55 protein-coding genes and 2 pseudogenes (2 of these 57 only partly in view) are annotated in these 57,671 nt (G+C 43.4%); 14 read left to right on the forward strand and 43 right to left on the reverse strand.

All coding sequences use genetic code 11. The features are described 5' to 3' along the window. From MSG35_RS07115 to MSG35_RS07130, 4 genes are all read right to left on the reverse strand, one after another. A protein-coding gene (locus MSG35_RS07115; protein ID WP_248383516.1) for a sugar O-acetyltransferase crosses the window boundary here: on the reverse strand, positions 1-166 show its beginning. The gene continues 443 nt to the left of window position 1, outside the view; only the first 166 of its 609 coding nucleotides appear in the window; it begins with the start codon at positions 164-166; its stop codon lies off the left edge, out of view. A gap of 96 nt (positions 167-262) precedes the next feature. Beyond that, complete coding sequence (locus MSG35_RS07120) at positions 263-637, reverse strand: VOC family protein (RefSeq protein WP_248383517.1); 375 nt, start codon at positions 635-637, stop codon at positions 263-265. 78 nt (positions 638-715) lie between these two features. Next, positions 716-1,432: a pseudouridine synthase gene (locus MSG35_RS07125; RefSeq protein WP_348983478.1), complete on the reverse strand. Its 717-nt coding sequence runs from the start codon at positions 1,430-1,432 to the stop codon at positions 716-718. Continuing rightward, positions 1,414-1,575 carry a hypothetical protein gene (locus tag MSG35_RS07130; RefSeq protein WP_017059212.1) on the reverse strand — a complete coding sequence of 54 codons (162 nt, stop codon included), beginning with the start codon at positions 1,573-1,575 and terminating at the stop codon, positions 1,414-1,416. Before MSG35_RS07130 ends, MSG35_RS07125 begins: the two co-directional genes overlap by 19 nt. Before the next feature lie 209 nt (positions 1,576-1,784). On the opposite strand from MSG35_RS07130, the gene MSG35_RS07135 reads away from it, so the two are divergent. Beyond that, positions 1,785-2,186 (forward strand): YkgJ family cysteine cluster protein, encoded by a 402-nt coding sequence (locus MSG35_RS07135; protein ID WP_017065706.1) that lies wholly within the window; start codon positions 1,785-1,787, stop codon positions 2,184-2,186. A gap of 53 nt (positions 2,187-2,239) precedes the next feature. Here MSG35_RS07135 and MSG35_RS07140 read toward each other — a convergent pair whose 3' ends face one another. The 12 genes and pseudogenes from MSG35_RS07140 to MSG35_RS07190 form a co-directional block, all read right to left on the reverse strand. Beyond that, complete coding sequence (locus tag MSG35_RS07140; RefSeq protein ID WP_248383519.1) at positions 2,240-2,641, reverse strand: NUDIX domain-containing protein; 402 nt, start codon at positions 2,639-2,641, stop codon at positions 2,240-2,242. 228 nt (positions 2,642-2,869) lie between these two features. Further along, on the reverse strand, positions 2,870-3,250 hold the full coding sequence (locus MSG35_RS07145; protein ID WP_248383520.1) for an STAS/SEC14 domain-containing protein: 381 nt from the start codon (positions 3,248-3,250) through the stop codon (positions 2,870-2,872). 112 nt (positions 3,251-3,362) lie between these two features. Then, on the reverse strand, positions 3,363-3,866 hold the full coding sequence (locus MSG35_RS07150) for an HAD family hydrolase (RefSeq protein WP_248383521.1): 504 nt from the start codon (positions 3,864-3,866) through the stop codon (positions 3,363-3,365). 43 nt (positions 3,867-3,909) lie between these two features. Then, positions 3,910-4,410, reverse strand: coding sequence for a GNAT family N-acetyltransferase (locus MSG35_RS07155; RefSeq protein ID WP_248383522.1), 501 nt, complete (start codon positions 4,408-4,410; stop codon positions 3,910-3,912). A 54-nt stretch (positions 4,411-4,464) separates the two neighbouring features. After that, positions 4,465-4,581, reverse strand: a pseudogene (locus tag MSG35_RS07160) (D-2-hydroxyacid dehydrogenase family protein); the annotation flags it as partial. Positions 4,582-4,659: 78 nt separating this feature from the next. Next, positions 4,660-5,124 carry an ASCH domain-containing protein gene (locus MSG35_RS07165; RefSeq protein ID WP_248383523.1) on the reverse strand — a complete coding sequence of 155 codons (465 nt, stop codon included), beginning with the start codon at positions 5,122-5,124 and terminating at the stop codon, positions 4,660-4,662. Between the two features lie 261 nt (positions 5,125-5,385). Further along, positions 5,386-6,441 carry a glycerophosphodiester phosphodiesterase gene (glpQ, locus tag MSG35_RS07170; protein ID WP_248383524.1) on the reverse strand — a complete coding sequence of 352 codons (1,056 nt, stop codon included), beginning with the start codon at positions 6,439-6,441 and terminating at the stop codon, positions 5,386-5,388. Between the two features lie 78 nt (positions 6,442-6,519). Further along, entirely contained in the window at positions 6,520-7,893 is a 1,374-nt protein-coding gene (gene glpT, locus MSG35_RS07175) for a glycerol-3-phosphate transporter (protein WP_248383525.1), read from the reverse strand. Positions 7,894-8,397: 504 nt separating this feature from the next. Then, positions 8,398-8,652: a DUF3297 family protein gene (locus tag MSG35_RS07180; protein WP_017059204.1), complete on the reverse strand. Its 255-nt coding sequence runs from the start codon at positions 8,650-8,652 to the stop codon at positions 8,398-8,400. 242 nt (positions 8,653-8,894) lie between these two features. Next, the gene (locus MSG35_RS07185) at positions 8,895-9,329 is read right to left on the reverse strand and encodes a GNAT family N-acetyltransferase (protein ID WP_248383526.1); all 435 of its coding nucleotides are present in this window, start codon (positions 9,327-9,329) and stop codon (positions 8,895-8,897) included. A 68-nt stretch (positions 9,330-9,397) separates the two neighbouring features. After that, positions 9,398-9,532 (reverse strand): hypothetical protein, encoded by a 135-nt coding sequence (locus tag MSG35_RS24030; protein WP_017059202.1) that lies wholly within the window; start codon positions 9,530-9,532, stop codon positions 9,398-9,400. Positions 9,533-9,555: 23 nt separating this feature from the next. Further along, a complete protein-coding gene (locus MSG35_RS07190) occupies positions 9,556-10,686 on the reverse strand; it encodes a PcfJ domain-containing protein (protein ID WP_248383527.1) in 1,131 nt (376 codons plus the stop codon). 235 nt (positions 10,687-10,921) lie between these two features. On the opposite strand from MSG35_RS07190, the gene MSG35_RS07195 reads away from it, so the two are divergent. From MSG35_RS07195 to MSG35_RS07210, 4 genes are all read left to right on the forward strand, one after another. Next, positions 10,922-11,344, forward strand: coding sequence for a universal stress protein (locus MSG35_RS07195; RefSeq protein WP_048611240.1), 423 nt, complete (start codon positions 10,922-10,924; stop codon positions 11,342-11,344). A 193-nt stretch (positions 11,345-11,537) separates the two neighbouring features. Continuing rightward, positions 11,538-12,914 (forward strand): DASH family cryptochrome, encoded by a 1,377-nt coding sequence (locus MSG35_RS07200; protein WP_248383528.1) that lies wholly within the window; start codon positions 11,538-11,540, stop codon positions 12,912-12,914. Next, positions 12,911-14,482: a cryptochrome/photolyase family protein gene (locus MSG35_RS07205; protein WP_248383529.1), complete on the forward strand. Its 1,572-nt coding sequence runs from the start codon at positions 12,911-12,913 to the stop codon at positions 14,480-14,482. Before MSG35_RS07200 ends, MSG35_RS07205 begins: the two co-directional genes overlap by 4 nt. Next, entirely contained in the window at positions 14,482-15,222 is a 741-nt protein-coding gene (locus MSG35_RS07210) for an SDR family oxidoreductase (protein ID WP_248383530.1), read from the forward strand. Before MSG35_RS07205 ends, MSG35_RS07210 begins: the two co-directional genes overlap by 1 nt. Positions 15,223-15,367: 145 nt before the next feature. Here the strand turns inward: MSG35_RS07210 and MSG35_RS07215 are convergent, their stop codons facing one another. From MSG35_RS07215 to MSG35_RS07250, 8 genes are all read right to left on the reverse strand, one after another. After that, positions 15,368-16,252, reverse strand: a complete 885-nt coding sequence (locus tag MSG35_RS07215) for a PA4780 family RIO1-like protein kinase (protein WP_081231109.1) — start codon at positions 16,250-16,252, stop codon at positions 15,368-15,370. 148 nt (positions 16,253-16,400) lie between these two features. After that, positions 16,401-16,535, reverse strand: a complete 135-nt coding sequence (locus MSG35_RS07220; RefSeq protein WP_248383531.1) for a DUF2256 domain-containing protein — start codon at positions 16,533-16,535, stop codon at positions 16,401-16,403. A 202-nt stretch (positions 16,536-16,737) separates the two neighbouring features. Next, positions 16,738-20,454, reverse strand: coding sequence for an AAA family ATPase (locus MSG35_RS07225; protein ID WP_248383532.1), 3,717 nt, complete (start codon positions 20,452-20,454; stop codon positions 16,738-16,740). A 5-nt stretch (positions 20,455-20,459) separates the two neighbouring features. Beyond that, positions 20,460-21,713: an exonuclease subunit SbcD gene (gene sbcD, locus MSG35_RS07230; RefSeq protein ID WP_248383533.1), complete on the reverse strand. Its 1,254-nt coding sequence runs from the start codon at positions 21,711-21,713 to the stop codon at positions 20,460-20,462. Between the two features lie 213 nt (positions 21,714-21,926). After that, positions 21,927-22,499, reverse strand: coding sequence for a porin family protein (locus tag MSG35_RS07235; protein WP_048611253.1), 573 nt, complete (start codon positions 22,497-22,499; stop codon positions 21,927-21,929). Between the two features lie 507 nt (positions 22,500-23,006). Next, positions 23,007-23,663, reverse strand: a complete 657-nt coding sequence (locus MSG35_RS07240) for a glutathione S-transferase family protein (RefSeq protein WP_248383534.1) — start codon at positions 23,661-23,663, stop codon at positions 23,007-23,009. A gap of 187 nt (positions 23,664-23,850) precedes the next feature. Then, positions 23,851-24,447, reverse strand: a complete 597-nt coding sequence (locus tag MSG35_RS07245) for a LysE/ArgO family amino acid transporter (protein ID WP_050645216.1) — start codon at positions 24,445-24,447, stop codon at positions 23,851-23,853. A 14-nt stretch (positions 24,448-24,461) separates the two neighbouring features. Further along, a complete protein-coding gene (locus MSG35_RS07250; RefSeq protein ID WP_248383535.1) occupies positions 24,462-24,986 on the reverse strand; it encodes a GNAT family N-acetyltransferase in 525 nt (174 codons plus the stop codon). A 274-nt stretch (positions 24,987-25,260) separates the two neighbouring features. On the opposite strand from MSG35_RS07250, the gene MSG35_RS07255 reads away from it, so the two are divergent. Both MSG35_RS07255 and MSG35_RS07260 read left to right on the forward strand, forming a co-directional pair. After that, positions 25,261-26,556 carry a GGDEF domain-containing protein gene (locus MSG35_RS07255; protein WP_248383536.1) on the forward strand — a complete coding sequence of 432 codons (1,296 nt, stop codon included), beginning with the start codon at positions 25,261-25,263 and terminating at the stop codon, positions 26,554-26,556. Between the two features lie 133 nt (positions 26,557-26,689). Continuing rightward, entirely contained in the window at positions 26,690-27,433 is a 744-nt protein-coding gene (locus tag MSG35_RS07260) for a class I SAM-dependent methyltransferase (protein WP_248383537.1), read from the forward strand. A 129-nt stretch (positions 27,434-27,562) separates the two neighbouring features. Here the strand turns inward: MSG35_RS07260 and MSG35_RS07265 are convergent, their stop codons facing one another. Both MSG35_RS07265 and MSG35_RS07270 read right to left on the reverse strand, forming a co-directional pair. Continuing rightward, complete coding sequence (locus MSG35_RS07265; RefSeq protein ID WP_248383538.1) at positions 27,563-29,593, reverse strand: TonB-dependent receptor; 2,031 nt, start codon at positions 29,591-29,593, stop codon at positions 27,563-27,565. A gap of 181 nt (positions 29,594-29,774) precedes the next feature. Continuing rightward, positions 29,775-30,695: a LysR family transcriptional regulator gene (locus MSG35_RS07270; protein WP_248383539.1), complete on the reverse strand. Its 921-nt coding sequence runs from the start codon at positions 30,693-30,695 to the stop codon at positions 29,775-29,777. Between the two features lie 457 nt (positions 30,696-31,152). Here MSG35_RS07270 and MSG35_RS07275 point away from each other — a divergent pair, with 457 nt between their 5' ends. Continuing rightward, positions 31,153-32,157 (forward strand): substrate-binding domain-containing protein, encoded by a 1,005-nt coding sequence (locus tag MSG35_RS07275; protein WP_048611268.1) that lies wholly within the window; start codon positions 31,153-31,155, stop codon positions 32,155-32,157. Between the two features lie 133 nt (positions 32,158-32,290). On the opposite strand, the gene MSG35_RS07280 is transcribed toward MSG35_RS07275, so the two are convergent. The 5 genes from MSG35_RS07280 to MSG35_RS07300 all read right to left on the reverse strand — a co-directional run bounded on the left by MSG35_RS07280 (position 32,291) and on the right by MSG35_RS07300 (position 42,150). After that, the gene (locus MSG35_RS07280) at positions 32,291-33,868 is read right to left on the reverse strand and encodes a glycoside hydrolase (protein WP_248383540.1); all 1,578 of its coding nucleotides are present in this window, start codon (positions 33,866-33,868) and stop codon (positions 32,291-32,293) included. 60 nt (positions 33,869-33,928) lie between these two features. After that, on the reverse strand, positions 33,929-34,885 hold the full coding sequence (locus MSG35_RS07285) for a hypothetical protein (protein ID WP_156172544.1): 957 nt from the start codon (positions 34,883-34,885) through the stop codon (positions 33,929-33,931). Positions 34,886-34,910: 25 nt separating this feature from the next. Next, the gene (gene melB / locus MSG35_RS07290) at positions 34,911-36,263 is read right to left on the reverse strand and encodes a melibiose:sodium transporter MelB (protein ID WP_048611272.1); all 1,353 of its coding nucleotides are present in this window, start codon (positions 36,261-36,263) and stop codon (positions 34,911-34,913) included. Positions 36,264-36,345: 82 nt separating this feature from the next. After that, on the reverse strand, positions 36,346-39,396 hold the full coding sequence (locus MSG35_RS07295) for a beta-galactosidase (protein ID WP_248383541.1): 3,051 nt from the start codon (positions 39,394-39,396) through the stop codon (positions 36,346-36,348). A 564-nt stretch (positions 39,397-39,960) separates the two neighbouring features. Further along, positions 39,961-42,150, reverse strand: a complete 2,190-nt coding sequence (locus tag MSG35_RS07300) for an immunoglobulin-like domain-containing protein (protein WP_248383542.1) — start codon at positions 42,148-42,150, stop codon at positions 39,961-39,963. Positions 42,151-42,729: 579 nt separating this feature from the next. Between MSG35_RS07300 and MSG35_RS07305 the strand changes: the two genes are divergently transcribed. Together MSG35_RS07305 and MSG35_RS07310 are read left to right on the forward strand one after the other, a co-directional pair. Next, positions 42,730-43,251, forward strand: coding sequence for a hypothetical protein (locus MSG35_RS07305; protein WP_050645222.1), 522 nt, complete (start codon positions 42,730-42,732; stop codon positions 43,249-43,251). Between the two features lie 361 nt (positions 43,252-43,612). After that, the gene (locus MSG35_RS07310) at positions 43,613-44,080 is read left to right on the forward strand and encodes a hypothetical protein (protein ID WP_050645223.1); all 468 of its coding nucleotides are present in this window, start codon (positions 43,613-43,615) and stop codon (positions 44,078-44,080) included. Between the two features lie 290 nt (positions 44,081-44,370). Here MSG35_RS07310 and MSG35_RS07315 read toward each other — a convergent pair whose 3' ends face one another. The 9 genes and pseudogenes from MSG35_RS07315 to MSG35_RS07355 all read right to left on the reverse strand — a co-directional run. After that, complete coding sequence (locus MSG35_RS07315) at positions 44,371-45,345, reverse strand: porin (RefSeq protein WP_248383543.1); 975 nt, start codon at positions 45,343-45,345, stop codon at positions 44,371-44,373. 263 nt (positions 45,346-45,608) lie between these two features. Beyond that, on the reverse strand, positions 45,609-46,049 hold the full coding sequence (locus MSG35_RS07320; RefSeq protein ID WP_050645225.1) for a low molecular weight protein-tyrosine-phosphatase: 441 nt from the start codon (positions 46,047-46,049) through the stop codon (positions 45,609-45,611). Continuing rightward, positions 46,042-47,460, reverse strand: a complete 1,419-nt coding sequence (locus tag MSG35_RS07325) for an O-antigen ligase family protein (RefSeq protein WP_248383544.1) — start codon at positions 47,458-47,460, stop codon at positions 46,042-46,044. The genes MSG35_RS07320 and MSG35_RS07325 overlap by 8 nt, the downstream gene beginning before the upstream one ends. Positions 47,461-47,618: 158 nt before the next feature. Continuing rightward, positions 47,619-48,362, reverse strand: a complete 744-nt coding sequence (locus MSG35_RS07330; RefSeq protein ID WP_248383545.1) for a hypothetical protein — start codon at positions 48,360-48,362, stop codon at positions 47,619-47,621. Positions 48,363-48,429: 67 nt separating this feature from the next. Continuing rightward, positions 48,430-48,861, reverse strand: coding sequence for a VanZ family protein (locus tag MSG35_RS07335; RefSeq protein WP_248383546.1), 432 nt, complete (start codon positions 48,859-48,861; stop codon positions 48,430-48,432). A 77-nt stretch (positions 48,862-48,938) separates the two neighbouring features. After that, positions 48,939-49,724 carry a hypothetical protein gene (locus MSG35_RS07340; RefSeq protein ID WP_248383547.1) on the reverse strand — a complete coding sequence of 262 codons (786 nt, stop codon included), beginning with the start codon at positions 49,722-49,724 and terminating at the stop codon, positions 48,939-48,941. Positions 49,725-49,869: 145 nt separating this feature from the next. Next, entirely contained in the window at positions 49,870-50,703 is an 834-nt protein-coding gene (gene galU, locus MSG35_RS07345) for a UTP--glucose-1-phosphate uridylyltransferase GalU (RefSeq protein ID WP_248383548.1), read from the reverse strand. Positions 50,704-51,018: 315 nt separating this feature from the next. After that, a complete protein-coding gene (locus MSG35_RS07350) occupies positions 51,019-51,336 on the reverse strand; it encodes a hypothetical protein (protein WP_248337924.1) in 318 nt (105 codons plus the stop codon). 550 nt (positions 51,337-51,886) lie between these two features. Continuing rightward, positions 51,887-52,150 (reverse strand): annotated as a pseudogene (locus tag MSG35_RS07355) (helix-turn-helix domain-containing protein); the annotation flags it as partial. 322 nt (positions 52,151-52,472) lie between these two features. Here MSG35_RS07355 and MSG35_RS07360 point away from each other — a divergent pair. From MSG35_RS07360 to MSG35_RS07375, 4 genes are all read left to right on the forward strand, one after another. Further along, positions 52,473-52,946, forward strand: a complete 474-nt coding sequence (locus tag MSG35_RS07360; RefSeq protein WP_248383549.1) for a hypothetical protein — start codon at positions 52,473-52,475, stop codon at positions 52,944-52,946. Next, positions 52,939-53,403 carry an N-acetylmuramoyl-L-alanine amidase gene (locus MSG35_RS07365; RefSeq protein ID WP_248383550.1) on the forward strand — a complete coding sequence of 155 codons (465 nt, stop codon included), beginning with the start codon at positions 52,939-52,941 and terminating at the stop codon, positions 53,401-53,403. Before MSG35_RS07360 ends, MSG35_RS07365 begins: the two co-directional genes overlap by 8 nt. Before the next feature lie 78 nt (positions 53,404-53,481). Beyond that, positions 53,482-53,823 carry a hypothetical protein gene (locus tag MSG35_RS07370; protein ID WP_102463789.1) on the forward strand — a complete coding sequence of 114 codons (342 nt, stop codon included), beginning with the start codon at positions 53,482-53,484 and terminating at the stop codon, positions 53,821-53,823. A gap of 353 nt (positions 53,824-54,176) precedes the next feature. Next, the gene (locus tag MSG35_RS07375) at positions 54,177-54,464 is read left to right on the forward strand and encodes a GIY-YIG nuclease family protein (RefSeq protein WP_248383551.1); all 288 of its coding nucleotides are present in this window, start codon (positions 54,177-54,179) and stop codon (positions 54,462-54,464) included. 1,056 nt (positions 54,465-55,520) lie between these two features. Here the strand turns inward: MSG35_RS07375 and MSG35_RS07380 are convergent. From MSG35_RS07380 to MSG35_RS07390, 3 genes are all read right to left on the reverse strand, one after another. Continuing rightward, positions 55,521-56,486 (reverse strand): DHH family phosphoesterase, encoded by a 966-nt coding sequence (locus MSG35_RS07380; protein WP_248383552.1) that lies wholly within the window; start codon positions 56,484-56,486, stop codon positions 55,521-55,523. 91 nt (positions 56,487-56,577) lie between these two features. Further along, positions 56,578-57,333 (reverse strand): WecB/TagA/CpsF family glycosyltransferase, encoded by a 756-nt coding sequence (locus tag MSG35_RS07385; RefSeq protein WP_248383553.1) that lies wholly within the window; start codon positions 57,331-57,333, stop codon positions 56,578-56,580. A 19-nt stretch (positions 57,334-57,352) separates the two neighbouring features. Beyond that, positions 57,353-57,671: the 3' end of a glycosyltransferase family 4 protein gene (locus MSG35_RS07390; protein WP_248383554.1), read on the reverse strand. It continues 701 nt past the right edge of the window; only the last 319 of its 1,020 coding nucleotides appear in the window; its start codon lies off the right edge, out of view — the gene reads right to left on this strand; its stop codon occupies positions 57,353-57,355.

Genomic DNA, 57,671 nt, shown 5'->3' on the forward strand with positions numbered 1-57,671 from the left:
CTTCGGCGAACAACTGCTTCATGATCTGCTGTCGTTTATCACCTTCGCTCGGGCGAGTGTGATTGAAATCATATAGCACTTCTAAGCATTTAGTTTGCTCAGCAACCAAATCCACGTCGTCACAGTAGTAAACGTCTTGGCTGTGCATTTTAGCCTTTATATCCATGTTTGAACCTATTTGATCATTGCCTTATGTCGGCATAAATAAAGAAACAGATGGATAATTTGAAGTTTTCACTGGCCTCAATACAAGTTGGATGAATTAACGCGGCCTAATGTTTTCAGCCACACGCCACAGCACACCACTTGGGTCAGTGATACAAAACTCAAGCATTCCCCATGGCTGTTCAACAACCTCGGAAACGGTAACTTCAAATTCCGACACTACATTAGAGTTTTGGATGTGTTGATACCAACTTTTTACGTCTTCAACCAGCAAGTGCATCATGTAATTGTGACAGTGCGCAGGTTCATAAAAGTTTTGCAGAAGGAACGCACAACCGCCGTGTCGTAGATAGGCGAGATCGTGAAATTCAGACATCAGCTCGAAGCCGATTGACTGGTAAAAACGCTTGGATAAATCGAAGTCTTTCGCGGGTACAAAAGACTTAATTTCTGAGACTTTGAGGTTTTCCATCCTACATCCTTATAGTGTTGATATTCTGGTGCTGACACGCTTAACGCTTTAAGTAGTTGCGGCGTTTATTCCGAGCTCTTATTGAGAGTCTTGCTGAAATGAGTCGACTTCGGCTTTAGTTAGATAACGCCACTGGCCTGCTTCAACATCTAAACGAACGTCTCCAATCTGTTCACGGTGCAGGCCAACAACTCGATTCCCTACTGCAGCAAACATTCGTTTCACTTGATGAAACTTACCTTCTGTAATGGTCAACAGCACTTCTTTACTGGTAATCACTTCGAGCTCTGCCGGACGCGTCAGTTTTTGCTCGCCTTGCAATTGAATACCCGCTTTGAATCTGTCGGCGACATCGCCTTTGATATCCCGTGACAATGTCACGCGGTACACCTTCTTACATGACTTGGTTGGCAGCGTGATGTTGAATGACCATCGCCCATCATCGGTAATCAAGACTAAGCCTGTGGTGTCAGCGTCTAAGCGTCCTGCTATGTGCAGTTCTGATGCTTTGTCTATCTCGATGTAGTTGAACAATGAAGGATAAACTTCGTCGATATTGGAGCAAATAGTACCCGCAGGCTTGTGCATTAAAAGGTATCGAAATTCACGCAACTTGAGCGGCGTGCCATTAAACAAGATGGTGTTGCTTTCATGAACCTGAGTCGATTCATCGGTCACAGCCTCACTGTTTACGTTCACCTCGCCATTATGGATGCGTTCAATCGCTTCAGGTTTGGTCAGGTCAGTGCTTTTACATAGGTATTTATCAAGGCGCATTAATCGTCGGCACCACATTTAGCACAAGGCTTGTAAGTTCGTTCACCTTGCTCGATAACCACATAGTCACCAACGCACTTGTCACATAAAGCGAGCTTTGGGTAAGCCTCTTTTTGTTTCTTTGCGTTAATGTTGCCTTCGGTGGTGTATACGGTTCTCATTTTGATGCCTTTGCTTGAATAACGTGAGAGGCGCAAATTGTATCACTGTTTACAGCTTTGATTGGAGTGGTGGTGCATAGATAAGTTGATTTTAAGTGCCGCTATTCCATGTTCCCTCCCCGTAACGGCTTAACCATGAACAACAAAGTCAACGTGCCACGCCTATCAGTGGTAAAATGATAAAAGCTCACCAACCAATGAAGTCGATAATGAAAGATTGTAATCAATGCGGAAAATGCTGTATCAAATACGGAGATGGCGACCTTGCCGCGACTCAAGAAGAGATCGATTTGTGGGAGCTGTTCAACCCAGACATCTTTGAATATGTTCGAGGAAGCGAGATATGGTTTGACCCTGAATCTGGCGAACGTTTAACTCGATGCCCTTTTCTGGAGCTGGTTCCGACGAAAGACACCAAGGCTCAAGCCAAGTACACATGCAGTATTTACTTAGACCGACCAGAAGATTGCCGACATTACCCAAGCCTAATTAATGAGATGGTACGAGATGAGTGTGAAATGATTGAGGTGGTGGATTTACAAGACACGAAGAAAGCTCAAAGGAAACTCGACCTGTTGATGAAAGACAGCCGCCCTTCAAGCTATTCGTAAGCGATGATCTTTTGAAGATCAATCTTCAGCATTTGCTAATAGCCGCTGAAACCTTAAGCCAAATACTGGTTCGCTTCTAACCAATCAAGCGCAACCAGTGCTGCCAATGAACATACCGCTCTGTCGTTGCCATCAACAAACTTAAGTTCTTCGATTTCGGCATCTGGAGACAGTTCGCCAGTATAATCAGCAAGATAGCAAGTCAATTGCACTGATACGCCTTCCGCTTTGCCATCAGCTTGGCCTGTAAACGTCTCAACGTATTTGATGGAATCAGGCACTAAATCGACTGAGATCTCTTCTTTGATTTCGCGAACCAGTGCTTGCTCATCACTTTCGCCAGTTTCACGCTTACAACCCGGTAGATAGAACAGTTCTTTGCCTTTTGATCTCACCATCAACAGCTTGCCGTCTTTGATGAATATCCAAGCCAGCTTATCAATTACCTTATGCATGTCGTTAGACCTTATTTCTGTTTTAGTTCTCGTTATTACTGAATCTAGCCACACCATTAGTCGCGACCAAACACAGCCTGGGTATGTTACACGCTGCAATGAATATACTCTATTGAATCGAATAGGAAATATCATCGCCAAAACGAAAAATGACAGCGTTCGAGACAATGCTCGTTAACTGTCATTGGCGTTGTTTACGGATTACTTTCTAGTTGTTCGTAGATAGAATCAATCGACTAGCCACTTAAGCGCAGAGTCGTGGTCTTCGAATGACTTGATCTCACCAGACACAAACCAACTCCCTACTTTTGAAGCGAATTCTTGCCAGCTTTTATCACCATAAATCGCAATTTTGTCTATCTTCGAATTGAGCTCTAATCCCAGTTTGAAATCATCCCAAGCAGCACGCAACTCCCAAACCGTTAAGGTGGAGATGTCGACCAGCATCTTGAGTTTAGATGAATCGAGTTCTTCTAGCGTGGTATTCAGAATTGGCATCATTGCTTGATAGTCATCGTGTGTGAGTTTGCCTTTCGCTTTAAACACAACAATGGTTTCACCGCTAACACGTTCAATTCCAACCGATATTCCGTGACGTTCGATACTCATAACCTAGCCCTCATAGTGGAAACTAGAGTTAGCTTAGAGGATTAGACAGCAAAGAGATGAGAGATTGGCGTCAAAACAGACAAGCGCTTTATCTGAACTTAATATCAGAGAATTAATCGCGTTTCTCCAACAGTTCGCTTAGGCTTTTAACTTGCACGATACGTGGATGCTCTGACTTAAGCTCAGCACCTTCCGTGTTCAACCACACCGCTTGCAAACCCGCTTCAAATGCTGGATAAATGTCTTTCTCTAAGGTGTCACCTACCATGGTGATATCTTGTGGTGAAACACCGAGTTTGGAAATGATGGCAGGACAGAACCCCGACTCGAACTTAGAAAAGCCAATGCTCGCCTTACAAAAGTAACCCAATATATATTGAGACAGGCCAACACGCTCAAATGCTCGAATGATGTCGTCTTTACTGGAGTCACCGGCATTGGTAGCAACATAAACTTGGTGAGTTTTCGATAGTTCAGCCAGTAATGCGCGAGCACCACTCACTTCTTGTACGGTTTCCCAGTCACACATCTTCCCTTGCACGTCTGGGAAATCGACCATCAGCGTATTGCCCCAGTCGAATAAGACTATTTCTGTTAATTCGATTAGCTTTGTCATCTTGCCTCCTGCATACGATGAATTCTCTAGTGTTTAAGCGAGCCTATAAAAACTTCTCTATCAGGATCTCGTCAAAGTACTGGTCGCCAATCTTACCGTGTTTCTTAGCCGTACCGACGATGTCAAAACCTTGCTTAAGGTATACCGCTAACGCGCGCTCGTTGTCTGCTCTTACATAGGCGAACAGCTTTTCATAACCTTTCGCTTTCGCTGCCTTAAATGTGTAATCGAACAATTGTTTAGCAACGCCCTGCCCACGGCTATTTGCATCAACATAAGTGCCAATAATACCAACATGGTCAAAGGCCTTAGTGTAAGTAGCGAATGGTTCTACATTCTGAAAACCAAGCAACTGGTTGGTCGTCTCGTTGAGTGCAACGCTAAATACACCACGTTCTGGAAACGACTCTATGAATGCCTTTTCTTCATCAACAGTAAAAGTCTGATCCAAGATCGTATAACGCGCTTCGATAATGATTGGATTCAATACATCAATAATGCCTTGTGCATCTTCCACCGCGACTTCTCTGATTGTTAAGCTCATACTTCTCTACCTTTTTATTGCTTTGGGCAGATTCTATCGCTATATGCCATCCCTTTAATAGGACAGAATGTTGTCGAAGGCGATATCGAAGTAGAGTTCGTAGCTATTTTACTCAACATAGCCCAAATGTGGAGTCGCAGTGACGTTTGGTAAGGACAATAGCGGTTCGGAGTACAATTATCTTGCTTTAGTCAAAGATACCTAAAGTGCCAAGCCTTCCGATTCAACACGACACGCGCTGAGACTTCACTATTTATAAACCACTTTGAAACGCTCCAACATAAGTAACATGTCTTCACTTGGTGAGATCTTGAGCTCTTCACATTCACGTGAGAAGAAATTCCAGTGAGCTTCTCTCCACCATTCGAGTGATTTGTCACCCTCGCCTTCTGCAGCAGCAAACTCAGCAGTCACTTCGTTGTATTTGCACAACGACACCGACGTGATCTCAACGATACAAACGGGCTTGCCATCCCAGTCAGTGACGACTTGCAAGTGACCAACTACTGGTCTCGCCTCGCCTTCATGGCTGTACCAGTATTCAAGGCTGCAAGACGCTTGTTTTTCTCCTTTGAGAATCAACTGAGCGCAGAGGTTGGCGTTGTACTCGTCGGCGCAGTAATAGTCGGCACTGAAAGAGGTGTCTTGCGAAGCAACGTCTGCTGGTAATGTGTTGAGGTAGCTATCAAGATAAGCTTTGCTTCTTTCTTCCATGATCTTTCCAAATTCAATATCAGGTTGAGCCGAAAATACTTATAGATTAAGCATCTGGCTGCATTGGGAGTAACCTATCAAGTCAGGTTATTGCTGTAAACCGAGTGAATATCAAAATGTGGGCTGAGAAAGAAGAATATAGGTAGGATTTCGAGGCCAGTACAAGGAGACCCAAAAAGTGAAAGAAGAGCCAAAAGCACCTTTAGTCTGTGCTTGTAGCTCTGAATATCTCGTTACTAATAGCTCGTAATTGGCAGGGTATTAACGGTTCAAGAAATCGACCGCTTTGTCTGGGAAGTCAGTAAACACACCATCAACTTTGACTTGGTTGTAGAAGACATCCAACATGCCATCAAAGTTATCAGCATAAGCTGGGATTCTTCCTGGGTCAGCACGGAACGTGTACGGGTGAACGTCTAAGCCCGCGTCTTTTGCTGACTTCATTAACGGTTTAATAATGATGTTATCTTTGGTCGATGCATCGTCCACCAACATTGGCTTCCAAGGGCCGATTCCTTCTGCATAAGTCGCCACTTTTTCCATGCCACCAGCTTCAAACATCCAGTCGTAACTGTACGGCGTTGCTTTGTCACCATGGTACGTCATGGTTTCTTTCCAATCTGTATAGGCCATCAACTGAACGAGCTTAAGATCCATTTCCATCGCTGGCATGAGCTCATCGTTAATACGTTGAAGTTCATTGGCGTCGAAACACTGCAAATACACTTTGTCGTCTTTTGATAGGTAACCATATTGATGCAAGGTCGCAAGTACAGCTTTGGAGATGTCTTTGCCTTCGTGACGATGGAACCAAGGTGCTTTTATCTCTGGATAGATACCCACGTCATAACCTAAGGTCTTATTCAATCCTTGGATCATTTCGATTTCTTCAGCAAACGTTGGTACGCGAAAATCAGACTGCCACATTGGGAAGCGTGTTGGGTACCCTGCCACTCTGTTGCCTTGTTCATCGAAGTTAAAGCCTTCGGTCACCTTTAATGATTTGATCTCAGCGAGCGTAAAATCAATCGCGTAGTAGCGGCCATCTGAACGAGCACGTGTTGGAAAGCGATCTGCCACATCGGTGACTCGGTCTAGATAATGATCATGCAAAACCACCAATTGGTCGTCTTTGGTCATCACTACATCTTGTTCGATGTAGTCGGGTTTCATCGCATAAGCGAGAGCTTTAGCGGGTAATGTGTGTTCAGGTAAATAACCAGAAGCGCCGCGATGCGCAATCACTAAAGGATCGGCGAACGCATTTGCAGATAAATTTAGTGCTAATAAGGTCAGAGACAGTGACGTTGTTTTCATTATTGTTTCCCCTTGATAAAACAGAAGCAGGATATACCTGCCTCTGTTGTTATTTATAGATGTTATTCAGTAAATACACTACTGAGCTAGCGCTTCTTTCTCTCGTTCGAGATCTTTTTGTTTGTGGTGCGCGCGCTCACCTAGGAAGGCGTACAGCAGACAGATTATTGAAGCCACACAAGCGCCGACCAAAATAATGAAGCCGCCATCCCAACCGTAATGGTCAACCATAAAGCCGAGTATTGCGTTCGCAGCAACCGCGCCACCTAAGTAACCAAACAAACCTGTTAGACCAGCCGCTGTACCCGCTGCTTTTTTAGGCGCAAGTTCCAGTGCATACAAGCCGATCAGCATTACAGGTCCATAGATAAGGAAACCAATTGCAACCAGTGCCAACATATCAACCGTTGGGTTACCTGCTGGGTTCAGCCAATATACCAACACAGCAACTGTCACTAGAACCATGAACAAGATACCTGCAGGTGCACGTCGGCCTTTGAATAGCTTATCTGAAATCCAACCACACAATAACGTTCCAGGAATACCTGCCCACTCATACAAGAAGTAAGCCCAAGATGATTTATCTACAGAGAAGTCTTTTGCTTCTTTTAAGTAAACCGGAGCCCAGTCGAGTACGCCATAACGGATAAGGTAAACAAACGCGTTAGCAATCGCGATTGACCACAACAGTTTGTTAGAGAAAACGTACTTAAAGAAGATCTCTTTCGCCGTCATTTCTTTCTCATGAGACGTATCGTAGTCGTCTGGGTAATCGTCTTTGTGTTCTTCAATCGGCGGTAAACCACAAGATTGAGGTGTATCTCTTACAGTAAACCAAACAAAGGCAGCAACGAGAGTGGCAAAAAATGCAGGAACATAAAAAGCGGTTCGCCAATCATCGTTAAAAGCCCACAGTCCCAATAAGAACATCGGGCCAATCAAACCGCCACCCACGTTGTGCGCAACGTTCCATACCGATACGATCTCGCCACGCTCTTTGCGTGACCACCAGTGAACCATGGTTCGTCCACAAGCCGGCCAACCCATACCTTGGAACCAACCATTCAAGAACAGCAGAATAAACATCGCAGTGATGCTACCTGTAGCCCATGGCATGAAGCCAAAGCAGAACATGACCAACGCCGACATTAACAAGCCACCACTGAGGAAGTAACGAGGGTTAGAACGGTCAGAAACACTGCCCATTAAGAACTTAGATAAGCCGTAAGCGATAGATACCGCCGCTAATGCAACCCCTAGTTCTCCGCGGCTAAAACCTTGTTCAATGAGATAAGGCATCGCCAAACTAAAGTTTTTACGGACTAAGTAGTACCCCGCATAGCCAACGAAGATGCCGAGAAACAGCTGCCATCGTAGTCGTGTGTAGGTGCTATCGATCTTATCTGATGACAAGCGATCGATATGCGCCATAGGTTTGAATATTCCAAACATAGGAACCTCATAATTATTGGGCGAAGGAAGAATTAAAATGCTCGAACGAAAAAATTAGCGCTCATTCGAAATCAAGGGAATTGTATGTGCTTCAGGATTAATTTCTGTGATAGAGGTAGTCATTAACAAAAAATAACTTTAAATACAGCACATTAGTTTCACTTAATTAGACTGCGCTTCATGTTTTTGTTTGTATCTGCTTAATTAAACATCAGAACTTTCGAGTATGGATAAATCCCAAAAGAGCGAGCGAACATGAATCAACCAACAACAACTTTGTTATTACTGCGAATGCATAGTGAATAACGACAATTTTGGTTGAATCTGTGGAGTTATGAAGGTGGTTTGGGCTATTGGTTAAAGAAGTTCCCCAAAATTAATGCAAACAAAAAGGGTCTAGATTTCTCTAGACCCTTTTAGGTAATAACGCTTGGTGGCTTTATGTTGGCTAATTAGGCAAACCTTAGCTAATTACTCGAAGTATTAGCTAGCCACACAACGTGACTATGCGTCGATGTAAAAAGCTTCTACAGTGCCTTTTAGAGTAATAAGCATTGGCTGACCAAAACGATCTAGCGCTTTTGGAGAAGGGATCTTAACCCAACCTTCGCTGATGCAGTATTCTTCAACATCAGTACGCTCTTTACCATTTAGACGAATGCCGATTGGGTATTCGAAACACTCAGCAACGTGGTGTGGGCTGCGTGGGTTACCTGCAAGATGATCTGGTAAAGCTGGTCTTGAATTAGTATCGCTCATGTTCATTACCTGTATGTACGTAAATAAAAAAAGTGCGTCATTCTAGTCAATATAGGCTTTGTGCTCAACAACTGCTGCGATAAATCGTGTTGATAGGTCTAATCAACAGCTAGTTGTTTGATTTAAAGGCGATATCGGCATGAGTTCCAACGAAAATTTAACAGGTTTATGCGTTATGGATGAAAGGGAGAGCTTCATTACTCGAACGTTAGATAACCTAATATCAGGCTTTTATTCCGAGCTTATCGATTAAGCTCAATACTCATCACTTTATGGTTCGGTTCTGATTCGATATCGACAACTGACCAACCTAGCCCTTGATAGAGTCCCATGATATTGGTGTATGCGTAGAGTTGAGATTGCACTCCAGAAGAAACCTGTCTGACACCACGATTAATCAGTTCACTCGCAATACCTTGGCCGCGCCATTGAGGGGCGACGAACACGGCGTTGATCCACACCACATCACGCACTTGGTGAGGTTCTTGAAAATAGGAATACGCCAAGCCACCAATGACCACATTATCGCGAAGTACGGTTATTACTGGAGGAAGTTGTACGTTTTCTTTATAGGTATCTTTAAACTTGAAATCAGACCATTCGCTTTGAAATAAGCCCTCTAACTCACTCCAATAAGGCGAACTTTCATCGCAATTTCTAAAGATTACTTTCTGCATTTTTTCCGTCCTTTGAAAGAGTGTAATTCGGCTATCCTAGCCTTGTTTAATCTAAGTGTAGGTAAAGGCTACTCTTCTTCGTCGTAATCGTCTGCTGGGTCTTGATTAATTTCTTCGCCGCATCCTAGGCATTCACCTTGGAGATCCGTAGGCATAACAATAATCAAACCACAATGCGGGCAAAGATCGCCTTGCTGAAACATCCTGTATTCCTTCTACTTCATGGCTATTGCTTAGGGTACTTTTGCTTACTCGCTTCTAACCAGTCGTGAATCACTTGGCGAGCGGATTCCGACGGCGGTGCATTTCGTTTTCCGCAGATTTGGTCTATTTCAAACGGAAATGCTTTGCTCGGGACGCGACGTAAACCTATGGTTAAACGCTGAGGTTTGAGCATGCGGAACACCACATAACGGTCGCTCATGATTCGATTGTGATACACACCAATACAGTGCTTCTGCTCTATACCTTCGTGTTCAAGGTCGTAATAATCAGTGAGCGGATGAATGTTGTCATTACCGAGTAAAGGAACGGGATAAGGGATGTCTTTATCCATTGGGCGATTACCCTCCAAACGACGTAATTGGCGTTGCTCCGTCCAGCGATCATGCAGTTGTTCAAACATCGCGAATGAGTTCTGGCTGGTAATCGCGCGCAGTGGATCATCCATCTCCAAATCTTGCCCTAGCAATATCGCATCTTGGAACATCGCCATCTTCGACGGTGCATTAAGTCTGCCCTCTTCCACCATTGCAATCCCTAATCGACTGCCGGTTAAAAATGGATGAACTTGGTCCAGACGCAGGGCTGTGTATCCAACTTTTGAGTAATGCTTGAATTTAAGAACTCGTCTTTGCAGCGGTTCGAGAATGCGAACAATGTGGTCGAGTTCATCACCAACATTGTAATGAAGCTCTAGCTTGTCGATGAATTTGAGTGTCGCCTTACTGCTGTCTAAACCCAACTTAGCAAGGATCTTCTTCTGTCCTAAGCGACTCAGTGCCAATGCTTTCTGATTATCGACACTGTATTTCATACAGATCAAAGCCAAAATAACTGGCCTTAATTCAAGCAATTGCGCGGCTTCATAGGTATTCGCTGCTAGCCACAGCATCTGGTATTGGTATTCTGGAAAGTCGTCGGTGATTTCACGATAACGCGCAGGCAATGAGTCTAACCAACGACCATTCACGTCAAACTGTTCAACAAGGTTGAGGCTCAGCCCAATACCCCCATCAAGCGGTCGTCTACCATCTTCAAACACATGAAAGCCGACGAGCTTTTGAGACCAGTCTCGGATCTCAATATCGTAGTCGAAACCTAATGTTCGAGTGGGAATGGTTAGTAGTGCTGTCATTGATGCCTCTTCGTTATTGGCGCATTGAACTATCAAGCCTATCTAAGAGCATAAGCTAGCGCTTCAAACACTATATCAACCTTTTGTAAATTTCTTATCAATCAAAGCGATATAAATACGATAGTGCTTAGAAGAACATTGAATGATGATTTTACGCAATATGAGATCTCTTCGATATCATTTGCGGCAACAGAAACTATGCTTGTTACATAACTCACAACAAGAGGCTTTAATTATGGATTACCGACATATTCTGGTCGCACTTGAACTGTCTGACGACACCAAGATTCTCATTGATAGAGCGACCTTCTTCGCTGATAAACTAGAAGCTGGCATTTCATTTGTTTATATCGATGGTACGCATGGAGAAATTTATCCAGAACTCGTTGATATTCAAGGAAATGACGGTGATTTACCCATCAATGAAGATGCCGTTAAGCATTTAAGAGAGTTTGAGGCGTACGCCAAGCACCCAATTCAGCACATTTTCGTGGGAACGGGTGATTTGAACGATAAGCTCAAAAATGCCATCGAAGCAAACGGTGTTGACCTATTGCTGTGTGGCCATCACCATGATTTTTGGCATAAGCTCATCTCCCATTCTAAACAGATCATCGATACTTCCCCTATCGATATTCTCGTTGTTCCTATGGAATAAATGCTGCAGTTCGACACTCAAAAATAGCCTATATTGCCAACCTCTATCGGTATTATTGGTTGGCTTAATACCCTCTTCAACACCCTCATCCTGACCAAAATCTCCTATTTCCAACTTAGAGTAGTCATTTGTGATCTTGTCAGCCTATCAACTCGTAAGCGTCTAATAATTAACAAATCGCCGAGTGAAAGTAATGAAAAAGATTGGCCTGTATCTTTTTACAAACGACTTAAGAATCAACGACAATGCGCTACTTTACCAAGCAAGCCAAATCGTCGATCAGCTCGTTTGTGTCTTCGTCGAACCGAATCTGTCTCACTACTCTTCACAGTTCGCCCAAGAACAACAATATGGCGCTCACCGCACAGCTTTCATTTCACAATCGATAAGCGATCTTAAAGCTAACCTGAGCGACCTAGAACAAACACTCATCGTCCTTAAACAAGACCAATCCCAAAGTGATAACGTTAAAGACTCGCTCAACGACATTATCTCTGATCTAAACGTCAACCACCTCTTTACGAATGCTCATTGTGGTTACGACGAGCAACAACTGGTGCAATCAACGTTGGCTGACTGCCCGAACTTAACTGCGATTCAATCTCATAACTCGACTCTGTTTGAGTTCGATGACTGCCCTTTTACGTTAGACAAATTACCCCGCTCGTTTACCAAATTCAGAAAACTCATCGAACACTTGTCTGTCGATACACAAAGTTTGACCATAACGACGTTACCACCAGCACCAGACCTAACAAAAACGTCACACTGTCACTCAACAGCCTCCCTTTTTATGACGGATGATTTGGCGAGCGAGCTGAACTTCAAAGGCGGTGAAACATCGGGGTTAGTACATCTCGACCACTACTTCTCTCACGATTACGCGAGCCGCTATAAACAGACAAGAAATGCATTGGACGGCATCGAGAACTCGACTAAGTTTTCACCGTGGCTCGCATCAGGTTGTGTCTCACCAAAAACAATCTGCAGACACCTCACGCGATTTGAGTCGCATCATGGTTCCAATGATTCAACCTACTGGATCTATTTCGAGCTGTTATGGCGAGAGTATTTTTATTGGAAGAGCATGTCGTTGAAGGCATCGTTATTTACAGGCTCATACACGAACCCCGTTGTAGCAGAGAATAGCAATCAATCGGCAAGCCTTAATTTAGCAAAGTGGAAGAGCGGTAACACCAACTACCCGATTGTCGATGCATGCATGCGCCAGCTTAATGCGACTGGCTACATGTCCAATCGTGGAAGGCAGTTAGCCGCAAGTTGTTTGATTTACGAGCTGGGCGTCGACTGGCGACACGGTGCAGCCTATTTCGAAAGCCAGCTTGTCGACTATGACGTGGCATCTAACTGGGGGAATTGGGCGTATATCGCTGGGGCTCTCAATCAACCAGCCCGCAACAGCGAAACTAAAAACCAATCACAACCTAAATCACGCCATTTTGATTTAACTAAGCAGACTGAAATGTACGACCCAGACCATGCCTTCATCAATCAATGGACAGGTGGTAACGCTGTCACAACAAGCCTCACAAACCAGGACGCATTATGAACTTTAAAACGGTACGACTTATATTAGGTGACCAATTAAACATTGAGCATTCATGGTTTCAACAAGTTGATGATGACGTTATTTACATCATTGCTGAGCTCAAACAAGAAACAGATTATGTTGCCTCTCACATTCAAAAAGTGGCCGCGTTTTTCTGTGCGATGGGTTACTTCGCTGACGAACTCAAAGAACAAGGTCATCAGGTACTTCACCTCACCTTGGACGATACCACGCAATTTGAAAACCTAGATACACTTCTAAAGCACTATGTACACGAATTCGGCGCAGAGAAGTTTGAATATCAAAGGCCAGATGAATATCGCCTCTTAGAGCAGATGAACAAGCTCAAGCTGACCAATGCAACCAAAGGTTGTTGTGATACGGAGCACTTCCTCTTTCCATTTGAAGAGATCGAACAACAGTTCCCGAAAGACAAACACATCATGATGGAGCACTTCTATCGCCGAATGAGAAAGCGTTTCGACATTTTGCTAGAAGACGGAAAGCCCGTTGGTGGCAAATGGAATTACGACGCGAACAATCGAAAGAAACTCAAGAAACAAGACATCGAAAACCTGCCTCAGCCTCTGATGTTTACCAATGACATAACCGACATTTTGCAGCGTATCGAACGCCACCAAGTGCAAACCATTGGTCAAGTCGGTAGCCAGTTATTATGGCCGGTGAACCGAGCACAAAGCTTGTCTCTGCTCGCTCATTTCTGCCAAGTTTGCTTACCGTTATTTGGGCAGTTTCAAGATGCGATGACTACAGAGCACGACTCTAAATGGAGCTTGTATCATAGCCGTATTTCGTTTTCGTTGAACAGTAAACTGCTGAGCCCAAAAGAAGTGATTGATGCAGCACTGTCGGCCTACCAATCATCCAGTCATCGAGACAGCTCTTCAAATAAACCAAGCATCGACATTGCACAGGTCGAAGGGTTTGTACGCCAAATACTGGGGTGGCGTGAGTACATACGCGCCGTCTATTGGGCGAATATGCCTGCTTACGCCAGCAAAAACCATTACTCAGCAAACAATAACCTGCCCCATTACTTTTGGGACGGACAGACCAAGATGAACTGCATGAAGCATGCGATTGACCAGTCTCTTGAGTTTGCTTACGCGCACCATATCCAAAGGTTAATGATCACTGGCAACTTCTGTTTAATAACAGGCATAGACCCTGACCAAGTAGACAGTTGGTACCTCGGTATTTACGTCGACGCGATTGAGTGGGTTGAAATGCCAAATACGCGAGGTATGGCACTGTTTGCGGATGGCGGGATCGTCGGAACCAAACCATACTCTGCCAGCGGTTCCTATATCAACCGCATGAGCGACTACTGCAAAGGCTGTCACTACAAGATAAAAGAACGCAGCGGTGAACAATCTTGCCCTTTCAATAGCTTGTATTGGCGCTTTATGAACCAGCACCGCGATGCGTTAAACCGCAACCCACGCATGGGCATGTTATATCGCTCTTGGGACAACATGGACGAACAATCACAACAAGCGATTCTCGATACTGCTGAACAACGAATCACAAACTTGGAGGACTTATAATGGTGGAGCAACTCAGATTACACATATTGGTGGTCGGTGGGAGCGGCGGTATTGGTTTCGCTGTGGTTAAACACCTATTATCTGAGCTCTCTCGGTTTGATTTTCTTGATGTGCATGTAGACGCGACTTACCATTCTCAACAGCCGGAACTAGAAAATAATCGCTTGAGCTGGCACAAAGTCGACGCCACCGACGAAGCTGATATCAAGCGCTTGAGTTCTGAGTTGGACCAACTTGATTGGCTGATCAACTGCGTGGGTATGCTCCACACTCCAGACCTTGGGCCGGAAAAGAACTTGTCGTCGATTGATCCTGAATTTTTTCTGAAAAACATCTCTGTAAATACCCTACCCAGCTTGTTATTGGCAAAGCACTTCACGCCGATACTTAAAGCGAGCGACAATCCAAAATTTGCTGTGGTATCCGCAAAAGTAGGTAGTATTTCAGACAACAGATTAGGCGGCTGGTATAGCTATCGTTCATCGAAAGCAGCCCTCAACATGTTCATCAAAACCATGTCTATTGAATGGCAACGCACCATTAAGAAAGGTACCGTGTTGGCTCTGCACCCGGGCACGACAGACACGGCTCTGTCGAAGCCTTTTCAGACCAATGTCCCTGAAGGCAAGTTGTTTGAGTCGAGTTATGTCGCCCATCACTTGGTCGATATCATTCGGACTGCCACGCCGGACAAAAGTGGACACTTCTACGCTTACGATGGCGAGCAGTTAAATTGGTAGTTAATACCAGTGGCCGTCTTTCATGAGCGCTAAAAAAGAAAACCCAACAGAGTTGAGGCTCCATTGGGTTGTTTTTTGAAAGAGCGCCTGACTTTTTAAGGCGTATGGTTGATATCTAGCTAAAGATCAAAACTGATCATCACGATTACTCAGCCCAATTGAACTTGCTATCGTCGACACCTTCTTTCTCTTCTTTCGCACGTTCACGTCGGTGTTGTTCTTCAATTCGCGCAGCGTCTATCTCTTGCATAATGGCTTCGATATCGGCCAAATCGTCCGTTTCCGTAAACTCACCCGTCAGTTTGCTGTCTGGCTTTAAGTCGCCTTTCTCGTACAGCGCCCACATTTCCTTGGCATACTCGGTTTTCGCCAATTCAGGAGCAAACTGAGCGTAATAATCACGGATGTTATTAATGTCACGAGCCAGCATCCACTCAGCGTTGTTGTTCGCAGAAGCATCAACCGCTTGTGGTAAATCGATAATCACCGGGCCATATTCATCCACCAATACGTTGAACTCAGACAAGTCACCATGGATCAAACCGACACACAACATTTTAACTACGTAAGTCATCATCACAGCGTGGTCTTCGATCGCCTGCTCTGCTGACATCACGACATCGTTCAAACGTGGTGCAACATAACCATCATCGTCAGTGACCAGTTCCATAAGCAGCACGCCATCAAAGCAACCGTAAGGGACAGGCACACGTACGCCCGCTTCTGCCAGTTTGTATAAGGCATCCACTTCGGCACTCTGCCAAACCTTTTCTTGTTGTTCACGACCAAAGCCAGAGCCTTTTTCCATCGCTCGAGCACGGCGGCTATTTCGGACTTTTCGGCCTTCACGATACGCGGTCGCTTTTTTGAAGCTGCGTTGGCTAATTTCCTTATATACCTTGGCACAACGGATCGTATCGCCGCAGCGCACAATGTACACCGATGCTTCTTTGCCACTCATGAGTTGGCTTGTCACCTCGTCGACTAAACCATCGTCAACTAAAGGCTGTATTCTTTTAGGTATCTTCATGCCGCCTTTATACATCACTTATCTTACAGATAGAAATATTAACTTAAGAAATGAATGACCAAACGATTAAAGGAACATCAAAATGATAACAAAGGAAGGAAATATCGGTTTACCGGACTTGGCTGATAGAGAATAGAGTGTATGAAGACTAAGACTTGTTGCGACGACAACGTTCAGAACAATAGATCACGTCATCCCAGCAGCGCTGCCATTTTTTACGCCATGCGAAAGGCTTGTGGCAAACGGGACATCTCTTAGTCGGTAAATGAGGCTTTTTGTGCATGGCAGTTTCCTTCCTGATGCGTCCACTTCGTGCGGTTACTAGAGATTCCCTATTACGTTAAGGAGTGACGGCGTAGTGATTGATGACAACTCCCGACTCCGTCATCCTAGAGAAGGAGGGACGACTGAGTCGGGGAGCTGCTTCATCTAGCTCTGCTTCTATTTCTGCACTTATGGAATATAGCTAGAACCTAAGCCACAACTTAAGCGACAACCTTGTACTGTTTCTCCATTTCACTCACACCTAAGCCTGAGTGTTTTGTCACTTTAAGCTGAACGGGTACTCGCTCTTTCAGTGCTTCAACGTGGCTAATGACGCCAATCATCTTGCCTGATGCATTCAAGTTATCGAGCGCGTTTAGGGCAATGTCTAATGTGTCGCTATCAAGCGTGCCGAAACCTTCATCCAAGAACAAAGAATCAATACTGGTTTTGTAACTCACAAGATCAGAAAGCGCTAATGCCAACGCCAAGCTCACTAAGAAGCTTTCGCCACCTGATAACGTCTTGGTGTCACGCATCACATCGCCCTGCCATGTGTCGAGCACTTGCAGCTCTAAACCATCGTCGGCTTTACGTTTTAGCTCGTAACGACCATGCAAACGTTGTAGTTGTTTGTTCGCTAAGTACACCAAGTTTTCCAGCGTTAGACCTTGAGCAAACTTACGGAATTTATCGCCGTTCTTAGAGCCGATAAGTGAGTTAAGACGTGAGATATCATCAAACTCGACTTGTTGCTCATCGATTTGCTTGAACAGATTTTGCTGATTGCTGCGGTTCTGGCTATCCGTTTCAAGATTGGCAGAAATCGCACCGATCTTTGTCGCATGGCTTTGTTGTGCGTTTTGGCATTCAGTAGTCGCTTCTTCAACTTGCTGTTGGTTTTGCTCTTGCCATGCTTTCGCATTTTCGTGATTTTGTAGATCTACTTGCGCCGCTTTGGCGGTATTCAACCTTGCTTGTGCACTGACAATCGCTTCGTCTAAAGACTTCTTGAGGCTTTGAAGTTGAGTTCTAACCTCTTCATCCAACAACGCCGCTTCAAAATTCACCTCATCTTCGAATGGGCTAGCTTTCAGTGCATCTAACCAAGTATTCAACGCTTGTGTGTGACTGGACTGCTTGCTGACTAACTCATCCGAGAAACCAGTGTGTTTGGTTTGCTCGGTTCGATGTTCCAGTTCGCAACGGTTAAGCACCAACTGAGCGGCATCAAATGTATTTACCGCTTCAGTGACTTTTTGCTTCATCGCATTGCTGGTGGCTTGAATGTCTTTGTCACCAAACAACTCTGTTCTTTCAGCCGTTACACGAGTCAGTTCTAGCACTAGAGACTCACTCTCTTGTGTCAGTGTCGCAAGCTCTTTCTCAGCGCTGCTTAGCTTGTCGTCTAAGGTTTTCAATTCGGCATTTTGAGTAATCAGTTGCTTCTCAATATCGGCCTGTTGCTGTTTGGTTTGCTGCCATGTGCTTGATGCTTGCGATTTCGCAGTAAACCAATCATCGATATGTTCAAGTTCAGGCGCTTCGATAGAAGTTTGAACAATGCTCTCTTTCAAAGCGTTCCATTGCTGCTCTTTCGCTTGAGTTATCTGAGTCACTTGTTCGTTTGCGACTTGGTTTTGCTTATTCAGATCCGCTAAGCGTTGCTCGGCCAACTCGAGATTCGATTGCGCCTTGTCAGCCATAACACTTACAGACAGGCGTTGTTTCTCAGCTTCAGCGTAATGCGCTTTAGCATCAGCCAACGCTTTGAGTTGCTGCGCGCTGTGACTTAGTTGAAGTTCACACTGCTGAGCAAAGGTCGCGACTGTGGCTTCATTGCCTAAATCGTTAATCGTCAGCAGCGCCAATTCAGGAGCAGTGCCAACGAAATCTGATAAACTCTGTTGAAGCTTACCGACAACGCCTTGCCAATTCAGTTGAGCCTGCTGAATATCCGCTTGCGCTCGCTGGATGTCATCGTTCAGCGCGGCAATCATAGGGGCAAGAGAATCTAACTGCTGACGATGCTCTTGGCCTTCTTTCTGAATCGCTGCTAATTCTTGTTCCTCAAGCTCACTCTGGGCATTCAAATCCTTCGAACTTTGTGATTGTTCGATCGCATGGTCTGTTGAGCCACACAATGGGCAATCCATTCCCGGCTTCAATACCGCACGATACTTCGCTAACTCGCCTTCTTGTGCAATCAGACGCGTCAATCGTTCAAGCGAAGTCTTTTTTTCTTGATATCGATCCGCCAGCACTTCACGCTCTTTCGAAAGCTTGCCACGCAGCTCCGTATTAGTTTGATGTGCCTGTGTTTTTGCGTGCAGCTGTTGCTGGGCATTTAGGAAACCACGATTGATCTCGATTAGTGAGTGGGTATTGCGGTTCCAAAACTCCAACAGATCTTTTTGCGCATTCAGCACTTGCTCACTGGTGTTGCCTCGCAACGCTTCCCACTGTTGCTTTGCACTACTCTCTAGCACAACCAATTCAGCTAAGGCCTTATCTTGCGTTGCTTTCGCGTCTTGCGCAGATTTGATGATCATTTGCTGAGCATCAACCGCAGACAAAGCTTGCTTCGCTGAGTTCAGTTGTTCTGCATGTTGACGCTCGAGGGTACGAACTTGCTCGACCTTTGCTTGCCACTGACCTAGGTATTTTTCCAGATGTTGGTCAGCTTGATGCGTATTTAGGTACTCAGTGCTGAGTTTATCTTGTTGCTTCAGTGCATCTGTTTTTTGAACTAAAACAACCTGTTGATTGCGCTGCTGCGTATGTTGCTCGTTTAGCGTATTCGCCGCATTAACGGCCGCAGTTTGCTTATCTTTGAGTACGGCAATTTGGTTATCGAGCGGACGCACCAGATCGATGATCTTCTCTTGATCTTGTTGCTCGGTTTTTACCTGTTCGACAATCGCACTGCTTTGCGTCAGTTTAGTTTGCGCGTCTTGCATTTCTGCATCACGAACGGCAAGTAACTTGGTGCTGTTATCTAGGTGAGCTTGAGTAGTGTTCACCTCTTGTTCGCAACGCTTTAAATCTTTGTGCACTGGACGCAGCTTTTCAGCCGGCTCACTGTTTGCCAAACGCTCTAATGAAGGTTGATTACGGTCTAGGTCATCTTGAGCTGTTTTAAGATCGTGCTCACTGGTCGCAATAGTTTGCTCAGCTTTGGTCACGTCTTTCCACCAGCTTAGATGCGCTTGCCACTCTTTTAATTGCTCGGCTAAACGCTTCTGCTCGGCTTCTAGCGTTTCTCGTTCTGCGGCTAGCTCTTTGATTTGCTCTTCAGACAGTAAGCTCACACCTTCTGCTTTCGCTTTAAGGTGATTAAGCGACTCTTCACTCGACTTGAAATGATCGTAGATGCGCTCTGAAATCAGGCTATAAACTTCGGTTCCCGTCAGCTCTTCAAGTAGCTCTGCACGGTCGTTAGCATTGGCATTTAAGAACGCCGCAAACTCACCCTGAGACAACATGATCGATTTAGTGAAGCGTGAGAAATCGAGACCTGTTACCTGCTCCACTAGCTTGGTCTTCTTGGTCAGCATGGTCTCTAAGACTTTGTCGGTATCCGCATCGGCAAATTCACACGTTGGCGTTTGTAATGCGCCATCGTGTTTTCCGCGCGCTCGCTTTTGGTGGAAGTTAGAGCGATACGTTTTGCCCTGCACTTCAAACTCCAGTTCAGCAAAACACTCACCCGTGCCACGCGTCATTAATTCGTTGTTGCCTTTGGCGATACTTTTCAAACGCGGTGTGCGGTGGAACAATGCCAAACAAATCGCGTCAAGAATGGTGGTTTTACCCGCCCCTGTTGGGCCAGTAATCGCGAACAGACCATTTTCCGCAAACGGTGATTGGGTAAAGTCGAGTTTCCAACGTCCTTTCAAAGAGTTCAGGTTTTCAAATTCTAAGCTTAAAATCTTCATACTGGTTACTCTTCTACTTTGTTTGGCGCTTGAGCGCTCTCGGACACTTCTACCATCACTTGTTTAAACTTCACCGTCATTCGCTCTAAACGTGCTTTTTCAGAATCGGTTTCAAATTCTTCTAAGGCAATACGCTTCGTAAACACGTCCATCGGGCTCAATTCTGACAGCGTTTCTGCTGACTCTTGCTCTAATGCTTGATTACGACGTTCTCTTGCGCGGCGCAATTGAAGCACTTCCACATTCAAACCGTCAGTCAATGAACGCATGCGTTCTTGAAGATCCGACAAGTAATCTTGCGCTTGCACTTCTATCGATAACCACACGCTTTGTTCGCTATCTAAACCTATGTATTGGTTAAGCTGAGATTCGATCTCGCTCAAGTCGCCTTTGATTTCAGCAAGCGGTTGGAACGTTGGAACTGGCAATTGAGAAATGGTGCGCACGCCCTCAACAAACTCAACCACACATACCTGCTTTTGAGATTTAAGCTCATCAAAGCTTAATGGGATTGGTGAGCCGCAGTAACGAATGTATTCACGCTTCGCCACCACTTGTGGGCGGTGGATATGGCCAAGTGCAATATAGTCTGCGTCTGGGAAGCCATCAGCGGCAAAACCATCAAGGTTGCCAACATAGATGTCGCGTACCGAATCCGATTGTTGAACACCCATCGCCGTTAAGTGACCAGTGGCAATGATCGGCATGTGCTCGCTGTTTGCAAACGTCGCGCGCTTAGCAACCGCCGCATCATAAACACTTTGATAATGCTGTTTGATTGCATCGCCGAGTTTCTTCTGACGCTCAACGCCTGTGACACCGGCTTGGCTCATCAACACATCGCGAGGACGAATAAAAGGAATGGCACAAACCAGCGCTTCTACATCGCCGTTCTTGCCTTTTAGTTCGACAACTTGAGTCGCATGATCTTCATTGGTGTTTGGAATCACGTCTGCACCCATGTATTTGAGCAGCTGTTGGGTCTCTTTAAGCACAGAGACTGAATCGTGATTTCCACCTAACAACACCAATTGACAGCCGATCTTGTTCGAATCGACCACAAACTTGTTATACATCTCACGAGCGTAACTCGGCGGTGTACTGGTATCGAAAATGTCGCCAGCAACAATGATCGCGTCGATGTCGTGCTCTATAACTTGCTCAAGTAACCATTGTAAAAACCGTTCATGTTCATTCTTACGGCTTTTATTGTAGAAGTTTTGGCCAAGGTGCCAATCGGACGTGTGAAGAATCTTCATTGCTGCTCACTGGAAGTCTGTAATACCTTTAATCTACCAAAATAGTCGAGATAATTCCCTTTTATAAGCTTGTGAAAACCAACTAATTTCAGGCTTTGGACCAACTCCGCCGATAGCGTGACCAATCGTTATTTTTGACATAAAAAAACCGCTCAACGTTAGAGCGGTTTTATGTGTCCATAGCTTTAGCTTTAAGCTATTTCACAGAGGTCGTTAAAAATTGTACGAAGCACCCAGAGTTACTGTGCTAAACGCTACATCACGGCTTTCTAATCGATTACCCGTTGTTCTATCGAAGAATTCGATGTTTACTGCGTCTGCTTGTGAGATCAAACGTAAGGTTAGGTTTTCTACTGGCGTGTATTCAACACCAATCCCGAAATGAAAGCCGGCACCAGAATCATCATCAAAAGAGCTAGCGTTGTTTGAGTTCAAATCTACGTAACTCAAGCCCGCTAGTACAAATGGACGAATTGAGTTATCGAAGGTGTAGCCTAGGTTTGCTGCAACAGAAAGCGATGTTGGTGAAAACACCTTAGTACCAAATGATTCATAGTCAGCATAATCCGTATAACCAAGTTCGATCCCTACAATACGGTTAAACTGATAACCACCATAAAGGCTGTACCCCATGCTTTCAGCATCTAGACTACCTGCGCCGTCAGTGTCTGAGTCTTGATACACACCAAGGCCTGCGCCAATGTATGGACCACCCTCAATACCAGCAGCAAATGTAGGAAGTGAAACTAAGCCAACTAGGCCCAATAGAAATGATGATTTAAGCATGAAAATACCCTTTTTTGTCTGTCCTACAGCAACGTTGACCAACAGCCAATAGTTTCCGACACTATTTCACCTGTTGCGTTACTGTTTAAAATAAATTAAATAAACAACTCCAAACGAATAATAAAACACTGTTCATTTACAGAGCGAATGAGAACGTACCACAAGATTTTTAGGTCATCAAACGAACAATCATAGATATTTAACCAAGTCTTATTTATAAGACAGTTGTATTTTCTGAGACGTAACGAGTACTAAAATACGAATAAACCTGAGAGTAAACAGGAGTATTATCAACATTAAACTTATTATAATCAGATTGTTATCGAGCCAATTGAATTTTCATCCGATCTCAAAAACAACCTGAATCTTCATGCCTAAACATAAAAACTCACCCTGTTTCTCTCTTTATTCAATTACAGATATAAAGAGAAGAATGAGTTTTATTTTTGGAGAGTGCTTATTTAGAACGGTCTGCTATTAAAATATATTTCAATTTAATTCGTGTTATTAACGAGCGTCAGCAAGACTAGCCAAGTAGTTATTCGTTAAATAGAAACCGCTGAACTTCTCAATAAAGTCTGCAGGAACGGTTTTATCGGTCAAGCCAGATTCAATCAGCGCCGCTTGCCACTTCTGTACTTTCGGGAAGCCTTCAAGCATATCAAAACCAGAGCCTTGTTTAATTACTGACGCTCGGTGCAACAGTGGTAGCCAAGCGATGTCGACATTAGAGATATAATCGCCTTTAAAGAAGTCACTGCCACCCAATTTATTCTCGGCCTTTTGGAAGGATTTTTGAAGGTTTGCTAAACGCGTCTCAAATGTTTCTTTATCTTTACTTCCCATGGTTCCACATTGCGGCATGTAATGTTTGCTTGCCTGATAAGACCAAGCACGATCTAGTACCTTTTGCTCGGCAGATACTTCTTCTATCGGCGCATATTTATCATCTAGGTATTCAACAATTGCATCTGACTCAAAAAGAACCGTTTCATTTTCTGTAATCAAGACAGGCACTTGTCCGTTTGGCGAAATATCTAGGAACCATTGAGGTTTATTATTTAGCTCAATGTATTCAATTTCAAATGGGACATTTTTCATTACCAAAGCACCCATTACACGTTGAACAAATGGGCAGTTTTTAAAGCTAACAAGTTTAATCATGGTGACTCCGAATTAGGTCATTAATTTGTATTTGTACCCCTAAGACGAACGCCAAAACTGAAAGGCGAAAAATAATTCTATTTTTTTGGAAATAACTAAATGCGGAGATAACTAAAGACAGTCACTTTAGATACGCACTTTAAGTAGGCACTTTAAGTAGTAAACTTGAATGCCTAATTACGCGCAGCTAGACGATCAAAGATATTGCAATAGATGCCATGATCACGCCAACGACAAATTCCAACACCTTCCACGCTCTCGGGTTCTTAAACATTGGAGCCAAGAAGCGAGCGCCATATCCAAGTGAAAAGAAGAACACAAACGACGCCGATACGGCACCTGCGCCAAACAACATTTGGTTAGGTTGATATTGAGTTGAGATAGAACCCAGCAATACCACAGTATCCAAATACACATGCGGGTTAAGCCAAGTGAACGCCAAACACATCGCAATCGCTTTGGTTAACGAGTCTTTGGTTTCAGCAGTGGCTTCTAAGGCGTGGTTTTCAGTAAATGCTGAACGGAAGCTTAAGAATGAATAGACACCCAAAAAGATAGCCCCACCATAACGGGCGAACTGTTCAATTTGTGGGAACTGCTTAACTATTGCGCCAAAGCCCGTCACGCCAAAGCTAATGAGTAAAGCGTCAGAAATAGCACATACAGCGCAAACTGCCAATACGTGTTGGTTCTTAAGCCCTTGCTTTAAAACAAACGCATTTTGAGAGCCAATCGCAAGAATCAGCGAAAGGCCAAGGGAGAACCCTGCGAAGTAAGTCGACATCTAAAGCTAGCCTCTTAACGCAACTCAATACGCATAAACTGGCTGTGCGGGTCCAACACATAATCAGCAAAGGGTTCGCAGTATCCAAAGCCAAACTTTTCATACAGGTTACGTGCTGGCTTGAAGTAATCTTCTGAGCCTGTCTCTAAACTGATTTGTCGATACTGGCGAGCGGTTGCTGTATCCAATACGTGCTGTAAAAGTTGGCTCGCAACACCTGACTTTCGAGCAAACTGTGAGGTTCTCATCGATTTGAGTTCAGCGTGTTGGGTATTTAGCTCTTTAATGGCAACACACCCAAGCAGTTGGCTGTCTTTCCAAGCGCTGAAAAAGGTAATTTCTGGTGACTTGAGCCCATCTAGATCCAGTGCATGGACGCTTTCGGCTGGCGAAGTTGCGTACATATCGGCAAGGTGCTCTTCAAGCAATTCAATGACTTCTCCACCCGACAAGTCATCAAGCTTGATTTCAATTGAAGTACTGCTTTCCAATGCTGTTCCATTTTCCATTGAATCCTGTGCATTTATTGCTGGTTTCATTGTCTCAACTCTCCTTGTTTGGTGCGCTTATTTAGCTTGAGTGATTTGGCTTTAATTACTGGCCTACTTTCCTGAATTGTTTCCTTTTCAAGAACTCGGTTTGAATCAGTAAAATTACTGATTAATCATAAAATAATAAATGTCACACTGGGTTCACCTAGATACCATATTTTTCCTATCTAGTCTCGTGATAAAAGCGTGCCGCAAAGCCCGTAGGTCGCCGCAGCGAGGGAGCAACACCTGTTTCAGTTAACGAATAAGTAGTCAGGCCGATATGAGTATTCAACTAGATCTAACCACCACCATGCCCTGCCAAAACTTCGACTCGGCACATGGGCGGATGACACTTCAAAACCATCGAATTATTGATGTCGACAACGAGATCGCTCAAATCTTTGGTTATCGAAACCGCGATGAGTTATTACACAATGTTGAATTTGTGTATGCCTTAGTTCCTGACAATTACCAAAACCTAGCTAAAAAACGCTACCTTGAGGCAATAAAAGGAAAGTTTAACAAAGGAAAATTGTACACGGACATTCCAGCTAATGGTCGCAATATCTCCATATTTTGTTTATCACATGTCATTGAACTGAATAACAAACCTGCGCTTGAAGTACACGTCATTGACATCACATCAATGTTAGAGGCGCAGCGTAAACGCCACGAATCAGATCTCATGTATCGAAAATTACTCAGTACATCGAAACAAGGTATTTTGATCCACCGAAACTTCAAACCTTTGATGGTTAATCAAGCTTGGGTTGAGCAACAAGGTGCCGAATCTATCGAGCAGGTACTTGCGATGGACTCAATCATTTCAATCATTCCTGAAGACCAGCATTCAAGTGCCATCAGGCGGTGCGAGAGCATTCTCAATGGCAATACACCCAACTTCAGCTCTGTAGTATCCAACCATTGCTTTGATGGCAACTATAAATACTTCAATATTTATGACAACGTGATTAACTGGGAAGGTGAAGACGCCATTCAAGTGATTCTCGAAGAAGTCACAGACAAGGTCTTGTTAGAAAAAGAGCTGCTGCACCGTGCTATGTATGATGACTTAACGCAGGTACTCAATCGTCGCGCCATTTATGATTGGATAAAGAAGCCAGTGAATCAGCAAATAGAAATGTCTTGCATGCTGATTGATATCGATGACTTTAAATTAATAAACGATCAGTTTGGTCACAGTGTTGGTGATGCTGTCATTAAATACTTAGCCGATTCCATTAAAACTCACGTTGAATTACTCAATGGCGTAGTTGGACGCTGGGGCGGAGAGGAGTTTATTGTATTCATTCCCAACGCGAAACCTGAGCATACCCAAGTCATAGGCGAACGTATCTGCCGTGCTTTTAATAGGCATACTTTTGTTGGATTCAATCGCCGTCAATTTACATCGAGCGTCAGTATTGGCATCACTAACCGATGTATGTGTCACTCACCCAACAACATTAACACGCTAATTCGGGTGACAGATGATGCACTTTATCGTTCAAAAACAAGTGGGAAAAACCAGGTCTCTATCAATGATGATGTGGTTTGCCAGAAAGCTCTTGCTTGAAGCCAGCCAACAGATAATGAAAGTACAGCGACCAAGAATTAAAGCGCCTATATTGAACGATATTTGATTGCGATTTTCCAATTTCGGTATATGATGCGCCACCCTAATTTTTCAGCTTATGCTGCAGGCAAATATGTCCGCCAACGCACTCTATACCGACCTATCCGGTTACTATGATTTAATGTGTGTAGATATTGACTACCAAGCGCAAAGTAACTGCGTACGTAGACTCCATCAAATCTTTGGAAATGAAGGAAAAACACACCTCGATTTAGCTTGTGGCACTGGCCCACACGTTCGTCATTTTATTGATTTTGGTTACCAAAGCGGTGGCCTAGATCTTAACAAGCCGATGTTAGATATCGCTGAAATTCGCTGCCCAGAAGCCAAGTTCTCAGTACAAAACATGAGTAACTTTGAGGTCACTGAACCACTCGATCTTATCACTTGCTTCCTGTATTCCATCCATTACAACGATGGCCTTGAGAAGCTTAAAGAGTGTATTGAAAGTGTGCATCGCGCATTAAAGCCAGAAGGTATTTTCTGTTTTAACGTGGTGGATAAAGACAAGATCAGTAATGATCTTTTTGTTCGACACACCACCAATCTTGAACAAGACGATTTTACGTTCCGTTCTGGTTGGTATTACTCTGGTCAGGGTGATAAGCAAGCGCTAAAGCTTAGTATCGAAAAGACGACTGCTGGTGAAACTCAAGTGTGGAATGATGAACACCCAATGGTGGCATTCTCGTTTAAAGAGTTAATCGAGATATTGAAGCCCTACTTCGAGGTTAATATCTTCGAGCACGATTACGACAAGCTGATTCCTTGGGATACTCAGTCCGGTAATGCGCTGATCACATGTGTCAAAATCTAGATTAATAGATAAACGGCAAATTAAACCAAATCTATAGATCAAAAAAGAACCCACACTCGCCGCTCTCCTTTTAGAGCATCAGCCAGTGTGGGTTCTTTTGTATCAAGCTATCAGTTACTGAACTCTAAATTAGAAGTCCGCTGTCATACCTACGTAGTAAGTACGTGGCTCTTCAACATAGCCCATGCTCTCTAGCTCTTGTGATACAGCTTCGTCAGTTAAGTTCGTGATACCTGCACGTAGTCGTACTGAAGCATTCACGTTGTAGACAGCACCTAGGTTCAGCGTTGTGTAAGCGTCTTGAGTTAGGTCGCTTTCGATCTGACGTTCACCACGGTAACGCGCACTAACAAAGGTGTTCAGGTCGTAAGTTGGGCTCCAGTTCAGTTTAACTAAACCCGAATGCTTATAACGCTCAAGTAGCTGTTCGCCTGTCGACTTATCTTCAGTATCTAGGTAAGTGTAGTTACCAGAAAACGCCCACTTATCAGAGATTTGATACATACCACCTAGCTCAACACCTTGAATGATTGCTTCAGAGACGTTTTGGTAAGTTTTTGCGCCTAAATTACCCGTTGGTGTGCCGTCAGGGTTTTCACATTGACGAGCACTTTCGTTCCAATCACCGCCTTCTGGACAGTAACCTTCCGTTCTTTCAATCAGGTCATTAATCTCATTTCGGAACAATGCCGCTTCGATATTCCAACGAGGTTGAGTGTAAACTGCCGCCAACTCGTAGTTTAAGCTAGTTTCTGGGCTTAGATCTTCATTACCGACTAACGCACAGCCACCTTTACAGCTTGGTACCTGATAGTCAGATTGGTTTTGAGTCAATGTTGGTGCTTTAAATGCTTTACCCACACCACCCTTGATGATCAGGTCATTCGTTGTTTGGTGTACCAAGTACACACGTGGGCTGAACTCTTCACCGTACAGTTCATGTTTATCTAAACGACCACCAATGGTTGCCGTTAGTTGATCCGTCATTAACCATTGGTCTTGTACAAACAGTGCACCTTGGTAAGCTTCAGATGAACCACTCACTAGGTTCTCTTTGTTGGTCAGCTCGCTCAGTTGGTAATCCATACCAAACGTTAGCGTATGGCTTTCACCAAGATAAGTGGTCGCAGACGCTTCAACAATCTGAGTCAACTCTTCGATATCGCTGCTGAAGTTATTACCCAGATCAGCCGCATCATTGTCAGTCACATTTTCGCGTGAGTAACGTACTTGCGTGTCACCCCAGCTCCAAAAACCGCTGTGTGTAATCGCTTGACTGTTACGTACAACACGCGTGTCAGACTCAATAACTGAGCTTGAGCTCTCAGCCGCTGAATTACGTTCGTCGTCGCTGTAACCAAAATCGAAATCGATGGTTTGGTTATCCGTTGCATGCCATGTCAGGCTTGCAAGCATGCTTAGCGTGTCACGGTCTTCTAAAGCTGTAATATCTTCACGATCGTAGCCAGAGCTGTGTGTACCAGAATATGGTTGCCATGCGTTACGGCTTGTTTGGTTAACAGAAAGGCGAGCAAACAGCTCATCTTCAATCAACGCACCAGAAGTAGTAAAACCAACAGACTGCTCTTGGCCACCGTTGCCATCCATTGGAGATGACGAGTCCATGCTCAGTGTAGAGCTCCAATCATTTTCTGGAGCCTTAGTGATGATGTTGATCGTGCCGCCCATACCATCTGAACCGTAAAGTGCAGACATTGGGCCACGGATAATCTCAACACGTTCGATTGAATCAGCAGGGATAGTAGAAAGGTCGAAGTCGTTACCACGGATGATGGCACTTGCAGAACTTAAACGACGGCCATTCACCATGATAAGTGTGTAGTCTGAATCCATACCACGAATAGAGATCATCTGACGGCCAGCACGTGTGCTATCAAAATCAGACTCAACACTCGTTGATTCAGCAACGATGTCAGCCAAGGTAATACCAGGGCTGTCTTCAATGTCTTGCGCGGTGATAACCGACATTGAAGCTGGCGCTTGTTTTAATGCCATCTCGGTACGAGTTGCCGTAACAACCATTTGTTCATCTGTTGCTTGCGCTTCTTCTTGCGCTAACACGTTAGCTGATAGTGAAGTACAAATAACAGCGACTGCGATCGATAAAGGTTTGCGAATCAAAAGAGATCTCTCAGACATGATATTCATTCTTATATGTGATTAGTAATGATAATGGTTTGCATTAAACAACCGACTACCATTCTTATCAACGAAAGTTTCATACCAAAAATCGATTCTCGTTATTCACCATTCAAATAACGAAAGAGATCCATATTCAACTCGATAGGTGTTCATAACTTTCATTCACCCTGTAGATGGATTATGTATAAAGCTCTTTGAATATATTGCGAACCCAGCGACACATCGGGTCGTTATGAAAGCGCTTATGCCAGTATAAGTAGACGTCTTCTGATGGGTGGCGTAACGCTTTAGGCACGCGTTTACAAACAAGATCTCTTTGCTTAGCGGCTTGTTGAGCAAAAGGTGTCGGTAAATGAAAGATGATGTCGGTTGCTTCTGCCATATCCGGCGCGACGTTAAAATTGGAAAGCTGAATTGGAATGGACAGCTGGCGTTGCTTATCAATCAAGCCAAGATCTTTAAATCGACTTTCGATCGAGAGCTTCTTATCCCCTTGCAGTGAGATTTGACCAAGTTGGCTATTCAACAAGTCATCAACCGTGATCTCTTTGTCCGCCAAAGGATGATTTTTACTCATCAACAAACGGTAATCGCGACTAATCACGAACATTCGATACAAATTTTGCTCTGAACTTAACGGCTCGTGGGTCGACAACACAAAGTGCGCATCACCGGATAACAGAGGCTCAAAGTGGCGTTTAGGGATCGAATCGATATCAACAATCATGTTTGGCGCTTGCTTGCGGATCTCCGTCACTACCTTTGGCAATAAATGCGAAACCTGAGGAACCAAACCGAAGAAGCGAACCGTACTGTCACTCGTTTGTGGTTCGAACACATCGCCATGAACCAACTTTTCTAAGCGTGTAAGGACAGAATTGAGATCTTGCTTAATGGCTTCTGCTTTTGGCGTCAACTCATAGCCATAAGCCGCTCGCACCAATAGGTCATCATTGAAAACAGTACGCAGTTTTTGCAAAGATCGGCTCACCGTAGGTTGGCTCATATCCAGCGCCAATGCCGTGTTGGAAACGTGCTTCTCTTCAAGAAGGTGTTTAAGAATAACGAGTAGATTGAGGTCGACTTGAGCAAGATTCATTATGCAAATATTAACAATATAGAAAATTCAATGAACGCATAGTGCTATTTCTTAACAAGTAATACAATTGATAATCACTCCTATTTTGATCTGGAGCAATACAACCTAAGACATAAGATAAATAGTCCTTTTATCCATTAGTAAAATGAACTAACGCAACACAGTTTTGACTAATATTGAGCTCTGGTTCTATAACGATAGTATTCTCAAACGGTCGTAACAGTGGAACGAAAATACCCTAGAGTCAGAAGAAAGGTGATAGAAAAGGCAAAACAAATGCAAGGTTTGAAACACAAAAACTAAACATCAATCAGCAAAGTAAACATATGGACTCAGCCTCTTATATTGCTACTATACGTACCATCGGAAAAGTTTAAACCGTACAAGACGCTCCCCTCTAAAGGAACCGAAGCACTACGATGAAAACTGTTACAACACACTCAACATAAAGAACATTATGGCCAACATAAGAGACGTCGCGAAAGAAGCTAAAGTATCCGTTGCTACCGTATCGAGAGTAATAAATAAACTCCCACATACGAGCGAAACAGCAACGAAAGCTGTGCACGAAGCGATGGAAAGATTGAATTATCGCCCAAATGCGAATGCAAGAGCTCTTGCGAATAAAACTTCGTCTTCCATTGGTGTGTTAGTGGCAGACGTATCAAATCCATTTTATGGTGCTATGGTTCAAGCCATTGACGAAATCGCACGTGAACACAAAAAGCATATCTTGATTACGCACGGTTACCACAATGAAACCTATGAAAGAGAAGCCATCGAACTGTTGATAAATAATCAGTGCGAACATCTCGTTATTCATAGCAAAGGCCTATCGGACCAAGAACTAATTGATTTTTCGAAGCAGATCCCTGGGCTTATCATTATTAACCGTTATATTCCAGAGATAGCGGAACGCTGTATCGCTTTAGATAACATTCGAGGCAGCAGCCTAGCATTAAGCCACCTAATTCGCTTTGGCCATAAGAGAATTGGTTACTTAGCTTCCTCTCATAATATCGATGACTCAATAGATAGGAAACTGGGCTATCGTTCTGAACTGGAGAAGAACCAACTGCCCTACTCGGAGGCTCTGGTGGTGTCCGGTGAACCGAATGAGATTGGCGGCGCAGATGCGATGCGAAATTTATTAGCGAAGAATGAGCCGTTTACCGCTATCGCGACATACAACGATTTAATGGCTGCAGGTGCCATTTCAGTGCTTAAAGAAAACAACCTACGTGTACCAGAAGATGTCTCTGTCATCGGGTTTGATGATGCCATGATAGCCAGCTATTTACAGCCAACTCTGACCACCGTTCGTTACCCAGTACAAATCATGGCGAGCCAAGCGGCAAAGCTGTCTATCCAGTTGGTAGAAAAGTCTCCTCACGAGCATAAAGGAAACCTTTACCTTCCTACACTGGTGAGCCGCAATTCCATTGCTTCACCTAACAATTAACCTATGATTTGTTAGAGAATCAACACTGAATACAAGCTTGTCTTTAGGCTCTTATTCTCGCATTCTGTTTATAAAAGAAACCCCAGCCTTATTCAGACTGGGGTTTCTTTATTATTACTAGCTAAATTTTACGTTATAGTGAGCCAACAAATGTCACCGTTGAGCGCGGAGGTACAAGGTAATCGTCTTGTTCTTTTTCTAATTCAACCAACGCCAAATCATGCTGCGCATTGGTAATGTGTGTTGTATAAGTGGCAGAATTAACAACGCCTTCTAAGTTAATAGAAACATTCTCTACCTTATCACTCGTATTAACGGCAACAATCACCACTTTATCTTGTGTTGGACTGACATAAGCCGATGCCATCAAGCCATCAAGGTTGTCTACCCCACTCAGTTCTACACGCTGATAACCCGGGCGAACAAAGCGACTGAAGTTACCGACAGTCCACATCATTTTCGAATCTTCTACCGTATTGGCTTCTAAAGATGGGGCAATTTTCACCATACCATCTTTGTAATCATATGGCGTCAAACCTAACCACCAATGCCATGCTGAAGCGTTCAAACGAGTCAGGTCTCGATGCATGATGCGTCCCACATGTAACGCATAATCCATATCATCTGCCTCAAAGCCATGACCATCAAAGTCACGAGAATAACCGCCACCGCCCAAGATGCTCATTTCACTCATCCAAATTTCTGCACCCGGAGACACATCCTGTAGGTTTCCATATGTCATATCACGCAGCTTGCCTAAACGGTCTGGCCAAGCGTCAGAAAAGTAGCCATGTACTGAGATTTGGTTACCAATAATGTCTCTAATTTCAGGATCCCCTAACAGTTCATCAATGTAGTTTCGGTACAAGCCAACACCACGAGAATTCATGCCATTAGTTTGAGATGAACCGTCAAAGTTACGCTTATAAGCATCACGAAGTGCTGCTGTGAATTCGACCACTTCACCGCCATCAATATGAATGTCGCTACGAATACCCGCTTCGTTCAGCTTTTTATCTAAACTACGGTATACCGCTTTGACTTCTCGCATATTGTAGCGATTGCCTTCTTGAGTCTGTCCTTCCCATTCCCACGTTGGCTCGTTAATTGGACTGATGTAATTAACCGGGATCCCTACTTCTTCACTACGTAAGTAGGTCAACACTTCAACCAAAAAGTCGGAAAATGCATCCACATTTTCAGGTTTAAGGTTAGTAGAGCCTAGGTCATCCGCTGCCGTTGGGTGAGTTAAGCCGTTTTTTGTTAGGTAATGCGGTGGGCTATTAGAAAACGCGATAAAGTTATCGACACCACGTTGATGAGCCTCTTGCATGAAACGAATTTGTCCTTGCTGCTTAGTCGTGTCTATTGCGCCACCCGGCTCAGGTACCAATAATTCCGCACGGCGTAATGGATCACGAATAAAGCTACCATCACCTTGCTCGGTACTGCCTGCACCTATATTAAATCGCCACGCTGTTAAGCCAATACCATTGTCAGTAGAGAACAATAAATCAGCGAGGTGGTCGATAGCCGCATCGTCCCCTTTTTTCTGCCACTTGTTAATTGTTGGGTTAATAGACCAAGCATCCGAAGCACCAAAGCTGTGTATTGTTTGTTTGGTATTTTCAATTTCCACATCTAGTGTTTGGGCATAACTCGGCACTGACAGTATTGATGCGACTGCCATTGATAATAATATTTTTCTCATTTCACATCTCGATATTATTAATTTAATAATCGTATATATTTAGGATATATTCAGAATTAATTAGAAAGAACGGCGATATCCAAGTTTCACAAAGAAGTAATCATCTTCCCACTGATTTTGGTTCCAATCCTGTTCAAAGTTCTCTTTATCTTCAGTTTGGTAATAAGTTTCGAATACAAACTTAGACTTATCATCTATTTTGTAATCACCCCAGAAGCCCGCTCGAATTCGCAGTTCGTCCTTATCACCGTAATCAACACTCTCTGCATTTCGGTAGAAGGTATAGCGTACAAATGGCGTTACAGTGAGGTCATTGAATGTCTGTGTATAGTTCATACGAACTTGCCATTCTACGCGCTTCTCTTCTTCCCAGGCCCGGTTATCGCCTTCAAACTCACTTTGCTTACTTACTTCGCTGTATAACGTTACCTGCAATGTTTTGTCATAAGCTAGACGAGAGCGAACACCAAAATCTATCTCGTGATAATAGTCTGTATAGCTGGTTCTTAGGTCGTTGTTTGCTTCATCCTGACAGCCATTTTCGCCGACACAATCTTCACCACGAGGGCGATTTCTAACACCAACGGGGGCGATAAAACCATCAAGGATTAAGTCATGGTCTTCTGCTAGGTAATACGCCATATTGTTGTAAAATCGATATTCCGTGCGGCGAGTATCATTCGCGTACATTTCATTTCGAATTTGGAATTTAGGTCCCCACCAAAAGTCTTTGTATCCCTCGGACCAACCAATCGCGACATCCTGTCGAGAACGGTCATTCCAAGTTCGCTCTTCACTCTCAATCATGTGGCGGTAGCTGAAGTTAGCGTACAAAAACATGGATGAATCTTCGATTGGATTAAATTCCATTGCTATGTATGGCATGGTATTCGATCGTTGCTCTTGGTCACCCCAGTTCTCATATTCATTACCTAGCTCGATATAACCAGCCATAGTCGATGAAGAAAAAGCAAGCGCAGAGCACATCAAATAAGATGCCTTATTATTTAATTTCATTGTTAACCTTTATTATTGGATATAATTATGTAGAAGAAATTTCTTTCAAAACCATATTTTGATATTCACCATTCAGGCGATATGTTTTTTGGTATATATAAGCGCTAAGTAATACTAACAATGTAGGAATACCAACCATTAACGCTCTTAAACCTAATATAGTTTCTTCACTCTGCTCAATATTAGGAACATAACCCACTGCGGTTAATCCAATGCCGACAAAGAAGCCTGAAAGCGCACCTGCAAATTTAACTAGCATGGTTTGAATAGAGAAAATAATACTTTCACTGCGGTGCCCTGTTTTGTATTCTCCATAATCGACTACGTCAGCTAACATCACTGTCGATAGGCCGTTTGATAAACCACCACCAAATTTGAGCGCTGCACCAGCAATACCGACTAAGATGCCGTTTTCAGGAGCGAAAATACCCGTTAGAACAAGAATTAAGCTACATAACAGCGGGAACAGACATGCTACCAGCCACATAAACTTTCGGTTGATTAAGTTACAAAGCTTAGGGAACAAAAACACGCCAGCAATTTCAGCCATACCAGATACTAAAGCGAACATTGGGAACAAATCTTCACGCCCAATTGCGTAACTGAAGTAATAGATAGCAAAGCCGCCAACCAACTGAATAGCGATATTGAACGTTAGCACTACGCCAATTAGTGACTTCAATTGATCATTTTTGCCAATAATGTCTTTTACATCCTTGAACGTGAATTTGTCTGTAGATACACGCTTATCTTTAATGCGTTCCTTGACGTTAAAGAACGTAATCAACGCGCTCGCTATGAATGCCGCGATAATTGCCAAGCTCAGATATACAAACCCAGAACCCTTGTCTTCACCACCAAAGAAACCAACTAAGTACAGTCCGTACGTCCCCATTAGTGTCCATGCACAACTAGCAAACAGACGGGGCCAAACCACTAATTTTTCACGCTCAACGCGCTTTGAAGACATCGAAGGAATCATCGACCAGTAAGGAATGTCCATGATTGTGTAAGTTACACCCCATAGAATATACGTGACCGTTGCGTACACATACACCATATTCCCTTCAATATTATGGGTGTTAAATACCAACAATAAGAATACCGAATTGACGAGCGTACCTATCACAATCCAAGGTCGAAACTTACCGAAACGAGTTCGAGTGTTATCAACAATCATGCCCATAACAGGGTCTGTCACTGCATCAACAAATCGCGCGACAAGAAATAGCGTACCAACGAAAGCGGCAGAAATACCAACCACATCGGTGTAATAGAACATAAGAAAAATGTAAATAATGGAACAAGCGAAGTCTTTTCCCAGCGCACCAAGGCCGTAAGAAAATTTTGTTTTTATCGATATACTACCTTCAGACATATAAGGCTCCTTAGCCTTTGTAGTTAAAATAATTCAGAGTTCAGAGGGTGGCTCACCCCTCAATGGAGGTGAGCTCAAGTTGTTATTTTAAAACGAATTTCCATTGATATTGGTTGCGTAGCAAGCGATATTCAGGTCGAACACTTGGTGTCCAAGAATCATCCCCGCCTACTCCCATATGGAAGCCATCGAAGTAAACAAATAACCCCGGTTGCCTTTCCAGTTCATAAGTATGTTTAGCTCGAGCGAGTTGTTGCTGCCCGTACTGACTAACACTGAAATAGAAGTGACCTAATAGCTCAATGTCACCGATTTGAAGTTGTTGGGTATCGCAACGTAATCCGTTATCAGACGGGAATATGTATGGCGTATGCATACTCACAATTGGTTGAATCCAACGGCCAAAGTCAGCACTTGCCTTACGGTCAGGATAGTTTTCATGTGGACCTCGCCCTAGCCAGGCCACACTTTGAGGACACTCGCTCAAATGCATTTCAGCGCCAATTCTTGGCATTGGTGGCATTGAGTCATCAACATCGACAGATACCGATACTTGAGCCTCACCCTGCTGCGTAAAGCTGTAATCCCAAACAGATGTTAAAACCAACTTATCGGCTGAAAAATACGCATGTCGCACACGTACTTCTCCAATCGCGACATTAACCTCAACACCCTTACAGCGGTGCTCTAAGTCAAACAATCCAGCATTTTGCCAACGAACCATCCAAGCATTTGGGTCTTGGCGGTCGACTTCACTCACACCAATATCGTTATCAAGTGGTGCTCGGAAGAAGTTATCGCGAATTGGAGAAAGCAGCTGTTCACGGTCCGCTTTTTTCCAACTTTCCACTTCACCGGTGGTCGCATTGATATACCATTGATTATCCGCTGCCGTGACACGCAGCCCGCCATCAACCTGTTCGAATTTAGCGGGTACAAATATTTTGCTCTCAACGACTTCAAGCTGAAGTTTTTTGCCTAATGTAGCCTGATGTTCCGCAACAATATGTCCAGCATTAGCCCAGTTAGTATCTTGCTGCAATCGAATAGCGACATTAAGATGAGCCTCAGCATTAAGCAGTCCAAACTCAGAATCTAATTCAATCAGCTGCGTCTGTTGAGCTGGTAGATTTAGGCTCAATTCACCACTTCTAATGACAGCCCCCTTATCATCAATGACTGTCCAATCTAAGCTGTGGTGAGCCGTATCAACAAACAAATGTTCACTGGTCACTTTAATTGCAAGCGGTTGTGAAGATACAAGTTCAAAACTAAATGGTTGCTGAGCCCGTTTTGCTTCGAATAATGTAGGGTGTGGTGTTCTGTCAGGAAAGACTAAGCCATTAATACAGAACTGACGGTCGTTAATTTCGTCGCCGAAATCGCCACCATATGCCCAGTAATGAACACCATCTTCGCTGATTTTATCTAGCCCTTGGTCGACCCAATCCCAAATAAAGCCACCTTGTAGACGTGGGTGAGCTCTAAATGCATCCCAATACTCTGCGAAGCCACCAAGGCTATTACCCATAGCATGCGCGTATTCACACAAGATGATTGGACGGTTTTCATCACCAATACCAACCCATTTCTTTAATGAAAGTTTAGGTTCATTGGTATGCCCTTGCTCTTGATCAGCGTCGGTTCTAGCATACATAGGACAGATAATATCGGTGACGCTTGTGTTAGAACCGCCTCCCTCATACTGAATAACACGAGAAGGATCGACTCGTTTGGTCCACTGATACATCGCGTTATGGTTTGAGCCATAACCAGACTCATTGCCAAGTGACCAAATAATGATACTAGGGTGATTAAAGTCTCGCTCCACCATGCGGGTCATTCGCTCTAAGAAAGCACTCGCCCATTGAGGATCATCGGCAATTCGTCCCATTGGTGTCATGCCGTGAGTTTCAATGTTCGCTTCATCGACAACGTATAAACCTAAGCGATCACACAGGCTGTAAAAGCCAGGCTGGTTAGGGTAATGAGAGCAGCGGACAGCATTAAAATTATGCTGTTTCATCAGTTTTAAATCTTGCTCTACACGTTCAAGGCTTTCTGCATGACCTGTTGTTGGATCGTGCTCGTGCTTGTTTACACCACGAATCATCAGTGCTTGACCATTGATGCACAACTGACCCCCTATGACTTCGATTTTTCGAAAACCGACATCGTAGCCTTCACACTCAATCACATCACCTTCACTTGTCACTAAGCTCACAACCAGGCGGTAAAGGTTTGGAGCTTCAGCACTCCACTTCTTTGGATTGTTTGTCTTTAACGTGGCGAAACAACGTTCGCTGTATCCGCCTTTTTCATCGACTGGCGCCGTACCGACTTCCGTAACATTTGACGCAATTTCTTTCTCACCATCATACAGTGAGGTTTTAACCGACAAGCCGTCACCATTCATGGTATCGACATTGATTTTCAGCTCACCATCTCTATAAGCTGCATCAAGGTCTGGCGTCACTTTTACGTCTTTAATGTGGCGAACTGGTTTATTGAGTAGACTAACAGAGCGGAAAATACCACTCATCCACCACATGTCCTGACCTTCCATGTAACTGCCATCACACCAACGAAGAACTTTGACGGATAATGTGTTATTGCTTTCGGTTAGATATGGAGTAAGGTCAAACTCAGCAGCAAGGCGACTATCTTGTGAGTAACCTACAAACTCACCATTACACCAAACGTAAAATGCACTATTTACCCCATCGAAAATGACTCGCGTTTGCGACTCTTGCTCCCAATTCTCAGGTAGTTCAAAAGTCGTCTGATAACAACCTGTTGGATTCTCTTTTGGAACAAATGGAGGGTTGCATGGAAATGGGTATTTCACATTGGTATAAATTGGGAAATCATGCCCCTGTAACTGCCAGTTACCTGGAACTGTAATTTTCTGATTCGGAAGTTGTTCATCTGCCATCCAGTTTTCAGGAACAGAATCAGGAGACGGAAATAATGAAAAATCCCATTCTCCATCTAGGCTCATTACCGATGAGCTTATACCTCCAACCTGAGCACAAAATTCACTACGCCAACTAGATAGTGGCGTGTGTGCTCGTAGTCGATTGAAAGAAATAATTTCTGGACTTTCCCAGACACGTGTATTCGTAACGTACATTTCAGGACCTAACGTTTAAATGATCTTGGAATCATGTTAACGAAGACATTTAAATCACACCGTGATTAAAGCCACAGTAATTGTAACCGGTTACAATTGAAACTCAAAAGATCCACCTTATCTAAATTTTACACACTAAGTAGCATCTTTATAATGACACGGGTTAAAAATAGACACAAAAACAGCACACATCACCAATTTAGTCCATAAATAAGCGTTAAGCTCGAAATTGAATCATTTAGAAAAGTCATATATCGACTAACAACCATACAAACCCGTTAAGAAATCTTTGCCATTACATATATAAATCCCATTGTTACACATATAGTTACAGCCACTGTTACAGTAACACTTCATAGTATTTGCACCGCACATTACTTTAATCGTTCATAGGTCATTTACCGTGAGAGTAACGTTTAACTTCGGTAAAGTTGGTTAAATCTATAGCGAAGATCACACCTTTTTAGGTTGCTTTATAGGTTTGAAATTACCCAAATAAAAAAGAGAGGCACAATGGCCTCTCTTTGATCGTCTACTTTATATTGCTAACGTTGAGCTATCAGACTACAACTTAGTCCAAGCATCTTGCCAGTATTGGCTATCTGCTGGAGCGTAAGACGCGCTTGCACACCATGCCGTGTATGGCCAAGGCTTACATTCGTACAAGCCATTATCGCTGCCGACCACAATGTCACCCGCTGCGTAGTTTGTGCCCGCTTCATATGGAGGGTAATCACCTGGAGGAGGTGTTGTTCCGCCACCGTCTTTAACAGCGAACGAATCGTTTACCATCACCATTTCACCGTCAGATGCTTTACCGACCACTTCAAGTGCGTATTGCCCTTCCGCTACATCGTATAAGTCGATGGTAATAGCACGGCTGTCCGTTACGTTAACCTTAGTTTGCTCAACTACAGTACCTGCACTGTTGATCACCATAGCGGTAACATCTAATGCTTCATTTGATGTCAGTGTCAGATCTAAACGGACGTTGCCGTTATCTGGCGCATATTGTGATTGAAGTCCTGAAACCGAAAGCTCTAAGTCATCGCCCGGATCTGGGTTACCACCACATGAAGAGTCTGAAACTTTTCTCCAAACGCCCCACTCACCTGTCGTTCCAGGTTCTTCACCGCGAGTGTACCACCCTGCTCCCCACGTTGAACCGTCATGAGATACTTGGTCGCCTTCCACATAAACGGTGTTGGCATCCCATGCCGCAGCACAGTTAGAGCCATCAGCCACAGACACCTTACGGTCAGCGGTTACAGTTTGGTTCGCGCTGTCTGTTACGCTATACACAAGCGTGTAGTTGCCGATTTCATTTACATCGACACTGCCAGTGTGTGTGATAGTACTTGTTAGGTCGCCATCTTCAGCATCATTTGCTGTCACGCCGGCCATAGCATCAAACGCAGTTCCCAACACAACAGTTGTGTCAGACACACCATTAAATACTGGCTTCTGGCTGTAAACCTCTACCGTTCTCGCTTTAGTGGTTTCGTTGTTATCGCTGTCTTTCACTCGGTAAGTTAAAACGTAAGTGCCAATAACACTGGTTTCAACGTAACCTTCAACATCGATTGATGACGTTAGATCGCCGTCTTCTTTGTCTGTTGCCGTTACGCCATCCATAGGATCAAATGTTGTTCCGTGGAGAACACGGGTATTTTCGACACCTTTAAGAACGGGCTCACCCTCGACTGGTGGTGGCGTTACTTGACCGTGTACAAACGGGCCGTAGTCTTTAATAAACTGCTCGTTGTATTGTTGACCGTTTTTGTTAGTGCCCATGTCCCAGTTGATAGACCAAGTCATCACACCACGTAGCGGTTGGCCTTGCGCCGTTAGGCTATCAAATGCGTCGTATAAATCTTGTGGCTCTTGCACAAAACCTGTCGCTGCGGCATCGATACTTGAAGGAATACCAAACACGAGCTTGTCATGTGGGATTTTGTGGAAGCCACGCGTTCCGTTGATAAGAGAATCAGAAATGTAGTAGATGAATTCTTCTTTTAACGCATCGTTGTTTTGAGCAATCCAACCCACGCCTTCAACCCAAATACCGTCGCCACCTTGGTTGTAGAACTGTGGGTTAATCCAGTCGTAGTAGCCTTCTAGATTGTCGATATAAGGAACGTACTTACCGCCTGTCGTTAGATACGGGAACTCAGGCGCCATAGTAATAAGGAAGTTTTTACCTTCAGTACGGTAGTGATCTTTCACTAGCTTAAGTGCATCTGGAATCACGGTCTGGTTGTTTGCTGCGGTTACGGCTGCTTGTTCAAGGTCGATATCTAGGCCATCGAAACCGTAACGCTCGGTAAGACGGATAATCTCATCAGCAAAGGCTCTTTCATCACCGGTTTCTAGCTCTACGTGTGCATCAGCACCACCCAAAGCCAACAGTACAGAGCGACCTTGCTTATTGAGCTCCGAGATTTGGTCAATAAATTGTTCTTCTGAAAGCCCAATGGTAGGGTCCAGTTTAAAAGTTGGGATTCGACCATCAGCCACATCGTAAACCTTCATGAATGACACATTCACGATGTTGTACATTGGGTTCACTTCATCCAGCGTCACACATGGCGCATTACCACCTTGGTAGCCGCCACCGTCACACCAGTTATGCCAATAGCCAACCACGACGCCAGAGTCTGGATTCGTCATATCTGAACCATTCGCATAAACAGCGCCAGACATAGCCGCCATGCCGACCAATACTGCTAGTTGTAGAGCTTTACGTTTCAACATTAGTCCCACTTCCTTACTTAACAGCTGTGCCAATCACAACCGAACCAATTCATTGTAATCATGAATATTTATAGAGAAGTAATGGAATTTATAGGAAAAGATGACCTTTGATTTAACTTGTGATTTTAAGTCATAGATTGAATATCAGAATCAATATGATTTTGACTTTTCATTCAAACTGAAATGCTAAAACATTGACCATTATAACTTTTTAATTGGTGTTAACTCTAATGAATTCACCTGCAAAATAAATTGATACTCGTTTCAAGTTCTTTACCAATATTGAGACGCAGATCATAAATCTTATATGGTACGAATGGATATCACCTTAAATATAAACAATAGAAGCAAATTACACTGATTTTTTGACAGAAGATCACAAAAATATCGAACTTCACCCGCAACTCGAATGAATATGCACAGTGTGGCATTTGACAGTTTTGTTATTCATCAAGTATCATTTTCTCGCTAGGTAAGGCTTTGAATCAAGGTCACCAACGTCGCACTGACACACTAAATAACTAACAATAATGCTACAAAAAATATGACATACTATTTCAATAAGGTACCAGGTACGATATGATTGCACTCATAGAAAATTCAAACATTGAGGTTGCTTTGAGTCGTATCACCAAACAGCAAAAAGAAGAAAATTACCAAAAACTAAATTCTGTTATTTTGGACATCTTCTTGACCGAAGGCTGGGGCAAAGTTACATACGATCGTATCTCAAAAATTACTGGGCTTCGTAAAAGTACATTACAAGGCTACTACCCTAGTAATAATGATTTTTTAGTCGCCCTCAAAGGAAATTTAAAAAGTTTAATGCTTGAGGAACTTGACCTAACGAGCAAAGAGAGTTTGTTGGATTCGTGGGATAGAGCTCTTGAAAAGATGGAGTTCAGTTTCATTGTTCAAATGCTTATATCGCATTGTATTTCAAGTGAGCCCACGCCAATTGCTAATCAAGCAATGGAAAGCTTCCATAAAACAATTACTCACGCCCTTCCCGATGATGACACCAACGAAATAATGGTTCATGTTTTCGGGTTAGCTGTTATAGCCCCAATAAAAGAGACTCTTACAAAAACTGTTTGTTAAAAATAAACAGTTTTACTGTCAGCCACTTAAATTTATCGAGTTAGCTAGGACGTGTTCGTTGTGCTAAGAACGTAGCCTTTTAATACACACTTTTCGGCATAGACGATAACCTAATGGTTATGTTCTCGTCAGTTAACTCGACATATCTCAACTCTCATATTAGTAGTATCTCCACTCCTCTTTAGTCGGTAAATTATCAGTTAATAACTTTCTACTTATTTCACCAAAAAGTATGATTTACCACTTATCTATGTCAACAGCATGTAAAATACTGTTATCCTCTGTCAAGATACTATACGTACCTATTACTTTTTAAAAATTTTGTGCTAATGTTTCATTTATCAACATTATGGAGACAACTATGGCACGTATTAGTAAAGCGCAATGGGAAGAAAATTTCGCCTCTTACAATGCGATCATTCTTGAAATTTTTCTTAACGAAGGCTGGGACAACGTAACTTACGACCGCCTAAGTAAAGAAACAGGATTGAGGAAAAGTACATTACAAGGCTACTACCCTAGTAATGCTGATTTTGAAACCGCGATTCAGGGCAAAGTATTCCCTATTATCCTCAGACATCTCGATTTTTCATCGCGAACTCAACTCATTGATTCTTGGAAACAAGCAATGAGCTCGAATCAATTTAGAATGATCATGCGAATGTTTATCATGCATGCTCATAAGAAAGGCGCCGATGGTAATGGTCGAAATGGTGTGATCACTCTAACGAAGCTCATTTCAGAAAAGCTTCCCGAAGAAGATTCGTTTGCACTAATTCAACTATTATTCGGCTTAACGGTTACCGAGCTAATGGAAATTAACTTTTAATTAACCTCTTATCTTGATGACACTAACAGCTGATATGTAATTGGTGTCTATCAAAAATAAGATGGAGCTCTAACCGATCAAATTTCATAAAAAAAGCAGTGCGACGAATGTCCCACTGCTTTTTTATTTAGCCAACACTAATTTCGTAAACACGGCGACGAGCATCGCTTCATAGTGAGCTCTGCTTAAGCTATCAGTTGAGCGCAACATGCTACAACACTTCTAAGCCGCACAGTTACACGTAACTCTTTAACTGATTTGCTGAAATCAGTCGTATTATTTACCTTCAATTACCAGCTAACAGTCGCACCTAGCGCATAGTTAGTGGCTTGCTGATCAACGACTTTAGTACCGTCATCAACAAGGTTCACTTCAGCATAAACACTTGCCCACTCAACGATTTCGTAACGTGAACCTAGATAAAAGTTATTGATTTCGCCGTCTAAAGTACGTGTATTTGAATCTTGAGAGATGAACTCATAACCAGTGTAACCAAATAGCTTTTCAATGATTTCCATTTGACCGGCGATAGCGAAAGCGTTTTTCTTAACGTCAAGTTGGCTGTTTGAACGGTCTTCAATATCAGTATTGTAGTACGTTGCACCTAGCTTGTAGTCACCCATGTTGAGCTCACCGCTCAGCATAGAGTACAGCTCATCTTTACTGTTTTGAGTCACGTTTGTTGAAGAAGAACCCACACCAGCCGTTAACGTTAGATCAGCAAGGAAATACTGACCGTAAGCTTCCATAATTTCACGGTCTAAGTCACCGGCTTCAGGCCCGTAGTTAACACTTAGAGCAAACACTTCAGTTTCGAATTTGTACTTAAGGCCAAGGTCATGTTGGCTTACCGCATTAAGATTAGCTAAACCACCAAACGCTTCAGAGTAATCAACGCCATTTAGGTCATCAGAAGTTGTTGCATGTTTACCAAACGTTAGCGTACCTAACACTTCGTGTTGTGCGCCTGCATAGTATTTTGATAGGTAAAGATCATCTTCATCTTTATCTTCTTCTGCGTCAAAGTTGATTTCAGCTTCAATCAGTGAAAGTACGCTAGTTGTGTCCGTCACTGAGTAACGCGCATCTACACCAATCTTAGATTCGCCGAACGTATAATCGTTGCTCTCATTGTCGTAGAAAAACGCCCGAGCTTTCACTTCACCATATACATCTAGGTAAGCCGTTTCGTTATTAATAATTTCGTAAGCGTAAGCGGGTGACAGAACAGCCGACGTCGCTAAAGCGAGAATAGTCTTCTTCATTGTTATTTCCAAACTAATAGCTACGCACCATTGCGTACCTAGACCGTAAAATGAATACAAGTGCTGTATTCCTTAAAAAATTTAAAGGGGTGTAGTTGATACCCCATTAAACTCAACTTCTTAAATTGATGAATTCCTGACTTATCTATCAGGACTCATTTAGTCCACTGCGTAATTCATGTCGCACCTAGCTGATATTGCACCTAGTTAATATCTTGCGTAGCTCATATCGCAGTAGTTAATATTTTCACTAATGCCGTAAATTAGGCGATCTTTTGCGCCCATTGGCGACTTGCTTGTAACACCTGTTGCAGAGCAAATTCAAAAGCCTGTTGGTCTTTTTGGTAAGGGTCTGCAATAGTCCCTACGCTCCACTGCCCTAGCAATAACGTCTTATGCCTCGCGTTAGGTGCAATGGACGCCACCAAATCGATATGGGCAGGCTCCATAACCAAAATAAGATCACTAAGATCACACAATTCTTGAGTTAGCTGTTGTGCTTTGTGTTTATTAAGTTCTAAGCCATGATTCGCCGAAACGTCTTGCATCATAGAGTCTGCGGGTTGACCAATTAAGCCACTTGGCTCAGTCGCAATCCCAGCAGAAGAAACCACTTTGTTCGGCATTATCGCTTTCAATGACGCTTCACCTAGTGGAGAACGACAGATGTTACCCATGCAAACCACTAAAATTCGATTAAACATTGTGACTCTCTTGTGTAGACGTACGGCGTTTGCCTGATGGCAATACAGATGACACCCCGACTAGAACCAAGACCATTAAAAACGTCATGGCATTAGCAGAAGGTTGGAGGTTAAAATCCACGGAAATGTGAATCAGCATGCCAACAATGGCCATGTAGCAACCAAGCGCTGTCCCTTTCATGGTTTTACTACGGCGTTTACGCATGGTTTGAATCGTTTTATATAAAGCGACAAAAAGCATTGTTCCCAACATTAACGTCATCGGTAAACCTGACTCGACTGCAAATTGCAAATACTCGTTATGCGCATGATCGTAATAACCAATGTTCCAAAAACTGAACCTAGGAAATGTGGAATGAAAGCTCCCCGCTCCATAACCAGTAAGTGGGGCTTGCTCAACCATTAACGTTCCCCAATCGACCACTTCTACTCGTGTTTCTTTCTCCATAGCGGTTTGCTCTAAGCGATCTTTTACTTTGGATAAACCAAATAAAGACCCGACAACGACGGTATCAATCAAGACCAAGCTGATGACTAGTGCAACTAATGCGCGCGGCTTTTGGTTATAAAACAATAATGCTGTGAATCCGCCAATCAAGGTAGCAGCGAAAAATGCCGTGTTGCCCATTCTAGAACGCGTCATTACAAGCGCGATAACCATCATGATCAAGCCGCAACGTACAACCATCTTGTTAGAAATTAACCCTGATACCCAACGTTGAATTCGGATATGCCAAGAACCAGAGGAAGACACATGAAGCTGTGAAACCAACAATCCCGCGCCTAAACACAGGCACATCATCATGTAGTTGGCTAAGTGATTTTTATAGATGAATGAACCCGTTGCGACATCGGGCAAGCGAATGCCAAAAATCGGTGAAAACTCGAACCCAAACAACAACACTAACGCGCCGTAAACGGCTTGGAAGCAGCCACTCAACAACAAAGCGCTAAGCACCCATTTGATGCGTTTCTCCGTGTTGATAAGCACGATCGCTAACACGATAAACAACAGGTAAACCAAGCCTTTAATTAGGCTGCTATATGTACTGAAAGCGTCAACACTAATTCGACCAAAACCTTGTTTATTCGTTACTAAATGTACCTGTTCATAAGCCAAAGAAGCCATTGGCGACATAAACGTCAATGGAAGCTCAGACATTGGCAGTAGTTGCAATGCCGTCCACAATTGAAAAATAGCAACGGGAAAAAGCAACCATTTGAACTGATTCAGACGTTGAAAAGGGAATGCTTGCCAATGAGAACGAAAGCTCAAAACTGTTGTGATTAACGTAGTGCCAACCCAAACTCCAGCAATGGACCATGCCCATATGCGGTTAGAGCCTAGTGGAATAGGCAACCAAACTAACAATGTAAGTAAGCTATAGAAGCTAAAAGTATTCAAACGCATTAATCGTAACATTCTCATTGGAAAACAAATGGTGCCATTAAAGCCCGCTCCCTTCTTGATATACAAAAGTTTGGTAATGAACACATAACCATTCAGGTCATTTCGCGACTACCCAACGCTATACACCAACAAAGATTGTGTGCGGGCTTTATACTGTGTTAGTTGCTTGAAACAGGCGAATCTTTCACAGGTTTTGTCGGCTCTGCACCAGGGAATTTCTTATCTGATTCAGGCGCTTTTGGTGTTTCATCTTTAACTGGAGATTCATCTTTAACCGGAGACTCTTCATTTACTGGAGAATCTTCGTTTGCTGGCGTTTCTTCATTTACAGGAGCTTGCTCATCCGCAGCTGGAGCTTCTTCGGCTACAGGAGTCTCTTCAGCTACCGGAGCTTCCGCTTCTTCAACAACAGGAGCAGTAGCTACAGGTGCTTGCTCTACTGCTTCAACAGCTTCTTGAACCTGGGTAGGATCAATGCCAGCTTCAATCGCTGCTTCTGTAACTGCTTGGCTAGAAACGCCCGCTTCAGCAGCGACTGTTGCTATAGCAGCAGCTTGTTCTGGTGCCGCGGCGATCGCCACAACCGATACGGCTTCAGCCGATTCTGGTTCAGCTGCTACTGCCGCTTCAACAATCGAAGCCGCTTGTTCTGGTTGCGCCGTTACAGCAGCAGTTACTACCGACTCAGCAGCTTCAGGGTTAGCCGTTACAACCGTTTCAACGATTGCTGCAGCCATTTCTGGGTACTGAGCGATCAACTGTGCAACTAGCTCTTCTGGTGTCAGCTCACTTTGTTCTACGATACCCACTAAATCGACAGATTCAGATGTAGCAGCATAAGTGACCGAAGTTGACATCGTCATACCAAGCAATGCGCTTAGCATAAATTTGTTTAACTTCATGTATATACCTCTTTTAGGAATTAAACAGTGTGAATTCAGCATCCACACCATGGTTTACCAAAGCAAGCTAAGCTGATAGCTGTTGCTTAATCCGATAAATTGAGAAAAGTTGATAGATACCTATTCCGATAAACAAACCAACCATGTTCGCGAGCCAGTCATTAACTGAAAATGTTCGCGTAGAAATAAAATACTGTGTCGCTTCGTCTAAACTGACTAACGTGACACTTAAAACCATGAGCGCGGCTTGCCGTCCACTAAAGTAAAAGAAGTGGCGTTTTGGCTTATCCGTCATACCAGCCCAGCAGGCACTAGCACCTAAGCAAACAGAAACCGCCAGATGCAAAACAACATCGCCACCCACTTTGTTTTCTAGCTGGACGATTAACCCCGCTAGAAGATCTAAAGATTTGGCCAACGAAGCCATTCCACCTAGCGCTAGCACGATCAAAAAGACTCCTACCCGCTTCCAGCTTGTTTGTCTTTGTTCAGAAATCACTTTGTTACTCTCAACAACTGTACTTTTTAAAACTGTTGCCTTGCTATACACAAAGAAACTTGTTCAACTCAACCATTTCAGATTCCTTTACATGCACGCGTAGTTTTGTCATTGAACGCAAGCAACCGACATGCACGTAGCTTCTCTGGAGAACGCGCAATAGTCGTGTTGATTTGCCAGTGATTAATACGATACTTGTTAGGCTCTAGCAGGTAACTCGACACCAATACACGCTGTTCGACATTTAGCCTCGTCCAATAAGCGAGATAAAACTCCAGACCAAACAAGGCAACAGGTCTTTCAAAGCGACCATTTTGCAAAGCAATTTCAAACGGAGCGTTAACTTGTTCAAATGACGCGCCATTCCGCCATTGGTATTCAGCCTCAGCAACAAACGCTTTAGCGTTCATGGGCCTGAGCAACTGTGCTTGTTTTGCTGTTGCTATCGCATCTTCAAACTTGTATTCGACACTGTAAGAATCATTTTCTGACCCAAGTTCATGAACTTGCGATGCAATCACTGCTTGGTATGCCGCCAACAATAAAAGACTATCCGGGTTATTAGTGTCCCACTCAGCAACCTTTTCCATCGCAGATTCTAGTTTGGCCAAATCAAAAACCGGCTGACTTTTTGTACTCTGACTTTCTTTATTCTCTAGGAAAGCGCCTAACTGCTTTTCTGCATCTAACACGTAAAAATTGGCCAATAGCATTTGGCCACTTGCACCAACAACAAAAGCCGACAGTAAAAAAATCAGGCTGATTCCCAAGTAAACTTTCACTTTGTTTACTCGTTCTTTTCTTTGTGCAATGCCAGTTTCAATTACTACTGGGTTTTCTTTATCTTGAATTATGGTTGTCAAAAGCAATGCCTTGTTTAATGCAATTGGTATAACTAAAAAGTAAGCAAGTGTTTAGTCTGTCCGGGCATCAGTTATCTAAACACTGGCTTACTAAACTCTCGACATAACCGGAGCGATTTTGAGCACAACTTTGTATCCAGTCGCTCTATTCCACACGCTTCAAAAACATGTTCTGGTAGCAATAGTTGGTTGCATCGATATAACCTTCAACGCTTCCGCAATCAAAGCGTTTACCTTTGAACTTATATGCAATGACACATCCCTGCTTTGCCTGTTTGAGGATCGCATCGGTTACCTGAATTTCACCGCCTTTACCCGGTTCTGTGTTTTCAATATGTTCGAAAATATCAGGTGTTAAAATATAACGGCCAATAATGGCTAAGTTACTTGGTGCTGTGCCGGGGTCTGGCTTTTCAATCATGTCCGTAACACGAATTAAGTCATCACTTAGATGCTCACCTGCAATCACACCGTATTTATGTGTTTCATGCATTGGCACTTCTTCCACAGCAACAATGGTGCAACGAAACTGTTTGAACAAACCAATCATTTGTTCGAGTACACCCTTCTCTGGGTTTACACACAAATCATCGGCCAACAACACAGCAAACGGGTTGTCACCAATCAACTCTTTACCGGTTAGAATCGCATGTCCCAATCCTTTCATTTCGCGTTGGCGAATGTAGGTAAAGTGGGCAGAATCGATAAGATCACGAATTTCATCCAACAGCCCTTCTTTTGTGGTGCCGTGAATTTGGTGCTCGAGCTCGTAGTTCTTATCGAAATGGTCCATCAACGAATTTTTTCCGCGACCCGTTACAATCGCCATACTCTGCATCCCTGCTTGTATCGCTTCATCAACCCCATACTCAATCAATGGTTTATTCACGATTGGCATCATTTCCTTAGGCATTGACTTTGTTGCTGGTAAAAAGCGAGTTCCGTAGCCAGCAGCAGGAAACAAACAGTGTTTAATCATTAAAGGACCTTTTGTGTACCTAGTACCCATTATGGATAAAGTATTTCATCAAACATACCTAGCATAGGAACATCCAATATTTGAACTTTTATATTCCTAGCAGACACCTAGGATCAATAGGTCGAGATTATACTTATCAAGTACCAAGTACGCAATGGTAAATTCATTCTATACCATTATGAATACTGATTTAATGAACGCTTTATTCATTAATCACTTACAACGGGATTAATGAATAAAGCGATCCACAATTTGAATTATTAGTCTATTCGAAAACGCTTAATAAACTAGACTCTAATTCAAACCAGTTTCTATTTAGAAACAAGAACATTGATTCAGTAGACGCTGCACACGAACTCGCTCTATCGCTTGAGTATCAAAAGAGTGGAGCATTTGGTTGGTGTTATTACATTGATGCGTCTTAACCTGGATAAATATTTGAGCATTGCGCAATGTAGACTGAAATGCGTGATACCCAGGAGTCGCTAGCCCTTTCTGTAGGGTCGAGGCCGACAAAGCTTTAGGGTAAGCATCTACCATTAAATCCAATAACTCCCTATGCTTACCTGCGGCCTTGGTAAACTGTTGAATTAATATCTGCTTCTCTTCTTCTATTGATAATGAATAAATCACAAAACACCTTCCCTGTATTCTTTAACATTGATTGATTTCTACGGCTAATGTCGTGCTATTCGGTATCCTCATCGGCTGATAAATCAACACTGTTTAATGCTTGATCATTTGCTCGTTTTTCTTCAATCATTGCCATAATCCGACTTTTCATTGGGTGTTCCGGATTCTGTTGTGCGTACTCCGCAACCAAAGTGTCAACGTAACGAGGCGTGTTGTTTCTGCCTCCCTTTTTTCTTTTTGATTCCTTCTGAGTGATTATGCGTGCAGTAATAACACGGTCATACTGTGCGGAATTTGCCTCCTCCTCCGTGTAAATCCCGTCACCGTGTTTTTTTAATGCACAAGTTTGGTCGCCATTATCCATTGCGTTGCGCTTATCAGCTGCGCAGTTATTGCCGGTTCGATTCCTGCCGCTCTTTCTTACAGCAATATCCGTTTCAACGTTGATTTTCGATTGAGACATTGCCTCAGATTTTTTACTGGGACCTGATATCTCTGGTTCCTTTTCTTCACACTCTGCATAACCATTTTCAATATGACGATCATCGAGTAGATGAAGTTGATACAGATTACTTCGCTGCCTACCTCTTTTATCGAAGCGCTTTATCTTCTCTACAAACCCTAAGCTTTCTAACCGTTTGACGTGATCTTTAACTGTTCTCTCTGAAATCTCACAATACTTGGCCAGATACCGATAAGAAGGAAAGCACTGCCCGTAGTTATCCGCATTGTCGGCTAACTTAAGTAAAATCAATTTGCTGATTGGCGAATCCGTTCTCACCAGCATGAATTCTGTTATTAAAGAATGACTCATCACCCTGCTCCATTTATGAAAGTTAGTGAATATCTAAACAATATCTTTCAAATTAGGGGTAAAAATAGGCCTCATAAACCTGTAACAAAAAGTACGCTGCTGCATTTCTCACATCATTTGTCGTTAATCCATCATCGTGATCATAAAAAATGCGGCGCACTTAAAATAATTTAAGCTGGCTTTTATTTGAAAAACCCTAACGAACTATTCGCGATTATGGTTATCCGCTCATTCAGTAACATCCTTAAAACGCGAACCTACTGGCTAAACCACGAACTTACAGATTGGATGCACTGTCCATTTCACTTGTTAGGAGCTATTTATGTCACCAGCCATTCGGCGATTTATTCATACTTTCAATCACGACAGTCATTCATTTCCACTTGATCAAGCGCATTGGAATTCACATTCGCTTGGGTATTTACCACCCTCTATACATTCCCCAAAAAACCACTACTTAGAAGATGAAGCGAGTGATTTTATTTGGTTGGTCGTGAAAGCAAAGCGCCAGCACCCAGTAGGATACGCCGTCGCTTATGTGTGGTTGATAGACCACAAAGATCACCAATCATCGGTTTTGTTAAGGGAGCTGTTCTGCAAATTTGGTAAACGAAACAGGCAAAATCAGAAACTAGAAACAGACGTAAAGATTAGTGCAGGGGTTAAAGACGAAGTTGAGGATAAGCCTAGAATTGAAATAGGGAGCGAGCTAGAAAAATGGCTCAATGATCAAGCTTATGTGTTCTTTGGGTATTTAGAACATCTAATGTTGAAAGAGGTAAACCTTAATGGCTAATAGACTCAACAAACGAAACCAACCACTTCGTTTTGATTGGATCACCGTTCATTGCAGTGCAACACCACCCAACATGAATATAGGCGTAAAAGAAATTCGACGTTGGCACAAGCAACGCGGCTGGAGGGATATTGGATATCACTGGGTGATTACCCGTGACGGAGAGTTACAAGTCGGCAGGCCAATGGATCAAATGGGCGCCCATGTGAAAGGATACAACCGCCATAATATTGGAGTGTGTTTAATTGGCGGTTACAACAACCGTTTAGAGCCACAAGACAACTTCACCCTCGCGCAACGTAAAACCTTGTTTAAGTTTATTAGTGAACTGCAAGACAAGTTCGACATAACCGATGACAAAGTGTTAGGCCATAACCAATGGAACCCAACTAAAGCCTGTCCCGTCATTGAACTTCATTCGCACAGTTATCCAAACAGTATGAACGCATTTGAGTAGTTTTAAGGAAGAAAAAGAGAAAGGAATGAAAGAAGGTAGGAAATGGATTCAATACAGCAGACAAACATAGGAGCATGAATGAATTTGCTAGGACAAATCTTTGGAAGCCAATCGATGTTAGAACGAGGCTTAAAAACCATCACTCAAACAGGAGACGCAATGTTCTTTACCGATGAAGAGAAAGCCAAACACAAACTTGCCCTTCTGCGCGCCTATGAGCCATTCAAACTAGTACAACGTTACATAGTATTGCTGTTCACCGTCCCTTACGTGTTATTGCATTCGTTTGTAGTGATTGGCTGCATGCACGGTTACGAGTGGCAACCGATTGGAGTAATGATCAACGAAGCCTTTGGCTATCCTGTTCTAGCTATCATTGGATTATATCTGACCGGCGGCGTTTTACCCAAAAAGAAATAACCCGTAACTTCCCTACATTCCGACCTTCATTAACGAATGTGATAAGGAATCTCACTTTTGGTCTGAGATTCCACATACCTCGTCCCTCGGTTCTGGAATGACGACTAATTTGAGCTCCTGTGCCAGTTGTTACAATTCTCGAGGATGAAGGCGTTGTGAGTGTTTATTCTGCTCTTCATTCCTTACATCGAGGAACGAGCTCGCTCGCGTCATTCACAACTAACCTCCCCCGTCATTCCCTACAGTGAGGCACGAACGTGATAGGGAATCTGTTTTTTGCTAGCTAGTACTTATTTAATGCCATGAGTGCTTCTGCGTTTGGTAGTTTTACGAGTAACGTTGAAGAGGGAACCATGAAACAACCTGCGATCTACATACTAACTAACAGCTCCAATTCTGTTTTGTACATAGGTGTTACTGGAAACCTTTCACAAAGGGTCTGGTTACATAAGACGGGAGAAGTCGAGGGCTTCACTCAGAAGTACAATGTACACAAGTTAGTTTATTTTGAAATTTTCGAAGATTTCAAAACTGCGATTGAGAGAGAAAAGCAGTTAAAGAGATGGAATCGTTCATGGAAGGAGGAACTGATTAGCGAGCGGAACCCTAGTTGGCGAGAGCTATACGACGATATATTGTGAGATTCCAGATACCTCGGTTCTGGAATGACGATAAATTTGATGAACAACACCCCAGCCCCGTCATTCCCTAAAGTGAGGGGCGAACGTAATAGGGAATCTCAATCCGGGCAGAGATTCCACATACCTCGTGCCTCGGTTCTGGAATGACAATGGATTTAACAAACAACACCCCACCCCGTCATAACCTACAGTGAGGAACGAACGTGATAGGGAATTTCACGCCAGTCAGAGATTCCACATACCTCGTGCCTCGGTTCTGGAATGACAATGGATTTAACAAACAACACCCCACCCCGTCATTCCCTACAGTGAGGAACGAACGTGATAGGGAATTTCACGCCAGTCAGAGATTTCACATATCTCGTCCCTCGGTTCTGGAATGACGTTGGATTTAACAAACAACAGCCCTCCACGTCATTCCCTACAATGAGGGACGAACGTGATAGGGAATCTCACTTTAGATCAGAGATTCCACATACCTCGTACCTCGGTTCTGGAATGACGCTGGATTTAACGAACAACACCCAGCCCCGTCATTCCCTAAAGTGAGGGGCGAACGTAATAGGGAATCTCACTCCGGGCAGAGATTCCACATACCTCGTGCCTCGGTTCTGGAATGACGATGGACTTAACGAACAACACTCAACCACGTCATAACCTACAGTGAGGCACGAGCGTTATAGGGAATTTCACGCCAGTCAGAGATTCCACATACCTCGTGCCTCGGTTCTGGAATGACGATGGAATTAACGAACAACACTCAACCACGTCATAACCTACAGTGAGGCACGAGCGTGATAGGGAATTTCACGCCAGTCAGAGATTCCACATACCTCGTGCCTCGGTTCTGGAATGACGCTAGATTTAACGAACAACACCCAACCACGTCATAACCTACAGTGAGGCAAGAGCGTGATAGGGAATTTCACGCCAGCCAGAGATTCCACATACCTCGTGCCTCGGTTCTGGAATGACAATGGATTTAACAAACAACACCCCACCCCGTCATTCCCTACAGTGAGGAACGAACGTGATAGGGAATCTCGCCCTTCCCGACTAATTCGAATAGTAATCCGTTAGCACTTGAATAAAACGCTGCTTATCTGCTTTTGGCAAAACATTGATACCCGCAGCTGCTTTACGACCGCCGCCGGTATCAAAGCTTGAACACACCTCATCAGCTCCAGTTCGGTTCGACAAAGGCGCACGCAAACTCACCATGTAAGATTCGCCATCTTGATTCAGGGTTAACACCGCTTGAGCTCGGTTCGGGTCTTGATTGACGATCTCATTACCAAACACCCCACTAATACGCCTTGCCCAGGTTTTGCTTGGCAGTTCAAATACACGTGCCGCCTCATTCTCGTGAACAGGTGCAAGGCTTGATACTTGTTGATGATCATTTTGGTAAGCCGCACGCAAACGGTAGAATACCGAGCCTCCATCACTTAGAAGATCAAACGGATTCGGGTATTGATAAAGCGTTTGGTAAAGCTCAACAGGTGTAAAGTGCAAATCACCCAGTGATGCTCCATAACCGTTATAGTTAACCAAAGTACCCAACTCTTCCAAGAACGCGATTTGTAATTCATCAAAACCGTTTTCAATCGCAAGCTGATTAGCAACCGCTTTAAGGTTGTCACCAAAGGCCGCAGCAATCGCCCACGCCACATACTCACCATTGAGCTTTTGATTGATTAACAAACTGGTACAGCACTCTGGCGCGGTATCGATTAAGGTTTCAAGGTATGCAGAATCAGGCACTTCACCAGTACGGTGGTGGTCGCAATAGAACACATCGATCTTTTCATCCAACAGCGAACGCAACGCGCCTTGGTTCTTCTCCATCGATACATCTAATACCGTAACAGACGAAATATCCTTTTGAGCGACTACTTGAGAGAGCAACTTAATATAACGCTTCACACCTGTGATAAGCACACTCTCTTTTGGCTCACTTAAGCGCAGTTGCAACAACGCAATAATACCGTCTGCGTCTCCATTGAAAACATCGTAGTGCATGGTTTTCCTTAAACTCAATACGTTGACAAGTTAGTTCAATTTTCAAACGAGTTGGAATAAACATCAACGATAAAGATATTCACTTATAGACTTAGGTAGATTTCTTTCGTCTAACCTTTTGTTCCCACTTTGCTTTACAAAGTAACCAAGCAAATTTTGAGTTTGTTATCGCATAACGCTTCCACATGCGGCGAGGTTCTTGAACAATTCGATAAAACCACTCTAATCCGTTATCCTGCATCCACTTTGGTGCGCGGTTTACCTTACCTGCAACAACATCAAATGTGCCGCCTACACCCATTACGAAATCTACACCCAGTTCATCGCGCCATTTATTGATAAAGTTTTCTTTCTTTGGGGATGTAATTGCTACAAATAATAATTTAGCGCCAGAATCCTTAACTCGTTTTACCAAAGTCTCTTCATCATCCCAGAAGTACCCATGATGATACCCTGCAATGTTCAAGTTAGGGTGATTGCCCTGCATTACTTCTGCTGTACGATGAACAACGTCCTCTGTGGCACCAAGGAAAAATACAGGAAAACCCTCAGCCTCAGCCATACCGTTAAGTTGGTGGAAAAGATCAACACCCGCAACACGCTCTGGGACTTCGTGCCCAAGCATGCGAGCCCCCCACACAACACCCATACCATCTATATTGATGATGTCGCAATCAGTAACAGACTTTGATAGCTCAAAGTCATTTTTCATGTTTACGATCTTCGCAACATTAACAACTACATGCTGAGTAAACAGCTCATTTAAAATACGACTTTTTATTGCCCCAACCGATTCAACCATTGTAGCTGAATCGATGGGGCAGCCTAAGAATTTGATACGTTTCATTTAACCTACAATAAATATATTAATTAAAGTGCACACCGAAATTATTTGATAAATAAGAACGGTAGTTGACTAGAAATTTATCAAGCCCATAATTATCAACCACCCAAGTTTTTCTAATTTCCCTATAGTTCTCGACATCCTCATTTTTGAATACTTGAAGAGCATTTTCTACCGCTTTTTCGAATGATTTATAAGAATAACTTTTAAACCCAAAACATAATTTATCGTGTTTACATATTTCAGTCAGTGCAGGTATATCTGAATATATAACTATCTTATTTTGATATATGGCTTCAATTGCTATCAAACCGAACCCCTCTTCTAATGAGGGTATAATT

This window comes from Vibrio sp. 1CM23M (assembly GCF_023161755.1).
GTDB classification, from domain to species: Bacteria; Pseudomonadota; Gammaproteobacteria; order Enterobacterales; family Vibrionaceae; genus Vibrio; species Vibrio coralliirubri.

Excerpts from the sequence above, each read along its gene's own strand:
- MSG35_RS07275 (WP_048611268.1), top strand. The coding sequence starts at position 31,153 with ATGGCCAACATAAGAGACGTCGCGAAAGAAGCTAAAGTATCCGTTGCT.
- MSG35_RS07380 (WP_248383552.1), bottom strand. The coding sequence starts at position 56,486 with ATGCACTACGATGTTTTCAATGGAGACGCAGACGGTATTATTGCGTTG.
- MSG35_RS07130 (WP_017059212.1), bottom strand. The coding sequence starts at position 1,575 with ATGAGAACCGTATACACCACCGAAGGCAACATTAACGCAAAGAAACAA.
- MSG35_RS07315 (WP_248383543.1), bottom strand. The coding sequence starts at position 45,345 with ATGAAGAAGACTATTCTCGCTTTAGCGACGTCGGCTGTTCTGTCACCC.
- MSG35_RS07320 (WP_050645225.1), bottom strand. The coding sequence starts at position 46,049 with ATGTTTAATCGAATTTTAGTGGTTTGCATGGGTAACATCTGTCGTTCT.
- MSG35_RS07285 (WP_156172544.1), bottom strand. The coding sequence starts at position 34,885 with ATGAAATTAAATAATAAGGCATCTTATTTGATGTGCTCTGCGCTTGCT.
- MSG35_RS07120 (WP_248383517.1), bottom strand. The coding sequence starts at position 637 with ATGGAAAACCTCAAAGTCTCAGAAATTAAGTCTTTTGTACCCGCGAAA.
- MSG35_RS07225 (WP_248383532.1), bottom strand. The coding sequence starts at position 20,454 with ATGAAGATTTTAAGCTTAGAATTTGAAAACCTGAACTCTTTGAAAGGA.
- MSG35_RS07195 (WP_048611240.1), top strand. The coding sequence starts at position 10,922 with ATGGATTACCGACATATTCTGGTCGCACTTGAACTGTCTGACGACACC.
- MSG35_RS07360 (WP_248383549.1), top strand. The coding sequence starts at position 52,473 with ATGTCACCAGCCATTCGGCGATTTATTCATACTTTCAATCACGACAGT.
- MSG35_RS07250 (WP_248383535.1), bottom strand. The coding sequence starts at position 24,986 with ATGAAACCAGCAATAAATGCACAGGATTCAATGGAAAATGGAACAGCA.
- MSG35_RS07220 (WP_248383531.1), bottom strand. The coding sequence starts at position 16,535 with ATGCACAAAAAGCCTCATTTACCGACTAAGAGATGTCCCGTTTGCCAC.
- MSG35_RS07370 (WP_102463789.1), top strand. The coding sequence starts at position 53,482 with ATGAATTTGCTAGGACAAATCTTTGGAAGCCAATCGATGTTAGAACGA.
- MSG35_RS07385 (WP_248383553.1), bottom strand. The coding sequence starts at position 57,333 with ATGAAACGTATCAAATTCTTAGGCTGCCCCATCGATTCAGCTACAATG.
- MSG35_RS07295 (WP_248383541.1), bottom strand. The coding sequence starts at position 39,396 with ATGTACGTTACGAATACACGTGTCTGGGAAAGTCCAGAAATTATTTCT.
- MSG35_RS07150 (WP_248383521.1), bottom strand. The coding sequence starts at position 3,866 with ATGACAAAGCTAATCGAATTAACAGAAATAGTCTTATTCGACTGGGGC.
- MSG35_RS07280 (WP_248383540.1), bottom strand. The coding sequence starts at position 33,868 with ATGAGAAAAATATTATTATCAATGGCAGTCGCATCAATACTGTCAGTG.
- MSG35_RS07180 (WP_017059204.1), bottom strand. The coding sequence starts at position 8,652 with ATGAGCGATACTAATTCAAGACCAGCTTTACCAGATCATCTTGCAGGT.
- MSG35_RS07210 (WP_248383530.1), top strand. The coding sequence starts at position 14,482 with ATGGTGGAGCAACTCAGATTACACATATTGGTGGTCGGTGGGAGCGGC.
- MSG35_RS07125 (WP_348983478.1), bottom strand. The coding sequence starts at position 1,432 with ATGTGGTGCCGACGATTAATGCGCCTTGATAAATACCTATGTAAAAGC.
- MSG35_RS07165 (WP_248383523.1), bottom strand. The coding sequence starts at position 5,124 with ATGGAAGAAAGAAGCAAAGCTTATCTTGATAGCTACCTCAACACATTA.
- MSG35_RS07240 (WP_248383534.1), bottom strand. The coding sequence starts at position 23,663 with ATGATTAAACTTGTTAGCTTTAAAAACTGCCCATTTGTTCAACGTGTA.
- MSG35_RS07145 (WP_248383520.1), bottom strand. The coding sequence starts at position 3,250 with ATGAGTATCGAACGTCACGGAATATCGGTTGGAATTGAACGTGTTAGC.
- MSG35_RS07215 (WP_081231109.1), bottom strand. The coding sequence starts at position 16,252 with ATGAAGATACCTAAAAGAATACAGCCTTTAGTTGACGATGGTTTAGTC.
- glpT (WP_248383525.1), bottom strand. The coding sequence starts at position 7,893 with ATGTTTGGAATATTCAAACCTATGGCGCATATCGATCGCTTGTCATCA.
- MSG35_RS07305 (WP_050645222.1), top strand. The coding sequence starts at position 42,730 with ATGATTGCACTCATAGAAAATTCAAACATTGAGGTTGCTTTGAGTCGT.
- melB (WP_048611272.1), bottom strand. The coding sequence starts at position 36,263 with ATGTCTGAAGGTAGTATATCGATAAAAACAAAATTTTCTTACGGCCTT.
- MSG35_RS07260 (WP_248383537.1), top strand. The coding sequence starts at position 26,690 with ATGTCCGCCAACGCACTCTATACCGACCTATCCGGTTACTATGATTTA.
- MSG35_RS24030 (WP_017059202.1), bottom strand. The coding sequence starts at position 9,532 with ATGTTTCAGCAAGGCGATCTTTGCCCGCATTGTGGTTTGATTATTGTT.
- MSG35_RS07155 (WP_248383522.1), bottom strand. The coding sequence starts at position 4,410 with ATGAGCTTAACAATCAGAGAAGTCGCGGTGGAAGATGCACAAGGCATT.
- glpQ (WP_248383524.1), bottom strand. The coding sequence starts at position 6,441 with ATGAAAACAACGTCACTGTCTCTGACCTTATTAGCACTAAATTTATCT.
- MSG35_RS07140 (WP_248383519.1), bottom strand. The coding sequence starts at position 2,641 with ATGCATAAGGTAATTGATAAGCTGGCTTGGATATTCATCAAAGACGGC.
- MSG35_RS07310 (WP_050645223.1), top strand. The coding sequence starts at position 43,613 with ATGGCACGTATTAGTAAAGCGCAATGGGAAGAAAATTTCGCCTCTTAC.
- MSG35_RS07365 (WP_248383550.1), top strand. The coding sequence starts at position 52,939 with ATGGCTAATAGACTCAACAAACGAAACCAACCACTTCGTTTTGATTGG.
- MSG35_RS07255 (WP_248383536.1), top strand. The coding sequence starts at position 25,261 with ATGAGTATTCAACTAGATCTAACCACCACCATGCCCTGCCAAAACTTC.
- MSG35_RS07235 (WP_048611253.1), bottom strand. The coding sequence starts at position 22,499 with ATGCTTAAATCATCATTTCTATTGGGCCTAGTTGGCTTAGTTTCACTT.
- MSG35_RS07330 (WP_248383545.1), bottom strand. The coding sequence starts at position 48,362 with ATGAAGTTAAACAAATTTATGCTAAGCGCATTGCTTGGTATGACGATG.
- MSG35_RS07265 (WP_248383538.1), bottom strand. The coding sequence starts at position 29,593 with ATGTCTGAGAGATCTCTTTTGATTCGCAAACCTTTATCGATCGCAGTC.
- MSG35_RS07375 (WP_248383551.1), top strand. The coding sequence starts at position 54,177 with ATGAAACAACCTGCGATCTACATACTAACTAACAGCTCCAATTCTGTT.
- MSG35_RS07245 (WP_050645216.1), bottom strand. The coding sequence starts at position 24,447 with ATGTCGACTTACTTCGCAGGGTTCTCCCTTGGCCTTTCGCTGATTCTT.
- MSG35_RS07185 (WP_248383526.1), bottom strand. The coding sequence starts at position 9,329 with ATGCAGAAAGTAATCTTTAGAAATTGCGATGAAAGTTCGCCTTATTGG.
- galU (WP_248383548.1), bottom strand. The coding sequence starts at position 50,703 with ATGATTAAACACTGTTTGTTTCCTGCTGCTGGCTACGGAACTCGCTTT.
- MSG35_RS07135 (WP_017065706.1), top strand. The coding sequence starts at position 1,785 with ATGAAAGATTGTAATCAATGCGGAAAATGCTGTATCAAATACGGAGAT.
- MSG35_RS07205 (WP_248383529.1), top strand. The coding sequence starts at position 12,911 with ATGAACTTTAAAACGGTACGACTTATATTAGGTGACCAATTAAACATT.
- MSG35_RS07190 (WP_248383527.1), bottom strand. The coding sequence starts at position 10,686 with ATGACAGCACTACTAACCATTCCCACTCGAACATTAGGTTTCGACTAC.
- MSG35_RS07300 (WP_248383542.1), bottom strand. The coding sequence starts at position 42,150 with ATGTTGAAACGTAAAGCTCTACAACTAGCAGTATTGGTCGGCATGGCG.
- MSG35_RS07325 (WP_248383544.1), bottom strand. The coding sequence starts at position 47,460 with ATGCGTTTGAATACTTTTAGCTTCTATAGCTTACTTACATTGTTAGTT.
- MSG35_RS07270 (WP_248383539.1), bottom strand. The coding sequence starts at position 30,695 with ATGAATCTTGCTCAAGTCGACCTCAATCTACTCGTTATTCTTAAACAC.
- sbcD (WP_248383533.1), bottom strand. The coding sequence starts at position 21,713 with ATGAAGATTCTTCACACGTCCGATTGGCACCTTGGCCAAAACTTCTAC.
- MSG35_RS07200 (WP_248383528.1), top strand. The coding sequence starts at position 11,538 with ATGAAAAAGATTGGCCTGTATCTTTTTACAAACGACTTAAGAATCAAC.